Source organism: Diaphorobacter nitroreducens (genome assembly GCF_002214645.1).
Classification (GTDB): domain Bacteria; phylum Pseudomonadota; class Gammaproteobacteria; order Burkholderiales; family Burkholderiaceae_C; genus Diaphorobacter; species Diaphorobacter nitroreducens.
Map to the genome: position 1 here is coordinate 731,042 of NZ_CP016278.1, position 54,525 is coordinate 785,566.

The 54,525-nt window shown below is 65.8% G+C and carries 55 protein-coding genes, 1 tRNA gene and 1 riboswitch (2 of these 57 only partly in view); of the genes, 21 read left to right on the top strand and 35 right to left on the bottom strand.

Annotated elements, in window-relative coordinates; genetic code table 11:
- Together BA022_RS03400 and BA022_RS03405 are read left to right on the top strand one after the other, a co-directional pair.
- Positions 1–140, top strand: partial view of a tRNA threonylcarbamoyladenosine dehydratase gene (locus BA022_RS03400; protein WP_088886570.1) — the 3' end only. 643 nt of this gene lie to the left of the window's left edge; only the last 140 of its 783 coding nucleotides appear in the window; its start codon lies beyond the left edge, outside the window; its stop codon occupies positions 138–140.
- 48 nt (positions 141–188) lie between these two features.
- Positions 189–264, top strand: a tRNA-Lys gene (locus BA022_RS03405).
- Positions 265–291: 27 nt separating this feature from the next.
- On the opposite strand, the gene BA022_RS03410 is transcribed toward BA022_RS03405, so the two are convergent.
- Genes BA022_RS03410 through BA022_RS19030 form a run of 3 tightly spaced genes read right to left on the bottom strand, consistent with a single transcriptional unit; the run spans position 292 to position 2,398 of the window.
- Complete coding sequence (locus BA022_RS03410) at positions 292–1,272, bottom strand: tyrosine-type recombinase/integrase (RefSeq protein WP_353735912.1); 981 nt, start codon at positions 1,270–1,272, stop codon at positions 292–294.
- A complete protein-coding gene (locus BA022_RS19605) occupies positions 1,191–1,532 on the bottom strand; it encodes a helix-turn-helix domain-containing protein (protein WP_088886572.1) in 342 nt (113 codons plus the stop codon). The genes BA022_RS03410 and BA022_RS19605 overlap by 82 nt, the downstream gene beginning before the upstream one ends.
- Positions 1,529–2,398, bottom strand: a complete 870-nt coding sequence (locus BA022_RS19030; RefSeq protein WP_148665119.1) for a rolling circle replication-associated protein — start codon at positions 2,396–2,398, stop codon at positions 1,529–1,531. Before BA022_RS19030 ends, BA022_RS19605 begins: the two co-directional genes overlap by 4 nt.
- 557 nt (positions 2,399–2,955) lie before the next feature.
- Here BA022_RS19030 and BA022_RS19035 point away from each other — a divergent pair.
- Positions 2,956–3,288: a DUF6959 family protein gene (locus BA022_RS19035; protein WP_148665120.1), complete on the top strand. Its 333-nt coding sequence runs from the start codon at positions 2,956–2,958 to the stop codon at positions 3,286–3,288.
- A gap of 75 nt (positions 3,289–3,363) precedes the next feature.
- Positions 3,364–3,669 (top strand): hypothetical protein, encoded by a 306-nt coding sequence (locus BA022_RS03425; RefSeq protein WP_088886574.1) that lies wholly within the window; start codon positions 3,364–3,366, stop codon positions 3,667–3,669.
- Between the two features lie 723 nt (positions 3,670–4,392).
- Here the strand turns inward: BA022_RS03425 and BA022_RS03435 are convergent.
- Positions 4,393–4,767: a hypothetical protein gene (locus BA022_RS03435; protein ID WP_187306007.1), complete on the bottom strand. Its 375-nt coding sequence runs from the start codon at positions 4,765–4,767 to the stop codon at positions 4,393–4,395.
- A 736-nt stretch (positions 4,768–5,503) separates the two neighbouring features.
- On the opposite strand from BA022_RS03435, the gene BA022_RS03440 reads away from it, so the two are divergent.
- Complete coding sequence (locus BA022_RS03440; protein WP_011805007.1) at positions 5,504–5,656, top strand: DUF3096 domain-containing protein; 153 nt, start codon at positions 5,504–5,506, stop codon at positions 5,654–5,656.
- Between the two features lie 6 nt (positions 5,657–5,662).
- Here BA022_RS03440 and BA022_RS03445 read toward each other — a convergent pair whose 3' ends face one another.
- Positions 5,663–7,177 carry a transglycosylase SLT domain-containing protein gene (locus tag BA022_RS03445; RefSeq protein WP_088886577.1) on the bottom strand — a complete coding sequence of 505 codons (1,515 nt, stop codon included), beginning with the start codon at positions 7,175–7,177 and terminating at the stop codon, positions 5,663–5,665.
- Positions 7,174–7,953 (bottom strand): hydroxyacylglutathione hydrolase, encoded by a 780-nt coding sequence (gloB, locus tag BA022_RS03450; protein ID WP_088886578.1) that lies wholly within the window; start codon positions 7,951–7,953, stop codon positions 7,174–7,176. The genes BA022_RS03445 and gloB overlap by 4 nt, the downstream gene beginning before the upstream one ends.
- Here gloB and BA022_RS03455 point away from each other — a divergent pair.
- The gene (locus tag BA022_RS03455) at positions 7,952–8,731 is read left to right on the top strand and encodes a class I SAM-dependent methyltransferase (RefSeq protein ID WP_011805010.1); all 780 of its coding nucleotides are present in this window, start codon (positions 7,952–7,954) and stop codon (positions 8,729–8,731) included. The genes gloB and BA022_RS03455 overlap by 2 nt on opposite strands.
- 36 nt (positions 8,732–8,767) lie before the next feature.
- On the top strand, positions 8,768–9,214 hold the full coding sequence (gene rnhA, locus BA022_RS03460; RefSeq protein ID WP_015913473.1) for a ribonuclease HI: 447 nt from the start codon (positions 8,768–8,770) through the stop codon (positions 9,212–9,214).
- Between the two features lie 26 nt (positions 9,215–9,240).
- On the opposite strand, the gene BA022_RS03465 is transcribed toward rnhA, so the two are convergent.
- From BA022_RS03465 to moaA, 4 genes are all read right to left on the bottom strand, one after another.
- Positions 9,241–9,576, bottom strand: coding sequence for a thioredoxin family protein (locus BA022_RS03465; RefSeq protein ID WP_011805012.1), 336 nt, complete (start codon positions 9,574–9,576; stop codon positions 9,241–9,243).
- A gap of 82 nt (positions 9,577–9,658) precedes the next feature.
- Complete coding sequence (gene moeA / locus BA022_RS03470; RefSeq protein ID WP_088886579.1) at positions 9,659–11,017, bottom strand: molybdopterin molybdotransferase MoeA; 1,359 nt, start codon at positions 11,015–11,017, stop codon at positions 9,659–9,661.
- A 26-nt stretch (positions 11,018–11,043) separates the two neighbouring features.
- Positions 11,044–11,679, bottom strand: a complete 636-nt coding sequence (gene mobA, locus BA022_RS03475) for a molybdenum cofactor guanylyltransferase MobA (protein ID WP_088886580.1) — start codon at positions 11,677–11,679, stop codon at positions 11,044–11,046.
- A 60-nt stretch (positions 11,680–11,739) separates the two neighbouring features.
- A complete protein-coding gene (gene moaA / locus BA022_RS03480; protein ID WP_088888500.1) occupies positions 11,740–12,876 on the bottom strand; it encodes a GTP 3',8-cyclase MoaA in 1,137 nt (378 codons plus the stop codon).
- Positions 12,877–13,022: 146 nt separating this feature from the next.
- On the opposite strand from moaA, the gene BA022_RS03485 reads away from it, so the two are divergent.
- Positions 13,023–13,865, top strand: a complete 843-nt coding sequence (locus BA022_RS03485) for a type IV pili methyl-accepting chemotaxis transducer N-terminal domain-containing protein (RefSeq protein ID WP_088886581.1) — start codon at positions 13,023–13,025, stop codon at positions 13,863–13,865.
- 410 nt (positions 13,866–14,275) lie between these two features.
- Here BA022_RS03485 and BA022_RS03490 read toward each other — a convergent pair whose 3' ends face one another.
- The 3 genes from BA022_RS03490 to BA022_RS03500 all read right to left on the bottom strand — a co-directional run bounded on the left by BA022_RS03490 (position 14,276) and on the right by BA022_RS03500 (position 18,537).
- Positions 14,276–14,836, bottom strand: a complete 561-nt coding sequence (locus BA022_RS03490; protein ID WP_015913468.1) for a DUF2889 domain-containing protein — start codon at positions 14,834–14,836, stop codon at positions 14,276–14,278.
- A gap of 75 nt (positions 14,837–14,911) precedes the next feature.
- Positions 14,912–16,345: an aldehyde dehydrogenase family protein gene (locus BA022_RS03495; protein WP_015913467.1), complete on the bottom strand. Its 1,434-nt coding sequence runs from the start codon at positions 16,343–16,345 to the stop codon at positions 14,912–14,914.
- A 107-nt stretch (positions 16,346–16,452) separates the two neighbouring features.
- A complete protein-coding gene (locus tag BA022_RS03500; RefSeq protein WP_011805021.1) occupies positions 16,453–18,537 on the bottom strand; it encodes a sodium-translocating pyrophosphatase in 2,085 nt (694 codons plus the stop codon).
- Positions 18,538–18,775: 238 nt separating this feature from the next.
- On the opposite strand from BA022_RS03500, the gene ppa reads away from it, so the two are divergent.
- The gene (gene ppa / locus BA022_RS03505; protein WP_015913465.1) at positions 18,776–19,306 is read left to right on the top strand and encodes an inorganic diphosphatase; all 531 of its coding nucleotides are present in this window, start codon (positions 18,776–18,778) and stop codon (positions 19,304–19,306) included.
- A gap of 214 nt (positions 19,307–19,520) precedes the next feature.
- Positions 19,521–20,027 carry a chemotaxis protein CheW gene (locus BA022_RS03510; protein WP_047351342.1) on the top strand — a complete coding sequence of 169 codons (507 nt, stop codon included), beginning with the start codon at positions 19,521–19,523 and terminating at the stop codon, positions 20,025–20,027.
- A gap of 68 nt (positions 20,028–20,095) precedes the next feature.
- Here the strand turns inward: BA022_RS03510 and BA022_RS03515 are convergent, their stop codons facing one another.
- The gene (locus BA022_RS03515; RefSeq protein ID WP_088886582.1) at positions 20,096–21,316 is read right to left on the bottom strand and encodes a GNAT family N-acetyltransferase; all 1,221 of its coding nucleotides are present in this window, start codon (positions 21,314–21,316) and stop codon (positions 20,096–20,098) included.
- Positions 21,317–21,621: 305 nt separating this feature from the next.
- On the opposite strand from BA022_RS03515, the gene BA022_RS03520 reads away from it, so the two are divergent.
- Both BA022_RS03520 and BA022_RS03525 read left to right on the top strand, forming a co-directional pair.
- Positions 21,622–23,286: an NAD+ synthase gene (locus BA022_RS03520; protein WP_088886583.1), complete on the top strand. Its 1,665-nt coding sequence runs from the start codon at positions 21,622–21,624 to the stop codon at positions 23,284–23,286.
- Between the two features lie 68 nt (positions 23,287–23,354).
- On the top strand, positions 23,355–23,693 hold the full coding sequence (locus BA022_RS03525) for a P-II family nitrogen regulator (protein WP_011805026.1): 339 nt from the start codon (positions 23,355–23,357) through the stop codon (positions 23,691–23,693).
- Between the two features lie 50 nt (positions 23,694–23,743).
- Here BA022_RS03525 and BA022_RS03530 read toward each other — a convergent pair whose 3' ends face one another.
- The 6 genes from BA022_RS03530 to BA022_RS03555 all read right to left on the bottom strand — a co-directional run bounded on the left by BA022_RS03530 (position 23,744) and on the right by BA022_RS03555 (position 27,281).
- Positions 23,744–24,337, bottom strand: coding sequence for an LOG family protein (locus BA022_RS03530; protein WP_088886584.1), 594 nt, complete (start codon positions 24,335–24,337; stop codon positions 23,744–23,746).
- Positions 24,330–24,731, bottom strand: a complete 402-nt coding sequence (locus tag BA022_RS03535) for a diacylglycerol kinase (protein WP_088886585.1) — start codon at positions 24,729–24,731, stop codon at positions 24,330–24,332. Before BA022_RS03535 ends, BA022_RS03530 begins: the two co-directional genes overlap by 8 nt.
- Positions 24,732–24,827: 96 nt before the next feature.
- Positions 24,828–25,388: an RDD family protein gene (locus BA022_RS03540; RefSeq protein ID WP_088886586.1), complete on the bottom strand. Its 561-nt coding sequence runs from the start codon at positions 25,386–25,388 to the stop codon at positions 24,828–24,830.
- Positions 25,389–25,418: 30 nt separating this feature from the next.
- Entirely contained in the window at positions 25,419–26,243 is an 825-nt protein-coding gene (locus tag BA022_RS03545) for a DUF3106 domain-containing protein (protein ID WP_047351336.1), read from the bottom strand.
- 13 nt (positions 26,244–26,256) lie between these two features.
- Positions 26,257–26,718, bottom strand: a complete 462-nt coding sequence (locus BA022_RS03550) for a DUF3619 family protein (protein WP_011805031.1) — start codon at positions 26,716–26,718, stop codon at positions 26,257–26,259.
- The gene (locus tag BA022_RS03555; RefSeq protein WP_011805032.1) at positions 26,715–27,281 is read right to left on the bottom strand and encodes an RNA polymerase sigma factor; all 567 of its coding nucleotides are present in this window, start codon (positions 27,279–27,281) and stop codon (positions 26,715–26,717) included. Before BA022_RS03555 ends, BA022_RS03550 begins: the two co-directional genes overlap by 4 nt.
- A 286-nt stretch (positions 27,282–27,567) precedes the next feature.
- Between BA022_RS03555 and BA022_RS03560 the strand changes: the two genes are divergently transcribed.
- The 7 genes from BA022_RS03560 (at position 27,568) to BA022_RS03590 (ending at position 36,744) form a co-directional block, all read left to right on the top strand.
- Positions 27,568–29,364: an acetolactate synthase 3 catalytic subunit gene (locus BA022_RS03560; RefSeq protein ID WP_088888501.1), complete on the top strand. Its 1,797-nt coding sequence runs from the start codon at positions 27,568–27,570 to the stop codon at positions 29,362–29,364.
- A 140-nt stretch (positions 29,365–29,504) separates the two neighbouring features.
- On the top strand, positions 29,505–29,996 hold the full coding sequence (gene ilvN / locus BA022_RS03565; RefSeq protein ID WP_011805034.1) for an acetolactate synthase small subunit: 492 nt from the start codon (positions 29,505–29,507) through the stop codon (positions 29,994–29,996).
- Positions 29,997–30,052: 56 nt separating this feature from the next.
- On the top strand, positions 30,053–31,069 hold the full coding sequence (gene ilvC / locus BA022_RS03570; RefSeq protein ID WP_011805035.1) for a ketol-acid reductoisomerase: 1,017 nt from the start codon (positions 30,053–30,055) through the stop codon (positions 31,067–31,069).
- A 175-nt stretch (positions 31,070–31,244) separates the two neighbouring features.
- Complete coding sequence (gene pssA, locus BA022_RS03575) at positions 31,245–32,078, top strand: CDP-diacylglycerol--serine O-phosphatidyltransferase (RefSeq protein ID WP_011805036.1); 834 nt, start codon at positions 31,245–31,247, stop codon at positions 32,076–32,078.
- Between the two features lie 221 nt (positions 32,079–32,299).
- A complete protein-coding gene (gene leuA, locus BA022_RS03580; RefSeq protein ID WP_088886587.1) occupies positions 32,300–33,973 on the top strand; it encodes a 2-isopropylmalate synthase in 1,674 nt (557 codons plus the stop codon).
- Positions 33,974–34,008: 35 nt separating this feature from the next.
- Complete coding sequence (locus BA022_RS03585) at positions 34,009–35,547, top strand: 2-isopropylmalate synthase (RefSeq protein WP_011805038.1); 1,539 nt, start codon at positions 34,009–34,011, stop codon at positions 35,545–35,547.
- A 114-nt stretch (positions 35,548–35,661) separates the two neighbouring features.
- Entirely contained in the window at positions 35,662–36,744 is a 1,083-nt protein-coding gene (locus BA022_RS03590) for a serine hydrolase (RefSeq protein WP_088886588.1), read from the top strand.
- Between the two features lie 71 nt (positions 36,745–36,815).
- Here BA022_RS03590 and BA022_RS03595 read toward each other — a convergent pair whose 3' ends face one another.
- The 6 genes from BA022_RS03595 to BA022_RS03620 all read right to left on the bottom strand — a co-directional run bounded on the left by BA022_RS03595 (position 36,816) and on the right by BA022_RS03620 (position 43,614).
- Positions 36,816–37,628 (bottom strand): IclR family transcriptional regulator, encoded by an 813-nt coding sequence (locus BA022_RS03595; protein WP_011805040.1) that lies wholly within the window; start codon positions 37,626–37,628, stop codon positions 36,816–36,818.
- A 237-nt stretch (positions 37,629–37,865) separates the two neighbouring features.
- Entirely contained in the window at positions 37,866–39,140 is a 1,275-nt protein-coding gene (locus tag BA022_RS03600; protein ID WP_015913454.1) for an acyl-CoA dehydrogenase family protein, read from the bottom strand.
- Positions 39,141–39,171: 31 nt separating this feature from the next.
- Positions 39,172–40,257 (bottom strand): phosphotransferase, encoded by a 1,086-nt coding sequence (locus BA022_RS03605; RefSeq protein ID WP_088886589.1) that lies wholly within the window; start codon positions 40,255–40,257, stop codon positions 39,172–39,174.
- 124 nt (positions 40,258–40,381) lie between these two features.
- Positions 40,382–41,101: a Crp/Fnr family transcriptional regulator gene (locus tag BA022_RS03610; protein ID WP_047351330.1), complete on the bottom strand. Its 720-nt coding sequence runs from the start codon at positions 41,099–41,101 to the stop codon at positions 40,382–40,384.
- Between the two features lie 202 nt (positions 41,102–41,303).
- Entirely contained in the window at positions 41,304–42,071 is a 768-nt protein-coding gene (locus BA022_RS03615) for an oxepin-CoA hydrolase, alternative type (protein ID WP_088886590.1), read from the bottom strand.
- A gap of 22 nt (positions 42,072–42,093) precedes the next feature.
- A complete protein-coding gene (locus tag BA022_RS03620; protein WP_088886591.1) occupies positions 42,094–43,614 on the bottom strand; it encodes a 3-hydroxyacyl-CoA dehydrogenase in 1,521 nt (506 codons plus the stop codon).
- A gap of 76 nt (positions 43,615–43,690) precedes the next feature.
- Here BA022_RS03620 and BA022_RS03625 point away from each other — a divergent pair, with 76 nt between their 5' ends.
- Positions 43,691–45,724, top strand: coding sequence for a type IV pilus assembly protein FimV (locus BA022_RS03625; RefSeq protein WP_088886592.1), 2,034 nt, complete (start codon positions 43,691–43,693; stop codon positions 45,722–45,724).
- Positions 45,725–45,754: 30 nt separating this feature from the next.
- On the opposite strand, the gene BA022_RS03630 is transcribed toward BA022_RS03625, so the two are convergent.
- From BA022_RS03630 to BA022_RS03645, 4 genes are read right to left on the bottom strand one after another with little or no spacing between them, the layout of a single operon-like run.
- Entirely contained in the window at positions 45,755–46,684 is a 930-nt protein-coding gene (locus BA022_RS03630) for a thiamine phosphate synthase (protein WP_088886593.1), read from the bottom strand.
- 2 nt (positions 46,685–46,686) lie between these two features.
- Positions 46,687–47,499: a thiazole synthase gene (locus tag BA022_RS03635; RefSeq protein ID WP_088886594.1), complete on the bottom strand. Its 813-nt coding sequence runs from the start codon at positions 47,497–47,499 to the stop codon at positions 46,687–46,689.
- A gap of 11 nt (positions 47,500–47,510) precedes the next feature.
- Entirely contained in the window at positions 47,511–47,708 is a 198-nt protein-coding gene (gene thiS / locus BA022_RS03640; protein ID WP_011805049.1) for a sulfur carrier protein ThiS, read from the bottom strand.
- Positions 47,705–48,829 carry an FAD-dependent oxidoreductase gene (locus BA022_RS03645; RefSeq protein ID WP_088888502.1) on the bottom strand — a complete coding sequence of 375 codons (1,125 nt, stop codon included), beginning with the start codon at positions 48,827–48,829 and terminating at the stop codon, positions 47,705–47,707. Before BA022_RS03645 ends, thiS begins: the two co-directional genes overlap by 4 nt.
- Positions 48,830–48,889: 60 nt before the next feature.
- A riboswitch (TPP riboswitch) is annotated at positions 48,890–49,012 on the bottom strand.
- A gap of 109 nt (positions 49,013–49,121) precedes the next feature.
- Between BA022_RS03645 and thiD the strand changes: the two genes are divergently transcribed.
- The gene (gene thiD, locus BA022_RS03650; protein ID WP_088886595.1) at positions 49,122–49,973 is read left to right on the top strand and encodes a bifunctional hydroxymethylpyrimidine kinase/phosphomethylpyrimidine kinase; all 852 of its coding nucleotides are present in this window, start codon (positions 49,122–49,124) and stop codon (positions 49,971–49,973) included.
- A 66-nt stretch (positions 49,974–50,039) separates the two neighbouring features.
- Here the strand turns inward: thiD and BA022_RS03655 are convergent, their stop codons facing one another.
- The 5 genes from BA022_RS03655 to cysD all read right to left on the bottom strand — a co-directional run.
- The gene (locus BA022_RS03655; RefSeq protein WP_250645006.1) at positions 50,040–50,438 is read right to left on the bottom strand and encodes an SH3 domain-containing protein; all 399 of its coding nucleotides are present in this window, start codon (positions 50,436–50,438) and stop codon (positions 50,040–50,042) included.
- 337 nt (positions 50,439–50,775) lie between these two features.
- Positions 50,776–51,840 (bottom strand): NAD(P)/FAD-dependent oxidoreductase, encoded by a 1,065-nt coding sequence (locus BA022_RS03660; RefSeq protein ID WP_088886596.1) that lies wholly within the window; start codon positions 51,838–51,840, stop codon positions 50,776–50,778.
- 24 nt (positions 51,841–51,864) lie between these two features.
- Complete coding sequence (fdxA, locus tag BA022_RS03665) at positions 51,865–52,188, bottom strand: ferredoxin FdxA (protein ID WP_011805054.1); 324 nt, start codon at positions 52,186–52,188, stop codon at positions 51,865–51,867.
- A 102-nt stretch (positions 52,189–52,290) separates the two neighbouring features.
- The gene (locus tag BA022_RS03670; protein WP_088886597.1) at positions 52,291–53,709 is read right to left on the bottom strand and encodes a sulfate adenylyltransferase subunit 1; all 1,419 of its coding nucleotides are present in this window, start codon (positions 53,707–53,709) and stop codon (positions 52,291–52,293) included.
- Positions 53,709–54,525, bottom strand: the 3' portion of a protein-coding gene (gene cysD / locus BA022_RS03675) for a sulfate adenylyltransferase subunit CysD (RefSeq protein WP_088886598.1). It continues 116 nt past the right edge of the window; the window shows 817 of its 933 coding nt (coding positions 117–933); its start codon lies beyond the right edge, outside the window; the stop codon is at positions 53,709–53,711. Before cysD ends, BA022_RS03670 begins: the two co-directional genes overlap by 1 nt.

Genomic DNA, 54,525 nt, shown 5'->3' on the forward strand with positions numbered 1-54,525 from the left:
ACGCGTCTTGCGGCGTCGGTGAAGGCGACGGATCCCTGAATTGCCATGGTTATGGCTCATCGGTCGCCGTCACGGCCACATTTGGTCACTGTGCAGCGGGATGGATTCTCGACAAGTTGGCGGAAAGGTCGAAGACCTGAAAACCACGCTATAATCTTTAGCTTTGCTACCGAGAGGTGGCAAAGGTTGGGACGTTAGCTCAGTTGGTAGAGCAGCGGACTTTTAATCCGTTGGTCACAAGTTCGAATCTTGTACGTCCTACCAGAGATACAGAGGGGCTGGCTGTCATGGTCAGTCCCTTTTCTCGTCTGGCGTAGCCAAAGCGTAGCCGAGCACATTATCAAGCCGACTCGCAGCGGCCTGCAAGCCTTCCGGCGCTACGTGTGCATACCTCTCCACCATCGAGAGCGTTTTCCACCCTCCTAGTCTTTGAAGCTCATGCGTCGGCGTGCCCGCTTGCCGATGCCAAGTCGCGAACGTGTGTCGGAGGTCATGCCATCGGAAATTCTCGATTCCGGCCAGCTCCAAGCCCTTCCACCATGCCTTGGTTGATACGTTGACGATAGGGTGGCCACGGTACGAGAAAACATGCGTGGGATGCTTCCCGATCTGCTTTTGCAGCACGGCCATGGCCATGTCGTTCAGCGGCACTGCGTGCGCTCTGCCGTTCTTGTGCTGCTCGGGAGTGATCCATGCGTGGCGCAATTCCAGATTGATCTGACTCCAGGTTAGCCCGCGCACGTTGCCTTGCCGTAGGCCAGTAGCAACCGAGAAGGTCGCCATGTCTGCCAGGTGGGGCGGGAGGTGCTGCAGCAGCTTCGCGAATTCGGCGGGAGTGAGCGAGCGAATGCGTCCCTCTTTCTCGCGATAGAGCGACACCTTCGGAATGCGCTCGATCCATTCCCATTCATGGCAGGCCTTGCGCAGAATGGTGCGGATCAATGCCAGGTAGCGATTGGCCGTGCTTTGCGTCGCAATCTTCGCTCGTGTCGCCTTGATGCGGTCAACCGTTGCGCGGTCGATCTCATCAAGGTATCGGCCGCCGAGGTGCTCGTCCAGCCAGCGCAGAATCGACTTGTCGCGTTCGTGGGTGCGCTTGTGCGCGGTTTCTTCCAAGAACTTCACCACGGCATCTTCCCACGTGCGACGTGGCTTGGCGCCGAGCTTTTCTTGTTCCCATCGTTCGGCCTTCAGCCGATCATGGAACTCTTGGGCCTTGCGCTTTTCGGCAGTCCCAGTGCTGACCTGTAGAGGGCCAGATTCGCCCCGGATTGCCGGGAGTTTGACCCACCAAAAGGACGAGTCTTTTCTTCTGTAGAGCGACATTCAGTTTCTTCCTGAGTACCGGCTACAGACACACGCAGGGTGGATTGTGTCACCAAGTACTCGATCAGCAAAGATTCAACGAACACCCAAGCGCGACCGACCTTGCAGCCAGGTATGAGGCCCGAGCGGGCGCGGGTCATGAGCGTTTGCGGGTGGATGTGCAGCAAGGACGCCGCCTCGCCCACGTTCAAGGTGCGGCACGTCATGACGCACCCGCATGAAGCGACACGCAATCTATGGACGAATAGGGGCCGTCAGCCCATCGCGCAGGTAGCGGGCCATTGGGGTACAGGCGCATTCCGGCAGGCTGGAAAACGCGTCGGTACATGGTTTCAAGAATTTCCCCCGTTGCACGCACCACACGACGACCCGCGACAGTTTTGAGATCGCCAACTCCGAATCGCTGTTTGCACCAGCTGGGCAGGTTGAGCCAGCTGCAGATGCTGCGGGCCTGCTGTGTAAGTCCTCCGAGGCCATAGAGTCGCACTCCCTTGGGAAATTGGTGAAACGGGGAAATCTTCGACAGGTACTTCATGAGGTACCCGACGGCGTTTCTTGCGATAACGCGATGCGTCATGCCATGGGGCCACCATCCCTGCTTATCGAACATGGGCAGCTGTAGCCGCTTAGGGAGCCATATCGCCAGGTGGTAATGAAGGGCGCCACGCTGCTGCAATTCAGCGACCCAGAGGTACCTGAAAGGAACCCTGCGCAGCTGACACCAACGGCGTGCAGCCTTGAGGCATTTGGAAATGTGGCGTGGTTGCCAGTCGTCGACCCCGCGATAGGTCAGGGTAACGAACCAGACGTTTTCGCGCATACCGTTGGGCGTGCCGAAGCGCTGGAGATGACCACCTGCCCAGACCTGGCGACGCAGACGCTTGACGCGCCGTTCCATGACTAGATTTCTGGAGAAACCGATATCCAGAAAAGCCGGGTCACTTGTTTTAGATGAGACAAGCCCGGCGGCTTCGCCGCCTGAGGGCGCGCAGCGCGCCGCTTGCTCACCCGCAGGCGTCAAAACCGCTGATTGCTCAGATGGAAAAGAAGAAGGGGATGCAGATAACCGCATGCGAACTCCAGAAGTTGGAAATTCGCGACAGATGCGGTGGATCTGTGTTGTGCTTGCCTGTCGAGTCCTTCACCTGCTAAGCGGTCTCGATGCCTGGCTGTGCTCGTCCGGAAGGCCGGAACACTATTTGGCTGCCTGTATGTAGGCTGTCGCTGGCCAGAATGCTACAACAGTACCTATAACGCGACAAGCACCACCGGTGCGCGGAACGTTCTGGACCGTCTTGGTCTGAATGGCATCAATCGACCCTGAGCCGCCGTAGAAAAGCGCTATCCGGAAGCTGCCATTAATTTGCTGCCCGCTGGCTCACCGTCCCAAACGTGCTGTTGGAAATCCCGGTGTCTGCCTACTGGCAAGCTATAGTTTGCCGAGTTGACGCGAGCCGGGTTTCGCGGAATTTTTATAACTGGATGTTTGAACAGGCGATCCCTGCAAACCTATGCCGTAAGCCTCTTCCATGAGAAATCAGTGTCCAGAATATCTCGCACGGCCCAGTTTATCCCGCAGGTTTTGCGGGATACATCACGTTAGGGCCCATCAAGCAGCGTGGTGCAAACATGAAGATCGCTGAACTCGAGATCTATTCGGAGGCGTCGAACCACGCTGTCGTCAAGCCGCCTGGCCGGCAATTCCCGGGAATCGTCGTTCAAGGTGATTCGCTCGCCATGCTGGGCGCGGAGGCAAAGGAGCTTTCCGAACGGTTGAAGCAACTGCACATTCATGACGAAGAGCTCCTCTGCTTGGCGCAGGGGCTGCAAGAACAGTTGCTTGAGCGCCAGCTTCACTATCAACAAGTTCTCGCCCAGCATGGCGTGGCCCTTCCATATTCAGAGCCTGCCAAGGCATCGGATCTCGTCGTTCTCGTACCCGAGGGTCACAATGTGCCCTAACCACTCCATCGAACGGGCATGCCAACCGCCGCTTCGCGCCGGTTGGCATGCCGCTCATGTCGAACGTTAGAGCTCATGAAACCGTTGTACGTTGGTGTGGCTGCTCTCAACCTCCTTTGCCTGGCCGCGCTAGTGATTGGTTTTGCGCTCGATACCGGCAGCGCAAAGGCTGGTCTGCTTTCCTTCGCTGTCGCTGGAGGGTACTTCGCGAACCTAGTGGCAGTGCTGGTCTCTGCCTTCCTGATCGTTGTTGTCGTCCTTCGCGGCCTCACTGGGCAGGCCGGCACAACTCTCCGGGCGAACTGGCTGGGTGTTGCAAGCGGGGTCGTCGTAGTCCTCGCCTGGTCCGTCTATTTCGCTGTTGGAACCCTGCGCCCATGAGCTCTAACAGGTCGGTCGACTCGGACCCGTTGCGGCAAGGGGCCGGTCACCTTTAGGTTAGGGCGCACCGATGAGTCGAGTTCTTGCATTGGTATTCGCACTCGTTCTTTGCGGGAACGCGTCCGCCTGCTCTTGCATCACGCGAACCACTCTCGGCGAACATTTCGACCATGCTGACTTCGTGTTCGTGGGGCGCGTCCTCTCCAAAGAAGACGTGGCTTCGCGTGACGAACCAAAGGGTTGGCCCGGAGTGGCCGCCAAGGTCCAGTTGCTGGAGATTGTGAAGGCGAAGTCTCAGCCGCCTCCGAGGCTGATCACCGGCGTCGGGTCAGGAGACTGTGGCGTGCCAATCTATCCGGCCGTGTCCTATGTTTTCTTTGCAGGACCGGGAGGAGAGATCGATATCTGCTCGGGCACTCGCCCGTATATTCGCGGGGACGAAGAGATGGAGCGGTATCTAAGCGAAGTCAAGTCGCTGGGGCGGAAGAGTGCGCCCTAACTATTCGTAGCAGCCGACCGCCTACGGCGGCGGCTGAACTCAGGACGTTGAGCGTCTGCTTTGCCTAAATGCCACAGGCAGCTCTTGGCCGGAACCGGTCAATCTGCGAGGACCGCTTGACCACAAGCCCCCACAGGTTCCCCGGCTCCCACCCCCTGTTCGTCGCAAGCGACGGGGGGTCGCCGGGCCTTCGGCCTGTGGGTTTTGTGGACAAGCTCAGTGGGCTATACAACGCGTGATTGAGTACACCGTTCCAGCATTTTTGCCTCGGGCGCGTAATCGCCAATGCCGATTGAATGCGCCTCGGCCTTGATACGCAGATCGAAGAAGTGCGTCATGCAATCCGCGAAGGTTTCCCGATCAGCGTAGGGTCGACCATCAGCGCCGAGAAATCTCTCCCCTTTGGGGGCCTTGACGTTGTTGCAGGCCCAATAGAACGCGGCGAGAGCGTGTCTCACCACGTCCTCGGGCCTGATCCAGTCCCAACAGTCAGGGGCTTTGACTGGCGCGGCAAAGGTATGTTTTTGGTCACTCATAAAACGTAGCTCCAACGTAGCTGCTGACAGCAAAATTTGGCTACGCTTGGCACCCGGTGACATGGTGCGTGCGTCTGAAAGCCGTGGTTTAGGACTTGGAAAAAAGGCTGGGCAGCCTCTTTTAATCCGTTGGTCACAAGTTCGAATCTTGTACGTCCTACCAAGTTTCAAAGGCTCTGTAGCGATACAGGGCCTTTTTTGTTTTTGCTTGGCCAATTGTGAGGGGAGGGGTGCGCCAACGTTTTGCCCCCCAATAGCTCCGTGATCAACATAGAAGGCACCCATGACCTGACTGCTTACCTGCTAGCGATGAGTGGTACAGCGTCGTACTACTCCACCGTACGAGTTTCAATCAGTCCGGGAACAATGGGCACTTCTAAAATGCCTCGACGTCCATCCACTTTTCCAGCCATGAAGACTCTGCTTGCCATTGCGGTTGCTGCATTCACGCTTTCCGGTTGCGCGGTCTATCACGACCATTACGACAACCGTGGAGCGGGTCCCAAGAGCCACCCGCACGGGTGCCCTCCCGGTCAGGCGAAAAAAGGCAACTGCTGATGTGACGCCGCGCTTCGCGCCGTATCGGACTTTTTTTGGGAAAGCTCGGTGTGGCGCAAGAGAGGGCAAAATGCAGGCGCCCCGGCCCTCTGCGGCAGATTACGGCGTGCCCAGGCGTTGGTTCGGTCGGTCAGGGCGCGCCAAGTGCGCCTTGCGACCCGGGATCACCGCTAAAGTGATGGGCTAGGCGGCGCGCTCAGCGCGAGTGCTTTCCTTCCTCCCGCATCCCGGCAAAGTTCCCATGACACTTCACCTCAGCATTGGCCCCCTGGTTTCCCTCATCGCAGGCATCCTGATTCTGATCATGCCCAAACTGCTCAACGTGATCGTTGCGCTGTACCTGATCGTGATGGGCATCCTCGGCCTGTTGGGTATGCACACGCTGCGTTTCTAGCCGGGCTTACCGTTTGCGTTTCGACGGTGTGCCGCCCTTGCGTGTGGGCGCACCGGCCTTTGCCGAGCGGACTGTCGCCCGGCTGATGGGTTGTTTCGCGCTGGTGCGCGCCAGCGAGGTCGCGGCAAGCCGCACGGGCAGGTACATCACGACCTGTTCTCCGGGCTTGAACTTGCCGGAGGTCTTCACGTCGTTCCAGTCGGCAACGTCTGCGGTGCTGACCTTGTAGCGCCGTGCGATGCTGGCCACGGTGTCGCGCTTGCCCGCGCGCACCGTGGTGCGCCGCGTCACGATTTCGGGGGTGAAGCTGACTTGGCCGTTGTCGGCGAGATGACCCGGGACGTCTGCGCGCATGGTGGCTGCGCGGGGCACCATGAGGGCCGAGCCGGCCTTGATCATCATGCGTGGTGGAATGCCATTCACCTGACGCAAATCGTTTTCGCTCATGCCCGTGCGTTGCGCCGCGGTGGAGACGCTCATCGTGTTGGGTACCGTCCATACCGTCCAACTGGCGTATTGGCCTTCGGTGTAGGCCTCCAGGTTCTTGCGGAACACCTGGGCGTTGTCCCAGGGCAGCAGGATCTGCGGCATGCCCGCCGCAAGGATCACGGGCTTGTGCAGCGACGGGTTCAGGGCGCGGAAATCCTCGAGGCGTACGCCGGCGAGACTGGCTACCAGGGTGACGTCCATGTCGCGCGTGATCTCCACACTCTGGAAGTATGGGTGGTTCTCGATCAACGGCAGCTCGGTGCTGAACTTGTCGGGATTGGCCACGATGTTCTTCACGGCTTGCAGCTTGGGCACGTACATGCGGGTTTCGGCGGGCATCGTCAACTCGGTGTAGCGCGTGCCCAGACCCTGTTTCTCGTTGCGCGCGATCGCGCGGGCCACGCTGCCTTCCCCCCAGTTGTAGGCGGCCAGGGCCAGATGCCAGTCGCCGAACATGCCGTAGAGCTTCTGCAGGTAGTCCAGTGCCGCGCGCGTGGACGCCAGCACATCGCGCCGGTCGTCGCGGAAGGCGTTCTGCTTCAAGTCGAAATAGGTTCCCGTGGCCGGCATGAACTGCCACATGCCCGCGGCCTTGGCGCTGGACACTGCCTGGGGGTTGAAGGCGCTCTCGATGTAGGGCAGCAGCGCCAGTTCTGTGGGCATGCCCCGGCGTTCCAGCTCTTCGACGATATGGAACAGGTACTTGCTGGAACGCTCGGTCATGCGCTGCATGTAGTCGGGGCGCGTGGCATACCACTGTTCCCGGTCGCGTACCAGATCGGTGTCCAGGTCGGGCATGGAAAAGCCGCGCCGGATGCGGTCCCACAGATCGGCTGGCGCGCTGACGCCAGCCACTGTGTGGCCGCTGGCGGCGCTCGCCGTGATGGGCTGCAATGGTCCCGACGGATACAGCGGCGTATGGCTGGCCGTAGTGGGGTCGGTGGTGGATGCGGCGTTGTCCGCAGGGGCAGTGGTCGCGCAACCGGTCAACCACAGCAGGCTTGCCAGCCCCAGGATGTGCAGAAGTCTCATCGAAATTCGTTTTTCCATTGGCGCAGCGCGGCCAGTACGGCTGCGGGTTCGCGCGGGTCTATGAGGGCGTCGAAGCCGTGGGCGGCTTGGGCTACCGTAGCAACGCGCGTGCGCAGAAAAGGGTTGATGTCGCGCTCGATGGCAATGCGCGACGGCAGTGTGGGCTGATCCGCGCGGCGCCGGGACTCGCATTCGGTGATGTACTGGAGTAGCGCAGCGTTATGGGGTTCCACCGCGCGGGCGAACTTCAGGTTGGACAGCGTGTATTCATGGGCGCAGCATACGCGGGTGTTGCCGGGCAATGCGGCCAGCGTATCCAGCGAGGCCTGCATTTGCGTGGGCGTGCCTTCGAACAAGCGCCCGCATCCACCTGAGAACAGCGTATCCCCGCACAACAGCAGGGGCTCGCCCTCCATGTCCGCACAGTAGTAGGCGATATGCCCCGCCGTATGCCCCGGCACGTCCAGCACGGAAAACGTGAGGCCCAGCGCCTGCAGAGTGTCGCCGCCCGACAGGCGGATGAGGGGCTCGGGCATGGGCTCCGTGGCAGGGCCATACACGGTTGCGCCCGTGGCTTCGCGCAGGGCGTTCACCCCGCCCACGTGGTCGCCATGGTGGTGCGTGACTAGAATCGCTTCCAATGGCAGCCCCATGCTGCGCAGCGCCTGCAACACGGGTTCTGCATCGCCGGGATCCACAACGACCGCACGCTGCGCGTCGTACATCATCCAGATGTAGTTGTCGGCGAAGGCGGGCAATGGCAGCAAGTTCTTCATGACCGGCGAAATTATAGGTTTGCACCACTGGTTCGATACTGCCCCTGGCCGCTACCTGCTGGCCTGGGAGCAGGAGCGTTACGACGAGCTGGTGGCGGACATCTTCGGCTACCACGCGCTGCAGCTGGGCATGCCGGGCTTGCAGGCATTGCGCAGCAACCGCATGCCGCACCGCTGGCTGGCCGTGATGCCGCCGGAGTTGCTGCTAGAGCGTAGCGATGCGCAGGAGCCACCGGCGCTGCTGGCGGATGCGGTCGCGCTTCCGTTTGCCGAGGCCAGCCTGGACCTGCTGGCGCTGCCCCACACCCTGGAGCTGAGCGTGGACCCGCACACGGCGCTGCGCGAGGTGCACCGCGTGCTGGTGCCGGAGGGCAAGGTGGTCATCAGTGGACTCAACCCGCTCAGTCTGTGGGGGTTACGGCAGCGGCGATCGCGCCTGTACCAGCGCTGTGGCGCAGGGGGGCGGCTGTTCCTGCCGGACGTGGGGGAGTTCATTTCGCCCGGGCGCCTGCGCGACTGGCTGCGCCTGCTTGGCTTTGAGCTGGAATCCATGAGCTTCGGCTGCTACCGGCCCGCCGTGGCCGGCGACCGCTGGCTGCAGCGCTACGGCTGGATGGACGCGCTGGGTGCGCGCTGGTGGCCGATCTTCGGGGCCGCGTATGTGATCGTCGCCGTCAAGCGCGTGCAGGGCATGCGCCTGCTGGAGCCTTCGTGGCGCAAGGCGCCGCAGGCGGCTGCCGCGCAGGTGCAGGTAGCGCGGCGCCATGGCCCGGGCTGAGGCGACGGGACATTTTTTTATTTCTGGGAGCTATTTTTGAATCAGGTGGTGATCTATACCGACGGTGCGTGCAAGGGCAATCCGGGCCCCGGCGGTTGGGGGGCAGTGCTACGTTCAGGCACGCTGGAGAAAGAGCTGTTCGGTGGCGAATTGGGAACGACCAACAACCGCATGGAACTGATGGCCGTGATCCAGGCGCTGGGCGCGCTCAAGCGCCCCTGCCAGGTGGCGTTGTACCTGGACAGCCAGTACGTCCGCCAGGGCATCACCGAGTGGATCCACGGCTGGAAGAAAAAGGGCTGGCGCACGGCGGCCGGCCAGCCCGTGAAGAACGTGGAGCTGTGGCAGCGCCTGGACGAGCTGGCGCACCAAGCGGGCCATCGCATCGAATGGCACTGGGTGCGCGGCCATGCAGGCGACCCCGGCAACGAGCGCGCCGACATGCTGGCCAACAAGGGTGTGGAGCAGGCGCTGGGCCGCTGAGACCGGGTTCTGTGCCTTGCGGGTGATCAGCCAGTGGTGGCGGTGATGCCCTGCACCGCTTCATGGATGCTCTGAGCCGTCTGTGGGCGCACCAGCCGCGCCGTTTCGCGCCCGTCGCGCAGGAACACGAGCGTGGGCCAGAGTTTCACGCCAAAACTGCGGCCCAGGCGCTGGCCGGGGCCGTCCTCCACCTTGACGTGGCGCACATCGTCCCGGTCTTCGAGGGCCTGCTCGATGAGCGGCTGGGCGCGCTGGCAGTGGCCGCACCAGGGCGTACCGAACTCCAGCACGGTGGGGCCCAGCCACTGGTCCACCGTTTCACGCGAAGGCGGCTGAGCGAGGTGGGTGGCGGCAAACGGCATGGCGGCTCCTGCAAGGATGGCGATGGGGGCAGGGTAGGGCTGCGGCGCACGCGGCCAAGCCGGCCGCCGCTGCGCGGGCGTGTCAGATCACGCCGTCAAACATCATCACATCGACCATGTCGCCAGGTGCCACGTTGCCTTGGCCGTGGTGCAGCACGATGAGGCCGTTGGCTTGCACCATGGAACTGAGCACCCCTGAGCCCTGGTTGCCCGTGGTGCGCACCTGCAACGTGCCGTCCGCTGCCGTGGTGACCAGGCCGCGCTGGTATTCGGTGCGGCCGGGTTTCTTGCGCATGGCCTCGGTGCTGACGGCGCGCAGCAGCGGCGGTGCGCTGCGCGTGCAGCCCATCATGCGCAGCAGTGCGGGGCGGACGAAAGCCAGGAAGGTGACCATCACCGCCACAGGATTGCCCGGCAGGCCGAACAGCACGCTGCTGCCGTCTGCACTCTGAATGCTTCCATCTTGATAGCTGTTAACGCTTGATGGACGAGCGTTAGGGCCGGATTTGGCTTGTAATTCGGGCCGAAGGCGGCCCACCGCCATCGGCCGGCCCGGGCGCATGGCGATGCGCCAGAACGCCACGTCGCCCAGCTGCTTCATCATGGTGCGCGTGTGGTCGGCCTCGCCCACGCTCACCCCGCCGCTGGTAATGATGGCGTCGGCCTCGGCGGCCGCATGGCGGAAGGCGGCTTCCAGCAGTGTGGGGTCGTCGCGCACCACACCCAGGTCGATCACCTGGACGCCCAGACGTGTCAGCAGGCCAAAGACCGTGTAGCGGTTGCTGTCGTACACCGCGCCCTCGCGCGGTGGCTCGCCCAGGCTGAGGATCTCGTCGCCCGTGGAGAAATAGGCCACGCGCACCCGGCGGTACACCGTCACCGTTTTTAGGCCCAAACTGGCCACCAGGCCAATCGCGGCAGGCGCTAGCAGCTCTCCTTTTGATAGCGCTACGCGGCCTTGCATGAGGTCTTCCCCCAGCAGGCGGCGGTTGTCGCCGCGGCGCAGCACGTCGGGTGCGATGCGGATGTGGCCGTCGGGCTCGGCAGTGGTGAACTCCTGCGGCACCACGGTGTCCAGCCCCGCCGGCATGATGGCGCCGGTCATGATCTTCACGCACTCGCCTGCGGCCACGGTGGCGGTCCAGGCGGCGCCGGCAAAGGCTGTGGAGCCCACCGGGCGCAGCACCAGCGGTTGGCCGGGCTGCAGTTGGGCGCCGTCGAAGGCGTAGCCGTCCATGGCCGAGTTGTCGTGCGGCGGCACGCTGACGGGCGAGACCACGTCCCGCGCCAGCACGCGGCCCAGGGCGTCGAAGATGCCGACTTCTTCGGTGCGGGTGACGGGCGCGACCAGGCGCTCCAGGAAGGTGTTCACATCGGCGGCGCGCAGCGCCTGCGGGTCGTAGCCCTGCAACTCGGCGGCGATCTGGTCAATGGTTTTCATGCGGTACGGGCAAGGAGGGTTGCAGCTCAGCGGAGGCCCAGGCCTTCCAGGGCGTGCAGCTCGGCCAGGGTGTTGGCGTTGTAGAAAGCATGCGGGTCGTCGCCCGGCTGGTCGAACGGAACCACGGCGCAGGCGTGCTGTTCGGTCCAGCGGTCGATCTTGCGCCCGCCGCCCTGCGTGAAGCGCACCAGGCTCTCCAGCAGCGTCACGCGCAGCAGGCAAAACACCGGCTGGGTGCGCACGCGCACGGTGCCATCGCGCTCGTCGGCCTCGGGTGCCGCTGCCATGGCAATGTCGGCGCCCTCGCGCATGGCGGCCTGGGCCAGGCGTGCGGCAAGGTCTGCCGGGAACAGCGGTGTGTCGCAGGGCACGGTGAGCAGCCAAGGGGTCTCGCAACGCTCCAGCCCTGTGAGAAAGCCCGCCAGCGGGCCTGCGTAGTCGGCAAGGCCATCAGGCCACACCGGCACTCCGAATGATTCATAGGCCGCCAGGTTGCGGTTGGCGTTGATCATCACGTCGCCCACCTGCGGCTGCAGCCGCATCAGCGTGTGCAGTGCCAGGGGCAGGCCGCGGAAGTTCTGCAGGCCTTTGTCCACCCCGCCCATGCGGGAGCCGCGGCCGCCGGCGAGGATGAGACCTGTGATGTCGTGGGTGTCGATCATGGGAAAGAAGAAGGGTGGTGAACGCCGCGCCGGGGCCGGTCCGTGCGGCGCGGCGGCGGCTCAGCCGCCGATGTAGCTCATCTCGATGCGCCGCTGGCCGCTGCCCGTCTCGGATGGCAGGCTGGCGCGCAGCTCGGAATAGCGGTCGCCGCGCCCCTGCCAGATGTGGGCGATGGCGGCGCTGATCTGCGCGTCGCCGGCGCTGCCGCGCAGCAGGCTGCGCAGGTCCCAGCCTTGCGAGGCAAACAGGCACAGGTACAGCCGACCCTCCATGGACAGGCGCGCGCGGTTGCAGTCGCCGCAGAAGGCCTGCGTGACGCTGCTGATCACGCCCACTTCGCCCAAGCGCGGGTCGTGGCGACCGTCGGGGCCGGCGTAGCCCCAGCGCTTAGCGGTCTCGCCGGCGGACTGCGCGGCCAGCGGCACCAGCGGCAGCTCGGCCTGCAGCCGCGCGATGACTTCGGCGGAGGGCAGCACCTCATCCATGCGCCAGCCGTTGGTGGCGCCCACGTCCATGTATTCGATGAAGCGCAGCGTGATGCCGGTGCCGCGGAAGTGGCGCGCCATCGCCGGGATCTCGTGGTCGTTGGTGCCGCGCTTGACCACCATGTTGACCTTGATGTGCTCCAGGCCCGCCGCCTGCGCGGCCTCGATACCGGCGAGTACGTCGGCCACCGGAAAGTCCACGTCGTTCATGCGGCGGAACACGTCGTCCTGCAGGCTGTCCAGGCTCACGGTGACGCGCCGCAGGCCCGCGGCCTTGAGGGCGCGCGCCTTGCGCGCCAGCAGCGATCCATTGGTGGTCAGCGTGAGGTCGGGCACGCGGCCCTCCAGCGTGCGCAGTTCCGCCAACTGGGCAACCAGGTTCTCCAGGTCCTTGCGCAGCAGCGGCTCACCGCCGGTGAGGCGGATCTTGCGCACGCCATGCGCCATGAACAGGCGCGCCAGCCGCGTGATCTCTTCAAAGCTCAGCAGGTCGCTGTGCGGCAGGTAGCGGTAGTGCTTGTCGAACACTTCCTTGGGCATGCAGTAGCCGCAGCGGAAGTTGCAGCGGTCCGTCACGCTGATGCGCAGGTCGCGCAAGGGACGGGAGAGCGTGTCCTGCAGCAGTCCGGTAGCGGGTGCCGCGGCCAGGAGCGCAGGGGGCTGCAGCACCTTGCTGCGCTGATCCACGAGGGGAATGACACGTTCAGCCATGGCGAAATTGTGCCCCATCGGCGTCGTAGGGGTATGGCGGCTGCCCGCTAAATTGATGTTGATCAATCTGCTGTCACGGTGGCGACATGAAGTGCCTTTGACCAGTGTCATAGGGGGCGCGGGAGGGCGATTTGAGAATACGGCGCATGCAGAACCAACGCCCAGTCCCCACCCCTTCCTCCGTCGCCACCTGCCGGCGCGGCCGCCGCACCGCTGTGCGCGCGCTGGCCACCGTGTTGCTGGTGCCGGCCCTGCCGCTGTCGGCCCAGGCGCGCATGGCCCTGGCCACGGCCATCAACCGCACGGCGCGCTTTCGGGCGCTGTCCCAGCGCACCGCCAAGGTCTACGGCCAGCTGTACCTGAACGTGGGCGCCGCGCGCGCCCGCGATGCGCTGGAACACACCCGCCGGCAGGTGCATTCCGGCTTTGAGGACATGGACCGCCAGAGCTGGCCGCCCGAGGTGGCGCGGCTGCTGGCGGACGTGCGCCGCAACGCGGACCGCCTGGACGCGCTCACGGCCCAGGCGCCGACGAAGGAGGGCTTTCAGGCCGTGTCGGCCCAGGCTGACCAGATGCTGGCTGCTGCCAACACCACCACCGAGGCCCTCGAGCGGCTGGCCCAGGCGCCCACGGCACGCCTGGTCAACACCGCCGGGCGCCAGCGCATGCTGTCGCAGCGCCTGGCCAAGAACTATGAGCTGTTGGCCGCCGGCCTTGACAGCCGCACGGTGCGCGAGCAGATGACGGGCGACGCCGATGAGTTCCAGCGTGCCCTCGCGCAGTTGAACAAGGCACCCATCTCCACCCCTGCCATCCGCTCGGCACTGGAACTGGGCCAGGCGCAGTGGGTGTTTTTCGAGGCCGCCCTCAAGCGCCAGCCAGACCCGCGCGGCCTGGAAAACGTGGCCACCACCAGCGAGCGCCTGCTGGAGGTTACGGACAGCTTGACTTCGCTGTACGAGGTGGCCCTGCAGGACGTGCTGGGCTGACCCCTGCGGCCACAAGAGCAACTGCGTGTCTCATCGGCGCGGCAGCCCGGCTGCACCGCTTTTCCGGGGGAGGGAAGGCCGACGTGGCTGGGCTGGTTGCCCCGCTGGGCAGCAGCTGTGGCGCGCGGGACACGGCTTTGGCTCGACCGCCCAGCCGCGAGTCCCCGGCGGATGTGCCACGCCACTCTCCACTCGCTCTACTAACCAGGGCTGGCTAACCAGGGGTTGGCGCAGGCCGTCCGTCGGGCCGAGCCGTTCAAGCGCTATTCATCCTCCGCGAGTGGCCGGATGGTGAACCTGAGCCGCGCGCCAGCACATGCGGTCGATCTAAATCAGGCCTATGGGCAAAAAGTGCCTCTAGCGCCCGTGCAGAAAGCGCGGGCAGCTATTGAATCGGGAGCGATTGCCGATCAGGCTGCCTTCGGCGTGCGCGGCGCGCGGCCGTAGAACTGCGGGTAGTGCTCCTTCACTCCCTGACCGCTGAAGTCCCAACCCGTGCACTGGCCCAGGTGGCGCGGCGGCTCGTCGCCTTCATTCTGGAATGCGGCGTGAATCGTCTGGAACGTGGCCGTGGCCAGGTTGAACAGCAGTTCCCGCAGATGGGTGCAACCGGCCACGCCGCCCAGGTGGGTCTGGATGGACTGGCGCCAGCCGCGCGCCATGCTGCAGCCCACCATCGCCTGCAGGGCGCGCTGCGCTTGTGTGCAGCCCGCCAGAGGGTGGGCATCCATGGCGGATTCGATGGCGCGCACCACCAGGTCGCGGTCCACGGTGACGCGCAGCCACAGGTGGTGGATGGGTTCGCCCGCGCGGCGCACGCCGTCCGGGTAGCGCAGCGACGGCAGGTCCTGCGGCTTGCTGTCGTGCAGCTCGCCCTCGATGTCCCAGAGCCCGTCCTCGCGCTCGTAACCCTGGTAGGTGACGCGTCGGACATGGCGGGCAGTGCGGGGGGCAGGGGATGACAGAGGCATGGGGTCGAGATGGGAAACGTATCAGCGGCCAAGCGAGCACTGGCGGGGCACCGCAGGGCACGCGGCTCGCAGGGATCAGCCGTGGCGGATGGCCACGGTCTTGAGGGTGGTGAAGCCGTAGAGCGCCTCGAAACCCTTCTCGCGTCCGTGTCCGCTGGACTTCACGCCGCCAAACGGCAATTCGACGCCGCCGGCTGCGCCGTAGTTGTTGATGAACACCTGGCCGCTGGCAATGCGCCGCGCCATGCGGAATTGGCGCGCGCCATCGCGCGTCCACACGCCCGCCACCAGCCCAAAGGGCGTGCCGTTGGCGAGCTCCACGGCGTGGTCTTCGTCGTCGAAGGGCATGGCGGCCAGCACGGGGCCGAAGATTTCTTCCTGCGCCAGGCGGTGCTGCGCCGGTACGTCGCGCAGCAGGGTGGGTGCCTGGTAGAAGCCCGTGTCGGGCGCTTCGTCCACCACGGTGCCCTGCGCGGCCAGGGGAATGCCAGCCACCTGCGCATCGGACAGGTAATCCCACACGCGCTGCTGCTGGCTCTGGCGGATCAGCGGCCCCAGGTCCAGGTCCATGGCGGCGGGGCCCACGCGCAGCGCCTCGAAGGCCTTTGACAGGCGCTCCAGCAGCGGTTCGTAGATCAGGGAATCGATCAGCACGCGCGAGCCGGCCGAGCAGGTTTGCCCGGCGTTCTGCACGATGGCGTTCACGAGCACGGGCACGGCGGCGTCCAGGTCGGCGTCGGCAAAGACGATCTGCGGGCTCTTGCCGCCCAGCTCCAGCGTGACCGGGCAGTGGCGCTCGGCGGCGGCCTGCTGGATCAGCGTGCCCACCTTGGGGCTGCCGGTGAAGCTGATGTGCTGGATGCCGGGGTGGCGCGCCAGCGCGTCGCCGACCTCGTGGCCGTAGCCGGTCACGATGTTCAGCGCGCCGGCAGGGAAGCCCACCTCGACCGCCAACTGGGCCACGCGCAGCAGGGACAGGCAGGCGTCCTCGGCCGGCTTGACCACGCACACGTTGCCGGCCGCCAGTGCGGCGCCCACGCAGCGCCCGAAGATCTGCATGGGGTAGTTCCAGGGCACGATGTGGCCGGTCACGCCATGCGGCTCGCGCCAGGTCAACACGCTGAAGCCGTCGGGGTAGGGAATGGTCTCGCCGTGCAGCTTGTCGCAGGCGCCGGCGTAGAACTCGAAGTAGCGCGCCAGGGCGTGTGCGTCGGCCCGTGCCTGCCGGGTGGGCTTGCCGCAGTCGCGTTGCTCGATGGCGGCCAACTCCTCGGCATGCTCGGTGATCTTGGCCGACAGCCGCATCAGCAGCCTGCCACGCTCGGCCGGGGCCAGCTTGCGCCACACGCTGTGGTAGCACTGCTGCGCCGCATGCACGGCGGCATCGATGTCCTCGGCCGTGCCGCGCTGGATTTCGTCGTACGGCTGGCCGTCGGAGGGGTCGATCACGGCAATGGTGCGGCCCGAAGTCGAGGCCACGCCGGCGTTGGCGATGTGGTGGAGCTGCATGGGCCTGATTGTGCGGCAGGCGCGCGCAGCGTGCTGGGCTACGAGCCGGAGTGCCGTCCAACGCCCAAGGGACGGGCGCTGGCAGCTTCTTTTTTGATAGTGCTGGGTCAGCCGGCGTGGAACTTCACCACCAGCGGCACGATGAGCAGCGCCACGATATTGATGATCTTGATGAGCGGGTTCACCGCCGGGCCGGCCGTGTCCTTGTAGGGGTCGCCCACGGTGTCGCCGGTGACGGCGGCCTTGTGCGCGTCGCTGCCCTTGCCGCCGTGGTGGCCGTCCTCGATGAACTTTTTGGCGTTGTCCCAGGCGCCACCGCCGGTGCACATGCTGATGGCCACGAACAGGCCCGTGACGATGGTGCCCATGAGCAGGCCGCCCAGCGCCTTCGGCCCCAGCGCCAGGCCCACGATGATGGGCACGGCCACGGGCAGCAGGCTGGGGATGATCATCTCCTTGATGGCGGCGCTGGTCAGCATGTCTACCGCGCGGCCGTACTCGGGCTTGGCCGTGCCTTCCATGATGCCTGGGATCTCGCTGAACTGGCGACGCACCTCCACTACCACGCTGCCGGCGGCGCGGCCCACGGCCTCCATGGCCATGGCGGCGAACAGGTAGGGAATGAGCCCGCCGATGAACAGGCCCACGATGACCATCGGGTCGCTCAGGTCGAAGCGGATCGCCTGGCCGAAGCTCTCCAGCTTGTGCGTGTAGTCGGCGAACAGCACCAGTGCTGCCAGGCCCGCCGAGCCGATGGCGTAGCCCTTGGTCACGGCCTTGGTGGTGTTGCCCACGGCGTCCAGCGGGTCGGTGATGTCGCGCACGCTGCTGGGCAGCTCGGCCATCTCGGCAATGCCGCCGGCGTTGTCGGTGATGGGGCCGTAGGCGTCCAGCGCCACCACGATGCCCGCCATGCTGAGCATGGACATGGCGGCCACGGCCACGCCGTACAGGCCCGCCAGCGTGTACGACACGATGATGGCCGCGCACACGAAGATCACCGGCCAGGCCGTGGAGCGCATGGACACGCCCAGACCCGCAATGATGTTGGTGCCGTGGCCCGTGGTGGACGCCTGCGCGATGTGGCGCACGGGCGAATATTGCGTGCCGGTGTAGAACTCCGTGATCCACACCAGCGCCGCCGTCAGCACCAGGCCGGTGGCGCAGGCGCCGAACAGCCGCATCTGCGCGCCCGTGCCGCCCAGCGCGTTGTCGGGGATGACCCAGGCCGTGACGAACCAGAACGCGACGAGCGACAGCACGCCCGCGATGGCCAGCCCCCGGTACAGCGCGGGCATCACGTTGCGCATGCCCGGGCCGGCCTGCACGAAGAAGCAGCCGATGATGGAGGCGATGATGGAGACGGCCCCCAGCGCCAGTGGGTAGGTCACGGCCGCGACGGGCGCAGCACCCACCAGCAGTGCGCCCAGCACCATGGTGGCGATGAGGGTGACGGCATAGGTCTCGAACAGGTCGGCCGCCATACCGGCGCAGTCGCCCACGTTGTCGCCCACGTTGTCGGCGATCACGGCGGGGTTGCGGGGGTCGTCCTCGGGGATGCCGGCCTCCACCTTGCCGACCAGGTCCGCACCCACGTCGGCACCCTTGGTGAAGATGCCCCCGCCCAGGCGGGCAAAGATGGAAATCAGCGACGAGCCGAACGCAAAGCCGATCAGCGGGTTGAGCAGCGCCGGCAGGCTGGCCGTGGGGGTGAGCCGGCCATTGCCGACCAGGAACCACGCGAAGGCGGTCACGCCCAGCAGGCCCAGGCCCACCACCAGCATGCCCGTGATGGCCCCGCCGCGGAAGGCAACCTGCAGCGCCGGGCCCATGCCCTGCGTGGCGGCCTGGGCCGTGCGCACGTTGGCGCGCACCGAGACGTTCATGCCGATGAAGCCGCAGGCGCCGGAGAGTACCGCGCCGATGACGAAGCCCACGGCGGTGGTGCCGTCCAGGAACGCCGCAATGAGGATGGCCAGCACGATGCCGACGAAGGCGATGGTCTTGTATTGCCGTGCGAGGTAGGCCGCCGCGCCCATCTGGATGGCGCCGGCGATCTCCTGCATGCGGGCGTTGCCCGCGTCCTTGGAAAGGATCCAGCTGCGTGCCCACAGTCCGTAGGCCACAGCAATCAGTCCGCAAACCAGAGCCAGGATGAGAGGGGCAGTCAGCGCCGAGGTGGAACCAGCCATTCGTTATCTCCATCGGTTGTCAGTTGCACGGAGGGGGAAGCGCAACGCATGGGGAAGTGCTTCCGCTGCGTTGCTTCCTCGTGCCCCGGTGGCGGAGACGATTGGCCAACGCAGCCATTTAACGCGAAACCCCCGGTGCAAGCAAGCTGCAAGGGGCGTGCGCCTAAAATCACGGGCCGCCTTGCGCACCGCCCCCGGGGCGAAGGCCGTGTCATTCCAACCACTCAACCCCCAAACCATGTCGCTGAACAACGTCAAGCCCGGCAAGAACATTCCCGAAACCTTCAATGTGGTGATCGAGATCCCGGCGGAATCCGATCCCATCAAGTACGAAGTGGACAAGGAGTCGGGTGCCGTCTTCGTGGACCGTTTCCTGACCACGGCCATGTACTACCCCTGCAACTACGGCTACGTGCCCCAGACCCTGTCGGGCGACGGCGACCCGGTGGACGTGCTGGTGATCACCCCGTACCCGCTGCACCCCGGCGTGGTGGTGCCCTGCCGCGCGCTGGGTATCCTGAAGATGGAAGACGAGGCCGGCGTGGACGGCAAGGTGCTGGCCGTGCCCACCACCAAGATCCTCAAGATGTACGAGCCCTGGAAGACCGTGGAGGATGTGAACCCCATGCGCCTGAAGGCCATCAGCCACTTCTTCGAGCACTACAAGGACCTGGAAGAAGGCAAGTGGGTCAAGGTGCTGGGCTGGGAAGGCATCGACGCCGCCCACAAGGAAATCCTGGACGGCGTGGAAAACTACAAGAAAGCCTGATGGTGGCGGGGTGCGGCCCGCATCGCGCCCACTGCCTCATCCAGCCCGCTGGCACATGCCCGCGGGCTTTTTTCTTGCAGGGATTTCGGCTTCTGGCAAAATTGTCAGCATAAGTAACCGATGACTGCTATGCTGCCAGGGCGTGCGCGACGCTGGTGTGGCCGGCGGTGCCCGACCTGCGCGCAAGCGCGAGAACATTTCCCTAGGAGTTGCCATGTCGTCTTCCATCGCCCAGCGTCCTTCCTACGGCAACGCCAACGCCAGCGGTGCCGCGGAATACCTGACCTTCCGCCTGGGTGAGGAGGAGTACGGCATCGACATCCTGCGCGTGCAGGAAATCCGCTCCTACGAGCAACCCACCCGCATGGCGCACGCGCCGGAGTTCATCAAGGGCGTGATCGATCTGCGCGGCGTGATCGTGCCGATCGTCGACCTGCGTCTGAAGCTGCAATGCGCCAGCGCCGACTACACCGACTTCACCGTGGTCATCATCCTCAACGTGGGTGGCACGGTGTTGGGCGCTGTCGTGGATGCCGTGGCCGACGTGGTGGCTTTGCCGGCCGATGCCATCAAGCCCGCACCGCAGTTCCAGGGGCAGGTGGATTCGTCCTTTGTGCGTGGCATCGCGACCGTGGGCGAGCGCATGCTGATCGTGGTGGACATCGAATCGCTGCTCAGCAGTTCTGAGATGGGATTGGTGCAGTCGGTCGCGACGGCCTGAGGGCCTTCTCGCTGTATCTCTGCCAAGCGCGCCCATGGGCGCGCTTTTTCATGGCCGCGTCCAGCCCGTCAGCCTGCCTGCCGGAAGGGGTTGCGCGCGTGCAGATCCTCCAGGTACTGCTCCACGCCTTCGCCTTCACGCGCCAGGAACCGGTCCACGGCTTCGGCAAACGCCGGGTGCGCCAGCCAGTGGGCGCTCTGCGCGCGCACGGGCAGGAGGGCGCGCGCCATCTTGTGTTCGCCCTGCGCACCGCCTTCGAAACGGTACACGCCCTGCGCGATGCACCACTCGATGGGCTGGTAGTAGCAGGCCTCGAAATGCAGGCAGTCCACCCGTTCTAGCGCACCCCAGTAGCGGCCATAGGCCACGGATTGCATGTCATTTGGGGTGTTCACCCAGTTGGGATAAGCGCCAACAGCTATCAAACTCGTAGCGATGGGGCGGCCTGCGCGCTCCGCCACGAAAAGCACCCAGGCCTCGGGCATGTGCTGCTGCATGGCGTGGAAGAAGGCCCGCGTCAGGTAGGGCGGATTGCCGTGCTCCAGGTAGGTGCGCTCGTAGCAGCGGTAGAAGAAGTCCCAGTCTGCTGTGGTGATCTGCGTGCCCCGCAGCATGCGAAAGCACACCCCCGCCTGGGCCACGCGCCGGCGCTCCTGGCGGATCTTCTTGCGCTTGTCCTGGTTCAGGGAGGCGAGGAAGTCCTCGAAATCCGCGAACCTTGCACCGTCCATGGGCCGCCGGTTGTGCCAGTGGAACTGCACGGTGCTGCGCAGCAGCATTCCCGCCTGGTGCGCTGCAGCCAGATCCTGCTGCGCGCCGAACAGCAGGTGCAGGGACGACAGCTCCGCCTGCTTCGCCCAGTCCAGCACGGCACGCAGCAGGGCGTCCCGCGCGGCATCGTCGCAGGCCATCAGCCGGGTGCCGGGCACCGGCGTGAACGGCACGGCGGCCACGGCCTTGGGGTAGTACGCCAGCCCGTGGCGGGCGTAGGCATCGGCCCAGGCCCAATCGAACACGTACTCACCGTACGAGTGCGCCTTGGCGTACACGATGCAGGCGGCCTGCAGGTCCGTGCCCGCCCACAGGGTGAACACGACGGGCGTCCAGCCCCGGGCGGGCGTGGCGCTGCCGCTGTCTTCGAGCGCGCACAGGTAGGCATGGCGCAGGAAGGGCGTGGGGTGGGGCTGGAGCGCCAGCAGTGCGTCCCATGCATCGGCGCCCACGCGATGGATCGAGTCGTGCAGGTGCAATGCGTAAGCGGGCGTGCTGGCAGGGCAGGGTGTGGTCATGCAGTGGGCGGTGCCGCAATCAGGGCAGAGCGCATCATCTCCCCAAAGCCCGGACCGCGTGGCCGTGGGGATTTCTCCGCGGTGGCGCAGCCTGCTTAAAAATGAGGCGGTGCAGGGGCGGGCGTTATGAATCAACCACTTAAGCCGCATGTGCCCGCCTCGCCCGCAGCTTATCCACAGGTCTGTCCCTGGCCTGTGGGGACAAGCGTGCAGCCGGGGCGTGCCGCAGGGGCAAGGCGCGGCTCGGGGCGGCGCCAGGGCCCGGGTGACATAATCGTCCGAGACCAACCCGCCCCGCCATTCCCATGCCGTTCGTCATCAGCATCGCCCAACTCAACTTCGTGGTGGGCGACGTGCCGGGCAATGCCCAGAAGATTCTTGCGGCCGCGCGCGATGCCCATGCTGCCGGCGCCCGGCTGCTCCTCACGCCCGAACTGGCACTGTGCGGCTACGCGGCCGAGGATCTGTACCTGCGGCCAGCCTTCGTGCAAGCGTGCGAGCAGGCACTGGAAGGGTTGGCGGCCGCTACGGCGGATTGGCCAGGGCTGACGGTGGTCGTGGGGCACCCGCGGCGCGTGGCGCACGGGGTGGGCGAGGGGGGGCGCGGCCTGTGCCACAACGCGGCCAGCGTGCTGCGCGCGGGGCGTATCGAGCACACCTACGCCAAGCAGTACCTGCCCAACTACGAAGTCTTCGACGAACGCCGCTATTTCGTCCCCGGGGATGAGAACTGCGTGTTCGAGGTCGAGGGCGTGCGCATGGGCCTGCTGATCTGCGAGGACGCGTGGTACCCCGGGCCGGCGCGCGGCGCGCGGGAGGCGGGCGCGCAGGTGCTGGTCACGCTCAATGCGTCGCCCTACCACCTGGGCAAGGCTGTCGAGCGCGAACAGGTGATGCGCGAGCGCGTGCTGGAAACCGGCCTGCCCCTGGTCTATGCGCACTTGGTCGGCGGGCAGGACGAGGTGGTTTTCGAGGGCCGGTCCTTCGCGCTGAATGCCGATGGCAGCGTGGCGGCTCGTGCGCCAGGATTTGAGGAAAAAACGCTGCTGATCGAGGTGCAGCAAGCGCAAGCAGCTATTGTTTTGGAAGCGCAGGTGGCGCCACACGAGGGCTGGGAGGCGGAGCTGTGGTCCGCCCTGGTGCTGGGCGTGCGCGACTACGTGGGCAAGAACGGCTTCCCCGGCGTGCTGCTGGGTCTGTCGGGGGGCATAGACTCGGCGCTGGTGCTGGCCATTGCCGTGGACGCGCTGGGCGCCGACAAGGTGCGCACAGTGATGATGCCCTCGCCCTACACGGCCGACATCAGCTGGATCGATGCGCGCGACATGGCCGGGCGGCTGGGGGTGCGCTATGACGAAATCGCCATCGCCCCGCAGTTCGAGGCTTTCAAGACTGCGCTGGCGCCGCAGTTCGCCGGCCTGCCCGAGGACACGACGGAAGAGAATCTGCAAGCGCGCATCCGCGGCATGCTGCTGATGGCGCTGTCGAACAAGTTCGGCAGCCTGGTGCTGACCACGGGCAACAAGAGCGAGCTGGCCACGGGCTACTGCACGCTTTACGGCGACATGGCCGGCGGCTTTGCCGTGATCAAGGACGTGGTCAAGACGCGCGTGTTCGCCCTGGCCCGGTGGCGCAACGCCAATGACCCGTATGGCACCGGCGCGAATCCCATTCCCGAGCGCATCATCACCCGTCCGCCCAGTGCCGAACTGCGTCCCGACCAGAAAGACCAGGACAGTCTGCCGCCCTACGAGGTACTGGACGCCATCGTCGAGCGCTACATGGAAAATGACGAGCCTCTGGAAGACATCGTGCGCGCCGGCTTTGAACGTGCGGATGTCGAACGCGTGACCCGGCTCATCAAGCTCAACGAATACAAGCGCCGCCAGGCGCCTGTGGGCGTGCGCGTCACGCGCCGCAGCTTCGGCAAGGACTGGCGCTACCCCATCACCAACCGATTCAGGGCCTGAGCCCCCTTTGGCGGCCGCTGGGTCGCCGTGCCGTGCCCGCCGCTTTTTAGATATTTGAGGAGTTCCCCATGCAAATGATCACCGCCGTCATCAAGCCCTTCAAACTGGAGGAAGTCCGCGAGGCCTTGGCCGAATGTGGTGTGACGGGGCTGACGGTGACCGAGGTGAAGGGCTTCGGCCGGCAAAAGGGCCACACCGAGCTGTACCGTGGTGCCGAGTACGTGGTGGACTTCCTGCCCAAGGTCAAGATCGAGGTGGTGGTGCGCACCGAAGACGTGGACCGCTGCGTGGACGCGATCGTAGGCGCGGCGCGCACCGGCAAGATCGGCGACGGCAAGATTTTCGTCACCGCCGTGGAGCGCGTGGTGCGCATCCGCACAGGCGACCTGGACGACGCCGCGGTGTAACGAACGGCACGTCTGCCAATCCCGCGCACGCCAGCGCGGTGGGACAGCCGTCAGATCACGCTGCGCAGGGGGATGGCGCTGGCATTCGCGCCTGCGTCCTGTACCAGCGCGGTGAGCAGGGCATCGGGCTCCGTACCCACGCGGATCAGGCCCATCTGCCATTCCCCCATGAGCCCGCCATGTACCGCCTGCTGCAGGAAGCCCAGCATGCCGCCGTAGTAGCCGTCGGTGTCCAACAGGCCGATAGGCTTGTCGTGGTAGCCCAGCTGGCGCCAGGTCCAGACTTCGAACAGCTCTTCCAGTGTGCCGATGCCGCCCGGCAGGGCGACGAAGGCATCGCTGCGCTCGGCCATCATGGCCTTGCGCTCGTGCATGGTCTGCACGATGTGCAGCTCATCGCAGAAGTGGTTGGCCAGTTCCTTGTCCACGAGAGCCTGCGGAATGATGCCTACGACCCGGCCGCCTGCCACGCGCGTGGCCTCCGCCACCGTGCCCATGAGGCCGCTGCGGCCGCCGCCGTAGACCAACTGGCCGCCGTGGCGGCCTATCCAGTGGCCCACGGCGGTAGCCGCTTCTGTGAACAAGGGGTTGTTGCCCGGGCGAGAGCCCAGGTACACGCAGATCGAAAAAGCGACATCAGCCATGTAGGAACCTTTGGTAGAGCGCGGCCGCCCACACGGCTGCGCACAGCAGCAGGCTGAGCAGCACCGCTGCGCTGCCCAAGTCCTTGGCGCGCTTGGACAGCGGATGCAGTTCATGCCCGACGCGATCGATGGCGGCCTCGATGCCGGAGTTGAGCAACTCGGTGATCAGCACCAACACCACCACCGCCGCCAGTACAGCGGTCTGCATCCAGTCCCGCCCGACGTAAAGGGACGAAGGCAGCAGCAGGGCTGCCAGGCACACCTCCTGGCGAAACGCCTTTTCTTCCCAGCCTGCCCGCAGGCCCGTCAGGGAGTAGCCCGTGGCATGCCACAGCCGGCGCAAGCCGGTGCGTTGCTTGTGGGGGTGTGGTGGAGAGGAGGTGGGATCAGGCATTCGGACGGTGATTGTCGCGCTATGGGAAGGCGAACTGCAGGGGTTGTGCGCTTAGCTTGCGCGTCAGATGCACGCGTGCGTGGCCCAGTCCGCCCCTCAACCCTTGCGGCGGGGCGGCACTTCGTAATGCACCAGGCGGGTACCGGCGAGCGCGTCGTGCCAGAACTGGCGTTGCGGGTGAAATCGGCTGAGCAGGGCCCATACCGCGACCCAGCCCGCCACGATGACGGTCGCTTCGCCCGCGGACAGTTGAAAGGGCGCGGTCACCGCCAATGGGGGCAGGAACCACAGCCAGCACAACAAGTAGCGCAGCAGCGCCCGCGGTTGCGAGAGGGAGCGCCCCTGCCGATCTTCCACCCGGATGTGCCAGGTCTTCATGGCAAGCGTGTGTCCCTGGGACCAGAACCAGACGAAGTAGATGCCGAACACCACGAATAGAAAGGCCTGCAGCGCGTGGCGGTTGTCCAGCCCATGCCGCGTCTGTGTCAGGGTGCCGAACAGGTAGCCCGCGATGAACACCACCCCGAACATCAACATGCCCTCATACAACCAGCAGGCCATGCGGCGCCGCAGTGGAGGGGCGATCGCGCGGGATGCCGCCGGGGCGGCAGCGTCGGAAGGGTGGGGGGTCTGCGGATTGGCGCGCGAGGCAGTCATGCGGGACGGCGAACGGAGGTCATGCACCGATCATTGCGGCGGATGCAGGGGGGTCAGGTCCACTGGCGGTTCCGGAGCGGGTTCGGGGACCGAGGCGGGCGCAAGGGGGGGGAGCGGCGCAGGCAGTGCGGACGGGATCGTGACCGGCGATGTTTGCACGACCACGGGGGGCGGCACCGGCAAGGCCTGGGGCGAATGGAATTCCGCTGGCGGCTGGATTTTCGGAGGGTTGGGGACGGCCGGTGGCGCATTGGTGGCTGCAGGGACGCGGGCCAGTTTCTTGGGGGACACCGGACGTACCGTGGTGGCGGCGCCGGTCGGCCGCGGCGCGGCCTTGGCCGCCAGACGCTTCTTCTCTTCCGCACTCAGCGCCTGGTATGCCTCCCATCGGGCACGCCGGCTGTCGGCCGGGAGTCTGCTGGCGGCGGCATAGTTCAGTCGCGCCTGGCTGCGCTGCTGGGTGCTGAGGCTGGCCCAATCGGTAATGCGTGCGAGCATCTTCGCCTGCTCGTCCTCAGAGAGTGCGTGAAAGCCCGCCGCCAGGTTGAGCCAGTTGCGCTTTTGCCCTTCGCTGAGCACGCTCCAGCGGTCTGCAAGGGGGTAGAGCGCTTCTTTCTGAGGAGTGCTCAGTTCTGTCCAGCGGGGGCCGGCCTCGGCTTGCGGAGCCTGCCGGGGCTCGCTGTAGATTTTGTGCCTGCCATCTCCCAGCGCCTCGGCCGGGACAGGGGTACTGGGCGCCACCCGCACATAGGCAGCCATCCACCACCCCGTCGTCGCCAGCGCACCCAGCAAGACAAAAGCCAGCAAGAATGCTGGCAGGTGGGGGCGTGGGGCGTGCGGGGACGGCTCGTGCATGCAGGCAGTGATCTTATTGCGTCGTATTGGCTGTCTTGAGGTATTGCAGGAAGCCGGGGTCAGCATAGGCCGACGGGGGAAGATCGTCGGTCAGAAGCGCAGCGTCGACTTCGGCGATTTCGGTGGCCACCGTCTCGTCCTGCGCCATGTTGATGAAGACCAGCCCCACCACCAGCGCCGTCAGCGGCACGGCGGATACCAGGGCGCGCCACCAGTTGCCACCTTCGCTGCCCCAGCCGCTGAGCGTGGCGGTGGAGCCTTGCGAAGACACGTGCGTTGCCGCGGCTGTCTGACGGGCAGACTGTACGGCGGGGCGCTTGCGCTGCGCCAACGCCTGCATGCGGGCGGCGCGCAGGCGCTCGGTGATGTCGTAGGGAAGGCTGGCATTGCCTTCGCTCAGGCGCGCCGTAAGGCGGCGGGCGAACGCATCCGCGGCCTGGGTGATTTCCGGCGGGTATTCTGGAGGGCGGTTCATAGCACGATTCCTTTGGCCTTCAGTGCCTTGCTGAGGGTTTGGATGGCCCGAAAGCAGTGTGTCTTGACGCTGCCTTCGGAGCAACCCATGGCGGCTGCGGTTTCTGCGACATCCATTTCTTCCCAGTAACGCATCAAAAATGCCTCCCGTTGACGCGGGGGCAGTTCTTGGATCTCGGCATCGATATCGCGCAGTACCTGTGCGCGACGCACGGAATCCTCTGCACTCTGTGCCATTTCGCCATTGGCAGCGGCGTGTACCTCGAGAAAATCAAAATCTGAACCATCGTCCGACGGGCCCTCGAAGTCGCTCAGGCTGGAAAAAAGCGCATTGCGCGTCTTCTGTCGCCGGAACCAATCCAGCATGCAGTTGGTGAGGATGCGCTGGAAGAGCATGGGCAGCTCGGCCGGCGGCTTGTCGCCATAGTGCTCGGCCAGCTTGAGCATGCTGTCCTGAACGATGTCCAACGCGGCCTCCTCATTGCGCACATGGTAAAGCGTGCGCTTGAAAGCACGCTTGTCCACGCTTTTGAGGAAGTCGGAGAGCTCTTGTTCAGTAGCCAAAGGCAAAAACCCAAGGAGGGCGAAAGCGGAGTGCGCGCGCAGGTGCGTGCAGCAAGCTGCGAAAGGCGGATTATCGCATTGCCGCGTATTTTTTATGCCGTGCTGCGCCAACTGCATGTGTGCAGTGCAATAATGTGTACTGCAATTCAAAAAGGCAAACGGGTCCCGATCCGGCGCAACACTCATGGCGCCCATGGCCGAGGCCTCAAGTCCCAAGTCGGCTTCACAAGAGTTCGTACAAGGGGCACCCAAGGTTTTTCGTTAGAGAAATTCGCAAAGGTTGATCATGGAAATCTCCAAGGCCGAACTCACGTCGGCGGCTGCGGCCTCTCGCGGCGGCAACTCCTCATCTTCTCCCGGCGCCCAGGACCTCATGGGGTCCGAGATCCTCGTCAAGGCTCTGCAGGCCGAGAACGTCCAGTACATCTGGGGCTACCCCGGCGGCGCCGTGCTGTACATCTACGACGCGCTGTACAAGCAGGACACCATTCAGCACGTGCTGGTGCGCCACGAACAGGCTGCGGTGCACGCTGCCGACGGTTATGCCCGCGCGACGGGCGAGGTCGGGGTGGCGCTGGTGACTTCCGGCCCCGGATTGACGAATGCCGTGACGGGCATCGCCACGGCGTATATGGATTCGATCCCCATGGTGATCATCTCCGGCCAGGTGCCCACGCCCGCGATCGGGCTGGATGCCTTCCAGGAGTGCGACACCGTGGGCATCACGCGTCCCATCGTCAAGCACAACTTCCTGGTCAAAGATGTGCGCGACCTGGCTGTGACGCTCAAAAAAGCCTTCCATATTGCGCGCACCGGCCGCCCCGGCCCCGTGGTGGTGGATATCCCGAAGGATGTGTCGTTCAAGAAGACCGCTTTCCATGGTTATCCGCAGAGCGTGGAAATGCGCTCTTACAACCCCGTCAAGAAGGGGCATGGCGGCCAGATCCGCAAGGCGCTGCAACTGCTGCTGGCCGCGAAACGACCTTATATCTACACCGGCGGCGGCGTGCTGCTGGGCAATGCGGTGCCCGAGCTGCGCACGCTCGTTGACATGCTGGGCTATCCGGTCACCCACACGCTGATGGGTCTGGGTGCCTACCCGGCCACCGACCGCAAATTCCTGGGCATGCTAGGCATGCACGGCACGATCGAGGCCAACAATGCCATGCAGAACTGCGACGTGCTGCTGGCCGTGGGCGCGCGCTTTGATGACCGCGTGATCGGCAATCCCAAGCATTTCGCGCAGAACGAGCGCAAGATCATCCATATCGACATCGACCCGTCGAGCATTTCCAAGCGCGTGAAGGTGGATATTCCGATCGTGGGCGATGTCAAGGACGTGCTGACCGAGCTGATCTCTATGATCCGCGAGTCCACGACACGCCCCGACGCTGGTGCGCTGTCGGCGTGGTGGGAGCAGATCGAGGCTTGGCGCGGCCGCGACTGCCTGAAGTACGACCGCGGTAACACCGAGGTGATCAAGCCGCAGTACGTGATCGAGACGCTGTGGAATATGACCCGCGATGCGGACGCCTACGTCACCTCCGATGTGGGCCAGCATCAGATGTGGGCCGCCCAGTTCTACAAGTTCGACGAGCCGCGCCGCTGGATCAACTCCGGCGGCCTGGGCACCATGGGCGTGGGCATTCCCTATGCCATGGGCATCAAGCTGGCCAAGCCCGAGTCTGAGGTGTTCTGCGTGACGGGCGAAGGCTCGGTGCAGATGAACATCCAGGAGCTCTCCACCTGCCTGCAGTACAACACCCCTATCAAGGTGCTGTCGCTCAACAACCGCTACTTGGGCATGGTGCGCCAGTGGCAAGAAATTGAATACTCGGGCCGCTACAGCCACAGCTACATGGATGCGCTGCCCAACTTCGTGAAGCTGGCCGAGGCCTATGGCCACGTGGGCATGCTCATCGAGCGCCCGCAGGACGTGGAGCCGGCGCTGCGCGAAGCGCGCAAGCTCAAGGACCGCACGGTGTTCCTGGACTTCCGGACCGACCCCACCGAGAACGTGTTCCCGATGGTGCAGGCTGGCAAAGGCATCACCGAGATGCTGCTGGGGTCGGAAGACCTTTAAGCATCAAAAAGGCCTGTAACGCTTGCCTGGCAAGCGCTAACAGCTATTTATTTAATAGCGTTTTCTGACGAATCTATTGTCTGCCAAGCCTGGCGCTTACCGGCGCCAGGGGAGGGCAGCGAGAAGAGGAAGCTCATCCCATGAAACACATCATCGCCGTCCTGCTGGAGAACGAACCGGGTGCGCTGTCGCGCGTCGTTGGGCTGTTTTCCGCGCGGGGCTACAACATCGAATCGCTGACCGTGGCGCCCACCGAGGACGCGTCCCTGTCGCGCATGACCATCCAGACCCATGGATCGGAAGACGTGATCGAGCAGATCACCAAGCACCTGAACCGCCTCATCGAGGTGGTCAAGGTGGTTGACCTGACCGAAGGCGCCTACACCGAGCGCGAACTCATGATGGTGAAGGTGCGCGCCGTGGGCAAGGAGCGCGAAGAGATGAAGCGCATGGCCGACATCTTTCGCGGACGCATCATCGACGTGACCGAAAAGAGCTACACGATCGAGCTGACCGGCGACCAGTCCAAGAACGACGCTTTCCTGCAGGCCATCGACCGTACCGCCATTTTGGAGACGGTGCGCACGGGCGCCAGCGGCATCGGCCGTGGCGAACGCATCCTGCGTGTGTAAGTACGACAATCCCTCGTTTTCCTTTCCCCCTGAACAGAATCCCAACCGGAGCGACCATGAAAGTTTTCTACGACAAAGACTGTGATCTGAGCCTCATCAAGGGCAAGACCGTGGCCATCATCGGCTATGGCAGCCAAGGCCACGCCCATGCCCAAAACCTCAACGACAGCGGCGTGAAGGTCGTGGTCGGCTTGCGCAAGGGTGGCGCTTCGTGGGACAAGGTCGGCAAGGCCGGCCTGACGGTCAAGGAAGTGAACGACGCCGTGAAGGAAGCCGACGTCGTCATGATCCTGCTGCCCGACGAGCAGATCGCCGAGGTCTACAAGAACAACGTCGAGCCCCACATCAAGCAGGGCGCCTCGCTGGCCTTCGCCCACGGCTTCAACGTGCACTACAACCAGGTCGTGCCCCGCGCCGATCTGGATGTGTGGATGGTGGCGCCCAAGGCCCCCGGCCACACCGTGCGCAACACCTACACCCAGGGCGGCGGCGTGCCCCACCTGGTGGCCGTGCACCAGGACAAGTCCGGCAAGGCGCGTGACCTGGCGCTGTCCTACGCCATGGCCAATGGCGGCGGCAAGGCCGGCATCATCGAGACCAACTTCAAGGAAGAGACCGAGACCGACCTGTTCGGCGAGCAGGCCGTGCTGTGCGGTGGCGCTGTCGAGCTGATCAAGATGGGCTACGAGACGCTGGTGGAAGCCGGCTACGCCCCCGAGATGGCCTACTTCGAGTGCCTGCACGAACTCAAGCTCATCGTGGACCTGATCTACGAAGGCGGCATCGCCAACATGAACTACTCGATCTCGAACAACGCCGAGTTCGGCGAGTATGTGACCGGCCCTGAAGTGATCAACGAGCAGTCGCGCGCCGCCATGCGCAATGCCTTGAAGCGCATCCAGAACGGCGACTACGCCAAGATGTTCATCCAGGAAGGCCGCCTGAACTACCCGAGCATGACGGCCCGCCGCCGCAACACCGCCGACCACAGCATCGAAGTGGTGGGTGCCCAACTGCGTGCGATGATGCCCTGGATCGCCAAGAACAAGCTGGTGGACCAGACGCGCAACTGATGCGCGAGCGCGGCCGGGCCGCGCTGGCGTCTTTCCCCAAGGCCACCCCGGTGGCCTTTTTTGCGTGCGGGGCAGCGGCTACACTGCGTCCTTTTCCGCACGCGTGTGCGGAATAAAAATACTATTGATTTAATAGCTGTTGGCGCTTGCTGGATGGGCGCTGGAGGTCGATTGAATGCATGATGGCAACGACGCCGCCGAAAACACGGGCGTGATGGTGCGCAAGCGCCGCAAGGGCATCTACATCCTGCCCAACCTGTTCACGCTGGCAGCGTTGTTTGGCGGGTTCTACGCCATTGTCATGGCCATGAATGGCCGCTTCGACTATGCGGCGGTGGGAGTGTTCTGCGCCATGGTGCTGGACAGCCTGGATGGCCGCGTGGCGCGCATGACCAACACGCAAAGCGCGTTCGGCGAGCAGATGGATTCGCTGTCGGACATGGTGTCCTTCGGCGTGGCGCCTGCACTGATCGCCTACGAGTGGGCCCTCAGCGGCCTGGGGCGCTGGGGCTGGATCGCGGCCTTCGTCTACTGTTCATGCGCTGCCCTGCGGCTGGCGCGCTTCAACGTCAACACCGGCACCGTGGACAAGCGCTGGTTCCAGGGGCTTCCATCTCCGGCCGCGGCGGCGCTGGTGACGGGCTTCATCTGGCTGCTGTCCGACGCGGGTGTGCAGCGTGGGCAGGACGGCCTGCTGACCTGGAGCCAGCTCACCTGGGTGATGTTCGGGCTGACGCTGTACGCCGGGCTCACCATGGTGACCAATGCGCCGTTCTACAGCTTCAAGGACCTGCACCTCAAGCGCAGCGTGCCCTTTACGGCCATTGTGCTCATCGTGCTGGGGATCGCCATCATCAACATCCATGCGCCCACGGTGCTGTTCAGCATTTTCGTGGCTTATGGATTGAGCGGCTACGGCGTGTATGCATGGCGGCGCGCCAAGGGGTATCGGGCCAGCGTGATCAGCACCTCCAAGGACGAGCCCGAGGAGCGCGGGTTGCACGAGTAGCCCTGCGTGTCGCCGTGGGTTTTTTGTGCTAGAGTCGTTCGCATGCATTTCCTGTCGCTAGCACTACTACTGAACTTGTCCCTCGGGCAGGCATAGTAGCGCGCGCGTACACACCTACTTCCCACGGCCCGTGAGCACCAGCGACGGGCCGTTTTTGTTTTTCCGGGGTCGCTGGAGCACAGGTCAGACACCTACCTTGTTCCACGAAAGAGAGAATTCCGATGCTGCAGAACCCCGCCGCCAAATACCGTCCCTTTGCCCCCGTGCGCCTGACGGACCGCACCTGGCCCGACGCGGTGATCGACCGCGCGCCCATCTGGTGCAGTGTGGACCTGCGCGACGGCAACCAGGCGTTGATCGAGCCCATGGATATCGCGCGCAAGACGCGCATGTTCGAGCAACTGGTGAAGATCGGATTCAAGGAGATCGAGGTGGGCTTCCCGTCGGCCTCCCAGGTCGAGTTCGACTTCGTGCGCAAGCTCATCGAGGAAGACCGCATTCCTGACGACGTGACCATTCAGGTGCTGACCCAGGCGCGTGATCATCTGATCCGTCGCACGTTTGAGGCACTGGAAGGCGCGCCCCGCGCCATCGTCCACCTCTATAACGCCACCGCGCCTGTGATGCGCCGCGTGGTGCTGGACATGAGCGAGGACGAAATCGTGGAACTGGCGCGTGGCAACGCGCAGATGTTCAAGGACATTGCTGCCCAGTACCCCCTTACCGACTGGACGTTCCAGTATTCGCCTGAGATGTACTCGGACACCGAACTGGAGTTTTCCAAGCGTGTGATCGATGCGGTGACCGACGTGTGGCAGCCGACACCCCAGAAGAAGTGCATCATCAATCTGCCGACCACGGTGGAGCATTCCACGCCGAACATCTTCGCGGACATGGTCGAGTGGACGCACCGCCACATCCAGCGCCGCGACTGCGTGGTGCTGTCGGTGCACCCGCACAACGACCGCGGCACCGGCACGGCAACGGCGGAGCTGGCCTTGATGGCGGGCGCCGACCGCCTGGAGGGCTGCCTCTTCGGCAACGGCGAACGTACGGGTAACCTGGACGTGGTGAACGTGGCCCTCAACATGTACACGCAAGGCGTGCATCCGGGGCTGGACTTTTCGGACATCGACGGCATCCGCAGCACCGTGGAGTATTGCAACCAGTTACCCGTGCACCCGCGCCATCCGTACGTGGGCGATCTGGTCTATACCTCGTTCTCCGGTTCGCATCAGGACGCCATCAAGAAAGCATTTGCCGCCCGGCGCGAGGGCGACATCTGGGAGATGCCCTACCTGCCGATCGATCCCAAGGATCTGGGGCGCAGTTATGAAGCCATCATTCGCGTCAACAGCCAGTCCGGCAAGGGTGGCATCGCGTATCTGTTGGAGAGTGAATACGGCGTGCAACTGCCGCGGCGCTTGCAGATCGAGTTCAGCCAGGCAGTGCAGCGCGCAATGGACGCCAGCGGCAAGGAGCTCACGGCCGCCGATCTGTGGAGTTTGTTCGAGCGCGAATACCATCTGGACGAGGCAGCAACGCCGGTATACCGTATGGAAGGCGAAAACGGCACGGTTGCATTGCGCGGACAACTGCCCTGGCAAGGCCAGACGCTGCAGATTGAAGGCGAAGGCACAGGCCCGATCGACGCATTCGTGCAGGCCGTGGCCGCTGCGCTGGACTGCGATGTGCGCGTGCTGGACTACAACGAACATGCCATCAGCGAGGGCGCCCACGCCAAGGCCGTGGCCTATGTCGAGATGCGCATCGATGATCGCCACACCGTATATGGGGTGGGCATGGATGCCAATATCGTGTCAGCCTCGATCCGTGCCATTCTTTCGGGGCTGCAGCGTGCTCCGCAAATACAAGCCCAGGTGATGGTTGCCTGATTCCCTATCCCCACAACGACCTCAAGAGACGATCCATGACCGACAAGCTCATCATTTTCGACACCACCTTGCGCGACGGCGAGCAGTCGCCGGGAGCTTCCATGACGCGCGATGAAAAGCTGCGCATTGCCCGTCAACTGGAGCGGCTGCGTGTGGATGTGATCGAGGCGGGTTTTGCCGCCAGTTCCAACGGCGACTTCGAATCGGTGCAGGCCATTGCGCGCGCAGTGAAGGACTCCACGGTCTGCTCGCTGGCACGTGCCAACGACCGGGACATCGCACGTGCTGCCGAGGCGCTCAAAGAGGCAAACCGCGCGCGCATCCACACATTCATCGCCACCAGCGCGCTGCACATGGAAAAGAAGCTGCGCATGACGCCCGAGCAGGTGCTGGAGCAAGCCAGGCAGGCGGTGCGTTTTGCACGCAACCTGGTGGAGGACATCGAATTCAGCCCCGAGGATGGCTACCGCAGCGATCCGGACTTCCTGTGCCGCGTGATCGAGACGGTGATCGCGGAGGGCGCCACCACCATCAACGTGCCCGACACCGTGGGTTACGCCATTCCCGAGCTGTACGGCAACTTCATCAAGAACCTTCGCGAGCGCATTCCCAACAGTGACAAGGCCATCTGGTCCGTGCACTGCCACAACGATCTGGGCATGGCGGTCGCCAACTCGCTGGCGGGTGTGAAGATCGGCGGGGCACGCCAGGTGGAGTGCACCATCAACGGCCTGGGAGAGCGTGCGGGCAACTGTTCGCTGGAGGAGGTGGTGATGGCCGTGAAGACGCGGCGCGACTACTTCGGCCTGGACGTCGGCATCGATACCCAGCACATCGTGGCCGCCAGCCGCATGGTCAGCCAGACCACCGGCTTTGTGGTGCAGCCCAACAAGGCCGTGGTGGGCGCCAATGCGTTCGCCCACGCCTCGGGCATCCACCAGGACGGCGTGCTCAAGGCGCGCGACACGTACGAGATCATGCGCGCCGAGGACGTGGGCTGGAGCGCCAACAAGATCGTGCTGGGCAAACTCAGTGGCCGCAATGCGTTCAAGCAACGTCTGCAGGAACTGGGCGTCCAGTTGGAGAGCGAAGGCGAAATCAACGTGGCGTTTGCCAAATTCAAGGAACTCGCAGACCGCAAGAGCGAGATCTTTGACGAGGACATCCTGGCACTCGTGAGCGACGAAAGCGTGACCAGCGAGAAGGAGCAGTTCGGCTTCGTGTCCCTGGCGCAGCACAGCGAAACGGGCGAGCGGCCCGAGGCGACCATCGTGTTCACCGTGGACGGCAAGGAAGTCCGCAGCTCCTCGGAGGGCAACGGCCCGGTCGATGCCTCGATGAAGGCCATCGAGGCGCATGTGCGCAGCGGTGCCGAGATGGTGCTGTACTCGGTGAATGCCATCAGTGGCTCCACCGAAAGCCAGGGCGAAGTCACCGTGCGGTTGCAGAGCGCCGGCCGCGTGGTGAATGGCGTAGGGGCCGACCCCGACATCGTGGTGGCATCGGCCAAGGCCTACCTCAGTGCCCTGAATAAATTACAAAGTAAAGCTGAGCGCGTGGCAGCGCAGGGCTGATACCGCATCCTATAATTCAGGCACTTTCTAAAAGAGTCGCGCAAGGCATTGATCTTGCGCGACTTTTTTTGATTTTGTACACTGCCACACAGTTTTTGCTGCTTGGAGCATTTGATGCATATGCGCGCTCGCATCGTCTCCCGTATCTCTCAGGGATTGGCCCTTCTGGTGATGGGCATCGCACTGGCCTCGCCCGGCGTGCATGCGGCCGAACGCAAGAAGGCGGTGGCAAAAAAAGCCGCGTCCACCACCGTAGCCAAACGCACCCCCGCTAAATCGTCGGCCAAGGCGCCCCGCCGGACCGTGGCCGTGAAGGCGGCGCGCGCGTCTGCGGTGAGTGCCCGTGCGCCCGTGCGCGTAGCCGCGGAGCCCGCGCGCCTCTCATTCGGGCAGTTGGCAGGGCTGCACGATGTGAGCGATCCGCTGGACCTGAAGTCGAGCGTGGCGTTGGTGATCGATCAGGACACGAAGGAAGTTCTCCTCAGCAAGAATGACCATGCCGTGCTGCCCATCGCTTCGTTGACCAAGCTGATGACTGGCTTGCTGGTTTCCGAGGCGAACTTGCCCATGGACGAGCTCATCACGATCACGCAGGACGATGTGGATACGGAAAAGGGCAGCGGCTCGCGGCTTGCGGTGGGAACGACACTCTCGCGCGGTGAACTGCTGCACCTGGCACTCATGTCCAGTGAGAACCGCGCCGCCCATGCGCTGGGGCGCACCTTCCCGGGCGGGCTGGATACGTTCGTGGCGCGCATGAATGCCAAGGCGAAGCTGCTGGGCATGGCGGATACGCGCTTTGTCGAGCCCACCGGCCTGTCCAGCCGCAACCAGTCCAGCGCGCACGACCTGGCGACGCTCGTGAATGTGGCGCATGGCGACGCATTGCTGCGCGAACTCTCCACGTCTCCAAGCCACGAGGTCGCCGTTGGCCGGCGCACCCTGCAGTACAACAACACCAACCGGCTGGTGAAGAGCCCTTCCTGGGATATCGGCCTGCAGAAGACCGGCTATATCTCGGAAGCGGGGCGCTGCCTGGTGATGCAGGCGGAGGTGGCGGGCCGCAAGTTGATCATGGTGTTCCTCGATTCGGCAGGAAAGTTCAGCCGTCTGGGCGACGCAGAGCGCGTGCGCTCCTGGGTCGAGAAGACTCACCCCAGCGCCGGCGCCATCCTGCACGCAGGAACCAACGGTTAGCCGCGGCTGACTGCGGCCACGGGTCGCATGCGTCTTGCGACGCACCCGCCGGACGGCCGGTGTCAGGCCATTCAGGTCTTGAGCGGGCCGTCCAGGGCCGTGCGCTGCCCCGCCGTATAACCCAGCGCCTGGGAAATTTCATCGGCGGTGGACTGGAGTTTGGGCAGCCATCCGTCATCCAGTCGATCGGCGGGCGCGGAAATTGACAGGCCTGCCACGAGCTGGCCCTGGTCGTCAAAGACCCCCGCCGCGATGCAGCGCACCCCGAGTTCCAACTCCTCGTTGTCCCGCGCAATGCCGTATTGGCGCGCCTTGCCCAGTTCACGTTCCAGGATGGGCAACTGGGTGATGCTGTTGCGCGTGTGGCCTGGCAGGCCGGTACGCGTGGCGTACGCGCGCACGCGCTGCGGATCGTCGGCCGCAAGGAAGAGCTTGCCCGTAGAGGTGAGGTGCAGCGGGGCGTGGCCGCCAATGGCGCGCACCACCTGCATGCCCGAACGCTCGCTGTAGGCGCGTTCCACGTACACGATCTCGTCCCCCTGGCGCACGCTGAGGTTTACCGGCTGCTGGATCTGCTTGTGCAATTGCCGCATGGGTGCCATGGCGGCGTCGCGCACGCTCAGGCGCCCCTTCACCAGATTGCCCAGCTCCAACAGGCGCATGCCCAGGCGGTAGCTGCCCGACTCAGGACGGTCCACGAAACGGCCGATGGTCAGGTCATTGAGGATGCGGTGGGTGGTGGACGGATGCAGGCCCGTCTTCTCGCTGATCTCCTTCAGCGAGATGGCTTCCTCGCGCGAAGCGAGTACATCAATCAACTGGAACATGCGCTCCAGCACCTGGACACTGGGTTTGGCGGGCGCGTCCGGCGAGTGTTTCTTCATGAGGCAGGGCAGAACCAAGGAACCGGTGATTTTATCTTGTGAAATGCCGCGCTGCTTTTACGCACTGGCTGTCTGACCGGTCCGTGCCTCCCTCAGTGCGGCGCCAGGCCTCGTGCAGGGACCTGCCGCAGCGAAGACTTGAACGCAGGCTGATAAAAACTTGCGGCCTAGCCACCCCAATGGGTATGGGCCAGGCCGGGACCGGATCTTCAACTGCGGAGCAAGGTCCCGCTGCGCTCAAGCGCCGCGGGTGACCGGTTGGGCCGCACCGCGCCCGTAGGTGCCGTATTTGCCCAGTTCCCATTTGGCGATGGCGTTGCGGTGCACCTCATCCGGGCCGTCGGCGAAGCGCAGGGTGCGCGCGTTGGCATAGGCGTAGGCCAGCGGGAAATCGTCGCTCACGCCGCCGCCGCCATGCACCTGCATGGCCCAGTCGATCACCTGGCAGGCCATGCTGGGGGCGACGACCTTGATCATGGCGATCTCGGTCTTGGCGACCTTATTGCCCACGGTGTCCATCATCCAGGCGGCCTTGAGCGTGAGCAGGCGCGCCATGTCGATCTTGCAGCGGGCTTCGGCAATGCGTTCCTGGGTCACGCTCTGTTGTGCCAGCGTCTTGCCGAAGGCCACCCGGCTGCTGGCGCGGCGGCACATTAGTTCCAGCGCGCGCTCGGCCTGGCCGATCAGGCGCATGCAGTGGTGGATGCGCCCGGGGCCCAGGCGTCCCTGGGCGATCTCGAACCCACGGCCTTCGCCCAGCAGGATGTTGTCCACCGGCACGCGCACGTTCTCGAAGAGGACTTCGGCGTGGCCGTGCGGCGCATCGTCATAACCGAACACGTTGAGTGCACGCACCACCGTGATGCCTGGCGTATCGGCTGGCACCACGATCATGCTTTGTTGCGAGTGCTTGGGCGCCTCGGGGTCGGTCTTGCCCATGGTGATGAACACCTTGCAGCGCGGGTCGTTGGCGCCGCTGGTCCACCACTTGCGCCCATTGATCACGTAATGGTCGCCCTGGCGCTCGATGCGCGTTTCGATGTTGGTGGCGTCGCTGGAGGCGACATCGGGCTCGGTCATGGCAAAGGCCGAGCGCATGCGCCCTTCCAGCAGCGGCTTGAGCCACTGGGCCTTGATGGCCTCGGACCCATAACGCGCGATGGTCTCCATGTTGCCCGTGTCGGGGGCCGAGCAGTTGAACACTTCGCTCGACCACAGCACGCGGCCCATGATCTCCGCCAGCGGCGCGTACTCGGCGTTGGTCAACCCGGCGCCTTCGTAGCCCGATGCTTGGGCGGTGTCCACCGGCAGGAACAGGTTCCACAGCCCCGCGGCCTGCGCCTTGGGTTTCAGGTTTTCGATGGTTTGCAGTGGTGTCCAGCGCCTGCCCGCGGCGGTGTTGGCCGCCATCTCCTCGGCATAGGCCTTCTCGGCGGGGTAGATGTGGTCGTCCATGAACTGGATCAGGCGCGCCTGCAGTTCCTTGGTCTTGGGCGAGTAATCGAAGTCCATGGGGTGCTTTCTCGTCAGTGGGGAAGGGGGATCAACTCTTTTGCGCGAAGGACCAGGCCAGCTGCGCCATGGGCCGTGCGGTGGCGCCAGCGGCCTTGGCCTGTGCGCTGGCGGCCGTGCCGGCCTCCACGCGCTTGGCAATGCCTTGCAGGATGGCGGCGATGCGGAACATGTTGTAGGCCAGGTAGAAGTTCCAGTCCCGGTGCAGCGCATCCACGTCGGTGATGCCGGTGCGTTCGCAGTAGCGCTGGATGTAGTCGCGCTCGCACGGGATGCCCAGCGCCGCCAGGTCCAGCCCGCCGATGCCCCGGCTCAGCGATGCGGGGATGTGCCAGCTCATGCAGTGGTAGGCAAAGTCCGCGAGCGGATGGCCCAGGGTGGACAGCTCCCAGTCCAGCACCGCGATCACACGTGGCTCGGTGGGGTGAAACACGAGGTTGTCCAGCCGATAGTCGCCATGCACGATGGACACGCGGGTTGCGTCGCGCGCGCTGTCGGGCATGTGCGCGGGCAGCCATTGCATCAGTGCGTCCATCTCGGCGATGGGCTGGGTGACCGAGGCGGTGTACTGCTTGCTCCAGCGCGAGATCTGGCGTTCGAAGTAATTGCCCGGCTTGCCGTAGTCCGCCAGGCCGCGCGCCGTGAAGTCCACCCGGTGCAGGGCGGCGATCACGCGGTTCATCTCGTCGTAGATCGTCGCGCGTTCGGCCGGCTGCATGCCGGGCAGCGACTGGTCCCACAGCACGCGGCCTTGCATGAACTCCATCAGATAAAACGCGCGCCCGATGACGGACTCGTCCTCGCACAGCGCAATCATGCGCGGCACGGGCACGTCGGTGCCGGCGAGCCCGCGCATGACCGCGTATTCGCGCTCGATGGCGTGTGCCGACGGCAGCAGCTTGGCCACGGGGCCGGGCTTGGCGCGCATCACATAGCTGCGCGTGGGGGTCACGAGCTTGTAGGTGGGGTTGGACTGGCCGCCTTTGAACATCTCCACCGTCAGCGGTCCGGCAAACCCTTCCACATGCTGCGACAGCCAGGCAGTGAGCGCGTTGGTGTCGAAGGCATGCTGCTCGGAGACGGGGCGTGTGCCGATGAAGTGCTCGAAGTTGCTCATGGGGATGGAGGGTTCTTTCAAAAAAGTGAGCTGCTTGCGCTTGTCAGCTATGGAATTCAAAGGCTTTTCACATAGAAACCATTGCGGGACAAGCGCTGGAAGCTATGGTTTTTGTAAACTTGGCTCATTGGTTGGCTTCGGAGATGCGCATCAGCGCATCCCGGTCGCGTATCACGAGGCCGCCGGGCTCGATGCGGATGGCGTCCTCGCGCTCCATGGCCTTCAGCTCCTGGTTCACGCGCTGGCGCGACGCGCCCAGCAACTGCGCCAGTTCTTCCTGGGCCAGTTGCAGGCTGATGCGCACTTCGTTGCCGTCGGACAGGCTGGGCACGCCATAGCTGCGCACCAGGTGCAGCAACTGCTTGGCCAGCCGCGAGCGCAGGGGCAGGGTGTTGAGGTCTTCCACCAGCCCGAACAGCTGCCGGATGCGCCGCGCATGCAGCCGCAGCATGGCCTCGTACAGTTCCGAGTGCTGTGCAAGGATCTTCTTGAAGTCGGCCCGCGCCACGCACAGGATGGTGGTGTCGCCATGGGCGTAGGCATCGTGCGTGCGCCGGTCCCCGTCGAAGATCGCCACGTCGCCGAACCAGATGCCCGGCTCCACATAGGTCAGCGTGATCTGCTTGCCGGAGATCGAGGTGGAGCTCACGCGCACGGCGCCGCGTGCGCAGGCAATCCATTCCTCGGGCGGGTCGCCGCGTGCTGCGATGAGTGCGCCATCCTTGAAGCGTTTGACGTAGGAGCATCGCAGTATGTCGTGGCGCAAAGAAGGGGAGAGGGAAGAAAACCAGCGACCTGAGTTGATCGCCTCGCGTTCATCGATGGTAAGAATCGGATCGTCCATGGTCTGTCGTTTGCGTGACTGGGTTGCAGTCCATTGTCGCGTGAGGGACCGGGGCGCGGGGAGCGGGCTGTCACATGGGCGTCCGCGGGCGAGCGCGTGCTGGCGCCGCTGCCGCGGAGCCAGCAATGTCATGGAAGGGTTTGAATGAGACAAGCCGCCGACGCTTGACCTTCAAGCGTTAGCAGCTATAAAAATAGTAGCTTTAAGCGCGTGGGTCGGCAGAAGCCGCCCGGGTTTCGCCCGCCGGGGCATGCTGGAGGTTGCGCACGAAGTGGCTGCGTTCCAGCGCGAGCTGTTCGGTGAAGCTGTGGTGCCGCGCCTCGCTCACCAGTTCCTTGATGCTCGCCAGCGCATGGGGCGGGCCATCGTTCAGGCGCTGGGCCAGCGCCAGCGCCTCATGCAGGGCGCGGCCGGGATCGGCCAGCCGGTTGACCATGCCCAGGGACTGCAGCCGTGCGGCGTCGATGCGGTCGCCGCACATCAGGATCTCATGCGCCAGCGCGCGGGGCAGCATTTGCGCCAGGTTCCAGCTGGCGCCGCCATCGGGCGACAGGCCCGCGTGGACATGGTTCATGGCAAACACCGCGTTGCGCGCGGCCACCATCAGGTCGCATGCCAGCGCGAGTGAAAACCCCGCGCCCTTGGCTTCACCCTCCACGGCGGCGATCACGGGCTTGGGATGGGTGCGTATCGCCTCGATCCAGTGGTGCAGCAGATCCAGGCCATGCACCTGCGCTGGCGCGCTCTGATGCCGCAACGCCTGCAGCCGCTGGGGGCTGCTGCCGGCGCTGAACAGGCCGTCCGCGCCCGTGATGACCACGCAGCGCACATCGGGATTGCGCTCCGCCACGTTCAGGGCTTCGATGCCCGCCGCGCAGATGGCCGGCTCCAGGGCATTGCGCAGCTCGGGGTGGCGAAGGGTCAGGACCAGGGTCTGGCCCTGGCTGGTGCTTTGCAGTTCGGCGGGCATGGCGGCGCGGGTGGTTGCAAGGTCAGGGTTCTTCGTGCGTCAGGCTCAGGCCGATGGCGCCGCGCCGGCGCAGCCAGGGGCTGGGGCGGTAGCGTGGGTCGCCGTACACGGTCTGCATGTTGAAGAGCACTTCCAGGATGTTGGTGGGGCCCCAGCGGTCGCCCATGGCCAGCGGGCCCAGCGGGTAGCCCAGGCCCAGGGTCACGGCGGTCTCCAGGTCCTTGGGGCTGCAGATGCGCTGCTGGCAGATGTCCGCGGCGATGTTGACGATGTTGGCCACGACGCGCTGTGTGACGAAGCCGCCGCTGTCGCGGATCACGCTCACTGGCTTGCCGTCGCGCGCGAACAGCGCGTGCGCGGCGTCGCGCATGTCTTCGCGTGTGGCGGGGTTGGTCGCCAGCACGCGCCGGCGGGTGGCCGCGTCGTCGATCAGCATGTCGATGCCGATGGTGCGTGCGGGGTCCAGGCGCTCCACCACGGCCACGGTGGTCACGTCAAAGCCGAGTGGCGCGACCAGCGTGAGCGCCTGGGCCGAGGGCGAGGTGCCCGTCTCGATCGTTGCCCCCAGGTCCTTGAGCAACTGGTACAGCTCGGCGCGGCGGGCGGCGCGCGTGGAGACCCAGACCGGCGGGAGGCCCGATACCTCGGGCACCGGCGGCTCGACCGGCAGCTCGGGCGCACCGTCCACGTAGCGGTAAAAGCCCTCGCCGGACTTGCGACCCAGCAGGCCGCCGCTCAAGCGCTGCGCCGTGATCACGCTGGGGCGAAAGCGCGGCTCGTCGTAGTACTGGCGGTAGATCGACTCCATGACCGGGTGCGACACATCGAGCGCGGTGAGGTCCAGCAACTCGAAGGGGCCGAGCTTGAAGCCCACCTGGTCGCGCAGGATGCGGTCCACGGTGGCGAAATCGGCCACGCCCTCGCTCACGATGCGCAGCGCCTCGGTGCCGTAGCCCCGCCCTGCGTGGTTGACGATGAAGCCCGGCGTGTCCTGCGCCATCACCGGGGTGTGGCCCATGGCGCGCGCATAGCCGGCCAAGCGGGTGCAGACATGGGGGTCCGTGCGCAGGCCGGCCACGACCTCGACCACCTTCATCAGCGGCACCGGGTTGAAGAAGTGAAAGCCTGCCACGCGCTGCGGCCGCTGCAGCGGTGCGGCCACGGCGGTGATGGACAGCGATGACGTGTTGCTGGCCAGCACGGCTTCGGGCGAGACGATGGCTTCGAGCTGTTTGAGCAGTTCCTGCTTGGCATCCAGTCGCTCGACGATGGCTTCCACCACCAATTCGCAAGCCGCGAAGTCGTGCAGCGACGTGACGGGAACCAGCCGCTGCACCAGAGCCGGCAACAGGCTCTCGTCCAGCCGACCCTTGTCCACCAGACGCTGCCACTGCTGGTGGATGTGGGTGCGGGCGGCGTCGGCGGCGCCGCCATGGGTGTCGTAGAGGTAGACCATGCTGCCTGCCTGGGCGGCGATCTGCGCGATGCCGCGGCCCATGGCGCCAGTGCCCACGATGCCGATTGAAGTGAAGTCCGTTTGCATGGCGGCAATTATCTAGCGCTATCGGATGCGGCAGGGTTATGGCAAAATTTATAAACAAATTGAAACCACTGTGTTTATGCGTAACCTACTTGTCGGCGCCTGGATCTATGCCGCAGCGTTTGGGGCCAGCGCGCTTTCGCTTGGCGGCAGCCACGGCACAGTGGTTCTGGGGTCCACGATCGATCTCACCTTCGAGGTACGGCCCGATCCCGGCAAGACCGTCGCGTCTTCCTGCCTCGGGGCGCGGCTGGTCTTAGGCGCAACCACTGTCCCCGAAACGCGTGTGCATGTCACTCCCCTGGAAGGAGGCGCCATTCCGATGGTGCGCGTGCAGGCGCTCATTCCCGTGGATGAGCCGGTGCTGACTGCCACGCTCACCGCCGGCTGCGAAGGGCGTGTGTCGCGCACCTACACGTTCCTGGCAGACCCGCCCGGCACTGCACCCCCAGCGGCACGGCAGCCCATCGATCTGTCGCGCCTGGCGGTGCCCGCACCACGCGCTACGCCGCAAGTGCGGAATGCATTGGGCGGCGAGGGGGAGGACGCACGCACGGTCCGGCGGCCTCGTGCGCAGCCGCGTGTTCCCGCGGCGTCCACGCATGCCCCGGCCGAGCGGGCAGCTAAGACCGCCACGACGCTGCGCACCAGCGCCAAAGTCTCGCCGCCCGCGGCTGCGGCGGCTCCCTCCCGCCTGGTAATGGAACCCCTGGATTTGGGTCCTGACAATGTGTCCGCGCTGCAGCTCACGCGCGAGCCGCCCCAGATGTCGCCGCGCCCCAGCGAGGCCTTGCGTGCGGAGTCGGCCGCGTGGTGGCAGGCGCTGGACACTTCGACGGCCCAAACACAGCGGTTTGAAGAGCGGCTCAAGAGGCTCGAGGCTGATGCGGCCGCGCAGGGCCAGCTGGTGGAGCGCGAGCGCGCAACGGCGGCTGAGCTGCGCGAGCGCCTGGCGCAGGTGGAGTCGCAGGGGTTCCCCGCGACCGTGGTGTACATGCTCGCGGGGCTGCTGGTGCTCGCGCTGGTCTGCATTGCCTGGCTGCTGCGCCGCACGCGGCGCGAGGCGCTGCAGGCATGGCGTGACTCGGTGGCACTCAGCGGTGGCCTGCGGGACGGGGCCGTGGCCGCGGAAGGCCCTGACGGCAAGCTCCGGCTGCAGGTGGAGCCGGATGCGCGCGATGTCTGGCAGCCGACGGCGCCGCCGCCGCAAGGGCCGGACAGTGGGCCGCTTCCGCTCGCGCCTACCGCCGCGCCAGTGAGCGCCCCCGCGGCAGCTCCAGGCCCCGCGGTGGCGGCGCCGGCTGTGGAGCCCTTGCAGGCAAGGGCCCAGTCCGGTGTGCAGCCCGAGTCGCTGTTCGATCTGCAACAGCAGGCCGAATTTTTCACCTCGGTGGGCGAGCACGAGCAGGCGATCCATGTGCTGCGCCAATACATCGCGCAGCACGGTGAAGACTCGCCGCTGGCGCATCTCGAACTACTGCGCCTGTACCACCAACTGGGGCGAACCGACAGCTTCGACGGCCTGCGTGCGCAGGTCGAGGAGCGGTTCAACGTACGCGTGCCTCCATTTGCGCAGTTCCAGCAACTGGGCCGGAGCCTGGAAGAGCATCCCGAGGCGCTGGCACGGGTCGAGGCGGCGTGGTCCTCGCCCGAGGTGCTGGCCGTGCTGGAAGGCCTCTTATTTCACCGGGGACAGACGCAGGGCGAGGGGCCCTTCGACCTGGCGGCGCTGGACGATCTGCTGCTGCTGCTGTCCATCGCCCAGACCACGCCCGCACATTTGCGCGGTGCGCCGCCGCCCCGCGCGCGCACCACTCCGCGTGCCACGCCAGCGCTCCACCCGATGGGCGCGCAGGATGGGACGGGCCGGTCGCTGGACTCGATGGCGGCCGGCCTGGCGCTGCTGCCGGTGGATGACGGCTCGCCAGCATCCACTTGCGCCGCCGCGGTGGACGTGGACGTGTCCGGGCCGCCTCACATCACCCTCAGCGATCTGCCGCCCGTGCCCGTCACCCCGGCGCCCGCGCAAGGGCAGGCCGTGGGTTTTGGTATGGAAAACGACAAGCTGGAGTTGCGCTTCGAACTGGAGCAGTCGCAAAAGAACCGCTTCTGAAGCGCGAACGCCCCCCGTGCGCGGACGGGGCTATCGCCTGCCGGCGTCCATGGCCCGCATGAGCTGCGCCGCAGCGGTTTCCGGCTGATCGGCCGCCACCACGGCGCGCACCACGGCGATCGACCCCACTCCGGTGGCCAGCACTTGCGGGAACTGGGCCAGGCCAATGCCGCCGATGGCAACCAGCGGATAGCCGCGCATCAGCCGGGCATAGCCCGCCAGCCGCGCCACGCCCTGGGGCACTGTGGCCATTTTCTTGAGCGTGGTGGGGAACACCGCGCCCATGGCGATGTAGCTGGGGCTGGCCGCGTCGGCGCGCACCATCTCGGCGTAGCCATGCGTGCTCACGCCCAGGCGCACCTCGGACTCGCGCAGCGTGCGCAGCTCTTCGGGGCCCAGCGCATCCAGATCCTCCTGGCCCAGGTGCACGCCATAGGCCCCGGCCGCGATGGCCTGGCGCCAATGGTCGTTGATGAACAGCAGCGAAGCGGTGCCTTGCACGGCCTGCACTGCGGCGCGTACCTCGCGTGTGATGGCCGCAGGGTCGTCACTTTTGAAGCGCAGCTGCACCGTCGGCACGCCGGCCTGCGCCATGCGGCCCACCCATTGGGCATCGGGCAATACGGCGTAGAGACCCAGGTTCTGCGGGCAGGCTGCAAAGGGGTGCGCATGGGGGCGCGGCTGCAGTCCGAAGTCTGCGGGCTCGTCGGGCCACTGCGCCGGGTCGAAGCAGCCGGTACGCCGCGTCTGCGCAGCCCAGGCACGGGCCAGGCAGTCTGCGTCATGGGCGATGAAACCCAGGGCGCTGCAGGCCGCAAGGGCTGCGCGGTACACGGGGTCTTCCAGGGTTGTCGCCGGCATCGGCTGGGGCGGGAAGTCCGCAAACGCCGACGCATGGTGCTGGCGGATGGCTTGCTCCATGGCGGCTGCAGAAGGCAATGGCGCGGCGGCTTGCGGCATGCTCAGCCCTGCGTGTGGTGCCAGAACGGCGTGCCCAGCACGGGCGTGCTGGGTTGCGCCGCCTCCTGCGGCGTCATCGCGCCGGCCATGCGGGCGGCGCGGCCTGCGGCCACGGCATCGGCAAAGGCACCGGCCATTTGCACGGGGTCGGTCGCCAGGGCCACGGCCGTGTTGAGCAGTACGCCGTCGTAACCCCATTCCATCACCTGGCAGGCGTGGGACGGCAGGCCGAGGCCGGCGTCCACGAGCAGCGGCACGTCCAGGCGCTCGCGCAGCAGCTGCAGGCCATAGGGGTTCACCGGGCCGCGGCCCGTGCCGATGGGCGCCGCCCACGGCATGACGGCCTGGCAGCCCACGTCCACCAGGCGCTGGCACAGCACCAGGTCTTCAGTGCAGTAGGGCAGCACGTAGAAGCCTTCGCGGACCAGTTGCTCGGCTGCCTGCACCAGGTTCAGCGTATCGGGCTGCAGCGTGTAGTCGTCGCCGATCAGCTCCAGCTTGATCCAGGGGGTCTCGAAGACTTCACGCGCCATATGGGCGGTGGTGATGGCTTCCTGCAGGCTATGGCAGCCGGCGGTGTTGGGCAGCACCGGCACCTGCAGGCGCTTGAGCAGTTCCCAGAAGCTGCTGCCGGATTCGGCCGGGTTGCTGCCCTGGCGGCGCAGCGATGCGGTGAGCATCGCGGGCCGCGCGCGCTGCACGGCGGCCTCCAGCACGGCAGGGGACGGATAGCGCGCGGTGCCCAAAAGCAGGCGGCTCTGGAACGCCTGGCCGTAGAGCACCAGCGTGTCGGGGGAGGATGTAGGACTGTTCATGAGCAATGGTTTCAACCGCCGGTGACCGGCGCAATGATTTCGATCTGGTCGCCGGACTGCAGAGCGTGCGCGGCATAGCGGGCACTGGGGACGAACTGCAGGTTCACGGCCACGGCAAACGGGGGCTGGGGTGCCAGGTGGGCCACTGCGTCTGCGACGGTGGCGCCATCGGGCAGTTGCACGGCGTTTTGGTTGATGAATACGTTCATGTGTGCAGCGCAGCTTCGCGGTCGAGCTGCAGCGAGAGGTCGAATTCAGGGGCGAGCTCGGATTGTCCCGTGTTCAGCACCTGCATGACCACATCGAGCATGGCCGGCGCGATCATGAAGCCGTGGCGGTACAGACCGTTGACCTCCAGCACGCGATCCTGCACTACGCGCACGGCGGGCAGGTTGTCGGGCAGGGTGGGGCGGCAGTGGGTGGAGATCTCCAGGATACGCGCCTCGGCAAAGCCCGGATGTACGGCGTAGGCGGCGCTCAGCAGCTCCAGCGTGGAGCGTACGCTGGCGGGCGACATGTCGTCGGATTCGATCTCGGTCGCGCCGATGACGAACACGTGGTTCTCCTTCGGTGCGATGTAGATCGGGTAGCGGGGATGCACGATGCGCGTGGGGCGCTGCAGCGTCACGTCGGGCGCGTGCAGGCGTACCACCTCGCCGCGCAGCCCGCGCAGTTGCGGCCATTGCGCACGCGCGCCCAGGCCCCGGCAGTCCAGCACCCAGTCGGGCTGGCCGGCCTGGCCGGGAGTGAAGTCGGCCGGCTGGCGCGCGCTGCCCCAATGCGTGACCACGCCCAACTGGTCCATGGTGGCGGCCAGCGCGGCCAGGGCCTGGCGGTTGTCCAATTGGCCCTCGCCGGGTAGGTACAGGCCCTGGTGGAAGCGCTGTGCGGCCGTGGGCTCCAGTGCAACCACTCCAGCACTGTCCAGCGCCTGCATGCGCGGCAGCCCGGGCACCAGGCCTTGCGTCTGCTCGAACTTCAGGCGCATGCGCGCGGCTTCGGGTGCGTCCTGGCGGTGCCAAAGGATCAACGTGCCGTCATGTTGGAAGTACACCGGTGCGGCCAGCGGTGCCAGCAGCTCGGGCCAGCGCGCCAGCGAGTGCACGCCCATGCGCACCACGCCGGGCTCGGCCACGATGGATTCGGCCAGGGGGGCCACCATGGCGGCGGCCACGTAGGCTGCGGCGCCTTCGGCGGCACGGGTGCCTGCCTCGTGCACCTCAACGGCGTGGCCCTGGCGGGCGAGTTCGACGGCCAGCAGACGGCCCATGAGGCCCGCGCCCAGGATGGTGACGCGGGAGGAGGAGCGAAGGGTGGGGAAAGTGTGCATCGTGTCCGTGATGAAAGGCCAGGCCAAACAACCAAAGGACAAAACGGGAGCGCGCGGCGCGCCGATGCTGTTGAAACTCCCCACGCCAGCATGACCTGGATCGGGTGCTTAGGGTATTTCTCAGTCGCCTGCCGCTTTCGTCAACACGTTCTTAGTGCGGCGGGGACACCCCTGTTTCGTCCGTGGCCGGCATTACAGCACAGGGGTGTTGCCCCTGTTGTTGACGTGGCGCAGGCTCTGGCGTTGCCGCGGCTGCGTTGAATGCGCTGCGGCTTGGCCGATAATTTTTGCCATGAACCAAGAGACACAGACGCCCGGCGGTGGCCGGCGCTATGCGCGCGTGTTGACCATCGCGGGCTCGGACAGCGGCGGCGGCGCGGGCATTCAGGCCGACCTGAAGACCTTCAGCGCCCTGGGCTGCTACGGCATGACCGCGATCACCGCCATCACCGCGCAGAACACGCGCGGCGTGACGGGTATCCACGGCATTCCGCCCGAGATGCTGCGCGCACAGATCGACGCCGTGGTCGAGGACATCGGCGTGGACGCGGTGAAGATCGGCATGCTGCATTCGCCTGAGGTGGTGCAGGTGGTGGCCGACGCGATTCTTCGCCATGGCTTGCCCAACGTGGTGCTGGACCCGGTGATGGTCGCCACCAGCGGCGACCGGCTGATTGCCGAGGAGACCGTGGGCACGCTGGTGCGCGCGCTGTTCCCGCTGGCCGCCGTGGTCACCCCCAACCTGGACGAGGCCGGCTGGCTGCTGGGCCGCGCCATTGCCGACGAAAGCGCGCTGGACGCGGCCGCCACCGACCTGCTGGCGCTGGGCGCGCGCGCGGTGCTGCTCAAGGGCGGGCATCTGCCGGGCGACCGGGTGGTGGATGTGCTGGCCCTGCCTGGCGACGAGCGCCACCGCCTGGAAGCTGCGCGCATCGTCACGCACAACGGCCACGGCACAGGCTGCACCTTGTCGTCGGCGATCGCTGCGCACCTCGCATTGGGCCAGCCGCTGGCGCAGGCGGTGCGGTTGGCCCGCCAGTACATTCTGGGCGCGATCGCTGCCGGGGCCGGTGTGCGCACCGGTCACGGCCACGGGCCGCTCAACCATGGCTATGCGCCGGTGGCGCAGCGTGTGATCGAGTAACGGGCGGCTGAGGGAGCGCCGGGCACCGCGCGCGCACAGGCCCACACCGCCGCGGCACCCGAAATATCACCAGCCCCAGGTCAGGCGTCGGGCCACCCAGCCCTTTTGCCCGTCTTCGCGCTGCACCCGGGCCCAGCTGCCCGACTGGCCCAGGCTGCGCACCACCTCATGCTGCTGCAGCTTGCCCACGGTCTTGTGCTGCTGGCCGGGGCCGGCGCGCAGGTTGGCGACGCGTGCCGTCACCACGCGGTGCGGCGTCTTGCTGGTCAGCGGCGCATACACCCAGCCGAGCGGCTCCTCGAAATCCCGCACTTGGAGCCACCGGCCCTTGCGCTGCTGCACCTGCAGCGGATAGCCCCGGCCCAGCTCCCACAGCGTCGCCGAGCGGGTGCTGGGTTTCTCGCGCACATTGACCGCATTGCCCTTGATGCTGACGAACTCGCGCGCCTGCACGCCGGCGGGCATGAGCAGGGGCAGGGCCAGCGCGGCGGCGGCCAGGGCTTTGGACAGGATGCGATGCGGCAGGGGCAGTGCGAAGGGCACGGGGTGATCTCCTTGGAGTTGGAACTGAGGGATGACAACCCCCAGGTGGAGGGCCGCCCGCGTGCGAAGTTCCGGCCGTTTCAGGCGCGAACCGATGGCCGAAACGTCAATTGCTATGGAAAATAGAGCTGCCAACGCTCTGTAAAAGCCATTCTTAGACAGATTTCTCTTTGGAAACAAGGCAGAACGCGCGCTGCAAGCTCCTGCTTCAATAGCGCCCGGCGCATTGCCGCAGGGCGCGCCGCGCCGTCGCCGCAGGTCAGCGGGCCGCGGCGACGCCCAGCCGGGCTTGCAGCCGTTCGCTGCTGGTGGTGTATTCCAGGGGCAGCTTGTGGCCCGCTTGCCGTTCGGCCTCGGCGAAGGCGGCGAGGGTGGCTTCGTGGAAGCCGCACAGGATCAGCTTGCGCTTGCCGGGGTAGGTGTTGATGTCGCCGACGGCGTAGATGCCGGGGACGCTGGTGGCGAAAGTGGCCGTGTCCACGGTCATCTGCTTGCGGTCCATGGCCAGGCCCCAGTCGGCGATGGGCCCCAGGCGGGGAGAGATGCCCAGGTAGGCCAGCAACAGGTCCAGCGGCTGGCGCTGTGGCTGGCCTTGCGGGTCCAGCAGGGCCAGCGCATGCAGGGTGCCGTCGGGCGCGGTCTCCACGCCCGTGATCTGGCCGATCACGACCTGGATGCGGCCCGCCTCGCGCAGTGCCTGCAGTTGCGCCAGCAGCGCGGGCGCGGCCTGGAAGGCATCGCGCCGGTGCAGCAGCAGCACCTGCGCGGCAGCGTCCACGCAGTCCAGCGCCGCCTGCACGGCCGCCTCGTCGCCGCCATGTACCACCACGCGCTTGCCGGTCGCGGCACGGGTGGCCGTGGCGGCGTCAGGGTGGTAGAGCAACTGGCCGGGGGCCAGCGCCTCCACCCCCTCGGCCTTGATGGCGCGCGGCACGAAGGCGCCCACGCCCGCGGCGATGAAGACGCTGCGTGCCAGCAGCGCGGTGCCGGCGGTGGTGGTGAGCAGAATACGTCCTTCGGCCTGCACGGCCAGCGTGTGGACCTGCTGGCCCAAGTGCAGCGTGGGGGCGAAAGGGGCGATCTGCCGCTGCAGCAGTTCCACGAGCCCCTGGCCCGTGCACACAGGGATGCCGGGAATGTCGTAGATGGGTTTGTCGGGATACAGCTCGGCGCACTGGCCGCCCACATGGGGCAGCGCATCAACCAGGTGCGCCGCGATGCCCTGCAGCCCGAGCTGGAAGACCTGGAACAGCCCCACTGGCCCGGCGCCGATCACCACGGCGTCCGCGGCCTGGGGCGTCGGGCTGCTGGGGGATGGGTGCATGCGGGCGTGGCGGGAGCGCGGGAGTCAGCGCTCCAGCTGGTCCAGCTTGCCGGGCTTGCCGTTCCAGTCGTCAGCGTCGGGCAGCGCTGCCTTGCGCTTGGTGATGCTCTTGAACTTGGGCGTCAGCTCGGCGTTGATCTTGATGAAGGCCAGCTGGTCGCTGGGCAGGTCTTCCTCGGCAAAGATGGCGTTGGCCGGGCATTCGGGGATGCACACGGCGCAGTCGATGCACTCGTCGGGGTCGATCACGAGGAAGTTGGGACCTTCGCGGAAGCAGTCCACGGGGCACACATCCACGCAATCGGTGTATTTGCACTTGATGCAGTTTTCGGTGACGACGTGAGTCATGAGTAGTTGTGTTCTGGTATGGGGTTAGCCCGCGATTTTAGGCCGACCGCCGCCTCAGCAGGCCAGCCAACCATGCCTGAGGCGCGGAAACCTTAACGTTGATCAAGCTTTTGGGGCCGGTGCGTTCACCAGCACGGCGCCCGCCGTCTTGTGGCTGGCGGTGTCGACCAGGATGAGCGAACCGAGCACGCGGCTGCGCGCGAACGGCGCCGCGGGCAGGGGTTCCTGCAGCAGCAGCTCCACATGGCCGATGGCATTGGGCTCCAGCTGGGTGGCGTCTTCCTCGGCCAGGGTGTTGATGTCCAGGCGGTGGACCACGCGGCGCACCTTGACCTTGACCCAGCGGTGGCCATGCAGCGCCCAGTACACGCGGCCCGCCACCAGCGGCTCGTCGTCCATCCACGCGACGGTGGCGGTGATCTCGCGCTGGCCGGGCCATGCGGGCACGGCGGCGGGGGTGTCGAAGTCGTCCTCGGCCGCGGCAGCGGGTGCGGCAGCGGGTGCGGGTGCGGGTGCGGGTGCGGGCGCAGCCACGATCCAGTCGCCGCGCGAAACGTCCACCTCGCGGTCGAGGGTGATGCCCGCGCTCTGGCCCGCGGCCACGCCGGTGGCGCGGCGCGCATGGTCCAGCACCTGCGCCACCTGCGCCAGCTGGCCGCTGGGGAAGATGGCGACCTGCGCACCCGGCTGCACGCGGCCCGTGCCCACCCGGCCCCAGAACACGCGGCGCCCCTGCGAAGTGTCGGACGAGGAAGAAAATTTCTCCACCCACTGCACCGGGAAGGCCAGGGGCAGGCCGGCGTCGGGCGGGGTGTTGGGCAGCCGCTCCAGGATCTGCAGCAGGCTCGGGCCTGCGTAGTCGCACCAGCCGGGCTTGGCCTCTACCACGTTCCAGCCCTTGAGCGCCGACACCGGCACCACGCCCGCCACCGCGATGCCCGCGTGTCGGGCGAACTGCTCCAGCGCGGCACGGATGTGACGGTAGGCGAGCTGTGGGTCGGCCACGGCGTCGAGCTTGTTCACGGCAAACACCAGCGAATGCACACGCAGCAGGTGCACCAGCAGGCTGTGGCGGCGTGTTTGCGGCAGCAGCGTGAGTTGCGGGTTCTGCCAATCCAGCTTGGTGGCGTCCACCAGCACCACGGCGGCGTCGGCCTGGGAGGCGGCGGTGACCATGTTGCGCGTGTACTGTTCGTGGCCGGGCGCGTCGCCGATGATGAACTTGCGCGCCTCGGTGGCGAAGTAGCGGTAGGCCACGTCGATGGTGATGCCCTGCTCGCGCTCGGCACTGAGGCCGTCGGTCAGCAGCGCCAGGTCGGTCTCTCCGCCGCGCTGCACCCCGGCCAAGTGGTCCTGCAGCACGGCGCGGCTGTCCACCAGCAGGCGGCCGATCAGCGTGCTCTTGCCATCGTCCACGCTGCCGCAGGTGATGAAGCGCAGCGCGGAAATGTGATCATTTGTGCCGCCAGCGCTTTCTGGTTGTGCGCTGGAAGCTATTGAATTGATAGTGGCGGTGGTCATCAGAAATACCCGTCTTTCTTGCGCTTTTCCATCGAGGCGTCGCTGGTCTTGTCGTCCATGCGCGTGGCGCCGCGCTCGCTGACCTCGGCGGCCAGGGTCTCGATCACGATTTCGCCTGCCGTGGCGGCCGGGCTTTCCACCGGGCAGGTGCAGGTGATGTCGCCCACGGTGCGAAAGCGCACGGTGCGCGTCTGCACCGCTTCGCCGTCCTTCGGGGGCGTGAGCGGCGTGACGGGCACCAGCAGGCCGCGGCGCTCCACCACTTCACGCGGGTGGGCGTAGTACAGCGATGGCAGGGCGATCTGCTCGCGCTCGATGTACTGCCACACGTCCAGCTCGGTCCAGTTGCTGATGGGGAACACGCGGAAATGCTCGCCGGGGGCCAGGCGGGTGTTGAACAGCGTCCACAGCTCGGGGCGCTGCGCCTTGGGCTGCCATTGGCCGAAGCTGTCGCGGTGGGAAAAGATGCGCTCCTTGGCGCGCGCCTTCTCCTCGTCCCGGCGCGCACCGCCGATCAAGGCATCGAAGCGGAACTCCTCAATCGCTTCGAGCAGCGTGACGGACTGGTGCACGTTGCGCGATTCGCCGGGGTGTGCCAGGCGCACGGTGCCGCGCGCCATCGAATCCTCGACGCTGCGCACGATGAGTTCGGCGCCCAGTTCCTTCGCGCGGAAGTCGCGGAAGTCGGTCACCTCGGGGAAGTTGTGCCCCGTGTCGATCATCAGCAGCGGGTAGGGAATGCGGCCCGCGCCGAAGGCCTTCTCGGCGCACTTGAGCATGACCAGCGAGTCCTTGCCGCCCGAGAACAGCAGGGCG

Excerpts from the sequence above, each read along its gene's own strand:
- BA022_RS19605 (WP_088886572.1), bottom strand. The coding sequence starts at position 1,532 with ATGACGTGCCGCACCTTGAACGTGGGCGAGGCGGCGTCCTTGCTGCAC.
- BA022_RS19030 (WP_148665119.1), bottom strand. The coding sequence starts at position 2,398 with ATGCGGTTATCTGCATCCCCTTCTTCTTTTCCATCTGAGCAATCAGCG.
- BA022_RS19035 (WP_148665120.1), top strand. The coding sequence starts at position 2,956 with ATGAAGATCGCTGAACTCGAGATCTATTCGGAGGCGTCGAACCACGCT.
- BA022_RS03425 (WP_088886574.1), top strand. The coding sequence starts at position 3,364 with ATGAAACCGTTGTACGTTGGTGTGGCTGCTCTCAACCTCCTTTGCCTG.
- BA022_RS03435 (WP_187306007.1), bottom strand. The coding sequence starts at position 4,767 with ATGTCACCGGGTGCCAAGCGTAGCCAAATTTTGCTGTCAGCAGCTACG.
- BA022_RS03440 (WP_011805007.1), top strand. The coding sequence starts at position 5,504 with ATGACACTTCACCTCAGCATTGGCCCCCTGGTTTCCCTCATCGCAGGC.
- BA022_RS03445 (WP_088886577.1), bottom strand. The coding sequence starts at position 7,177 with ATGAGACTTCTGCACATCCTGGGGCTGGCAAGCCTGCTGTGGTTGACC.
- BA022_RS03455 (WP_011805010.1), top strand. The coding sequence starts at position 7,952 with ATGACCGGCGAAATTATAGGTTTGCACCACTGGTTCGATACTGCCCCT.
- gloB (WP_088886578.1), bottom strand. The coding sequence starts at position 7,953 with ATGAAGAACTTGCTGCCATTGCCCGCCTTCGCCGACAACTACATCTGG.
- BA022_RS03465 (WP_011805012.1), bottom strand. The coding sequence starts at position 9,576 with ATGCCGTTTGCCGCCACCCACCTCGCTCAGCCGCCTTCGCGTGAAACG.
- moeA (WP_088886579.1), bottom strand. The coding sequence starts at position 11,017 with ATGAAAACCATTGACCAGATCGCCGCCGAGTTGCAGGGCTACGACCCG.
- mobA (WP_088886580.1), bottom strand. The coding sequence starts at position 11,679 with ATGATCGACACCCACGACATCACAGGTCTCATCCTCGCCGGCGGCCGC.
- moaA (WP_088888500.1), bottom strand. The coding sequence starts at position 12,876 with ATGGCTGAACGTGTCATTCCCCTCGTGGATCAGCGCAGCAAGGTGCTG.
- BA022_RS03485 (WP_088886581.1), top strand. The coding sequence starts at position 13,023 with ATGCAGAACCAACGCCCAGTCCCCACCCCTTCCTCCGTCGCCACCTGC.
- BA022_RS03490 (WP_015913468.1), bottom strand. The coding sequence starts at position 14,836 with ATGCCTCTGTCATCCCCTGCCCCCCGCACTGCCCGCCATGTCCGACGC.
- BA022_RS03495 (WP_015913467.1), bottom strand. The coding sequence starts at position 16,345 with ATGCAGCTCCACCACATCGCCAACGCCGGCGTGGCCTCGACTTCGGGC.
- BA022_RS03500 (WP_011805021.1), bottom strand. The coding sequence starts at position 18,537 with ATGGCTGGTTCCACCTCGGCGCTGACTGCCCCTCTCATCCTGGCTCTG.
- ppa (WP_015913465.1), top strand. The coding sequence starts at position 18,776 with ATGTCGCTGAACAACGTCAAGCCCGGCAAGAACATTCCCGAAACCTTC.
- BA022_RS03510 (WP_047351342.1), top strand. The coding sequence starts at position 19,521 with ATGTCGTCTTCCATCGCCCAGCGTCCTTCCTACGGCAACGCCAACGCC.
- BA022_RS03515 (WP_088886582.1), bottom strand. The coding sequence starts at position 21,316 with ATGACCACACCCTGCCCTGCCAGCACGCCCGCTTACGCATTGCACCTG.
- BA022_RS03520 (WP_088886583.1), top strand. The coding sequence starts at position 21,622 with ATGCCGTTCGTCATCAGCATCGCCCAACTCAACTTCGTGGTGGGCGAC.
- BA022_RS03525 (WP_011805026.1), top strand. The coding sequence starts at position 23,355 with ATGCAAATGATCACCGCCGTCATCAAGCCCTTCAAACTGGAGGAAGTC.
- BA022_RS03530 (WP_088886584.1), bottom strand. The coding sequence starts at position 24,337 with ATGGCTGATGTCGCTTTTTCGATCTGCGTGTACCTGGGCTCTCGCCCG.
- BA022_RS03535 (WP_088886585.1), bottom strand. The coding sequence starts at position 24,731 with ATGCCTGATCCCACCTCCTCTCCACCACACCCCCACAAGCAACGCACC.
- BA022_RS03540 (WP_088886586.1), bottom strand. The coding sequence starts at position 25,388 with ATGACTGCCTCGCGCGCCAATCCGCAGACCCCCCACCCTTCCGACGCT.
- BA022_RS03545 (WP_047351336.1), bottom strand. The coding sequence starts at position 26,243 with ATGCACGAGCCGTCCCCGCACGCCCCACGCCCCCACCTGCCAGCATTC.
- BA022_RS03550 (WP_011805031.1), bottom strand. The coding sequence starts at position 26,718 with ATGAACCGCCCTCCAGAATACCCGCCGGAAATCACCCAGGCCGCGGAT.
- BA022_RS03560 (WP_088888501.1), top strand. The coding sequence starts at position 27,568 with ATGGAAATCTCCAAGGCCGAACTCACGTCGGCGGCTGCGGCCTCTCGC.
- ilvN (WP_011805034.1), top strand. The coding sequence starts at position 29,505 with ATGAAACACATCATCGCCGTCCTGCTGGAGAACGAACCGGGTGCGCTG.
- ilvC (WP_011805035.1), top strand. The coding sequence starts at position 30,053 with ATGAAAGTTTTCTACGACAAAGACTGTGATCTGAGCCTCATCAAGGGC.
- pssA (WP_011805036.1), top strand. The coding sequence starts at position 31,245 with ATGCATGATGGCAACGACGCCGCCGAAAACACGGGCGTGATGGTGCGC.
- leuA (WP_088886587.1), top strand. The coding sequence starts at position 32,300 with ATGCTGCAGAACCCCGCCGCCAAATACCGTCCCTTTGCCCCCGTGCGC.
- BA022_RS03585 (WP_011805038.1), top strand. The coding sequence starts at position 34,009 with ATGACCGACAAGCTCATCATTTTCGACACCACCTTGCGCGACGGCGAG.
- BA022_RS03590 (WP_088886588.1), top strand. The coding sequence starts at position 35,662 with ATGCATATGCGCGCTCGCATCGTCTCCCGTATCTCTCAGGGATTGGCC.
- BA022_RS03595 (WP_011805040.1), bottom strand. The coding sequence starts at position 37,628 with ATGAAGAAACACTCGCCGGACGCGCCCGCCAAACCCAGTGTCCAGGTG.
- BA022_RS03600 (WP_015913454.1), bottom strand. The coding sequence starts at position 39,140 with ATGGACTTCGATTACTCGCCCAAGACCAAGGAACTGCAGGCGCGCCTG.
- BA022_RS03605 (WP_088886589.1), bottom strand. The coding sequence starts at position 40,257 with ATGAGCAACTTCGAGCACTTCATCGGCACACGCCCCGTCTCCGAGCAG.
- BA022_RS03610 (WP_047351330.1), bottom strand. The coding sequence starts at position 41,101 with ATGGACGATCCGATTCTTACCATCGATGAACGCGAGGCGATCAACTCA.
- BA022_RS03615 (WP_088886590.1), bottom strand. The coding sequence starts at position 42,071 with ATGCCCGCCGAACTGCAAAGCACCAGCCAGGGCCAGACCCTGGTCCTG.
- BA022_RS03620 (WP_088886591.1), bottom strand. The coding sequence starts at position 43,614 with ATGCAAACGGACTTCACTTCAATCGGCATCGTGGGCACTGGCGCCATG.
- BA022_RS03625 (WP_088886592.1), top strand. The coding sequence starts at position 43,691 with ATGCGTAACCTACTTGTCGGCGCCTGGATCTATGCCGCAGCGTTTGGG.
- BA022_RS03630 (WP_088886593.1), bottom strand. The coding sequence starts at position 46,684 with ATGCCGCAAGCCGCCGCGCCATTGCCTTCTGCAGCCGCCATGGAGCAA.
- BA022_RS03635 (WP_088886594.1), bottom strand. The coding sequence starts at position 47,499 with ATGAACAGTCCTACATCCTCCCCCGACACGCTGGTGCTCTACGGCCAG.
- thiS (WP_011805049.1), bottom strand. The coding sequence starts at position 47,708 with ATGAACGTATTCATCAACCAAAACGCCGTGCAACTGCCCGATGGCGCC.
- BA022_RS03645 (WP_088888502.1), bottom strand. The coding sequence starts at position 48,829 with ATGCACACTTTCCCCACCCTTCGCTCCTCCTCCCGCGTCACCATCCTG.
- thiD (WP_088886595.1), top strand. The coding sequence starts at position 49,122 with ATGAACCAAGAGACACAGACGCCCGGCGGTGGCCGGCGCTATGCGCGC.
- BA022_RS03655 (WP_250645006.1), bottom strand. The coding sequence starts at position 50,438 with ATGCCCGCCGGCGTGCAGGCGCGCGAGTTCGTCAGCATCAAGGGCAAT.
- BA022_RS03660 (WP_088886596.1), bottom strand. The coding sequence starts at position 51,840 with ATGCACCCATCCCCCAGCAGCCCGACGCCCCAGGCCGCGGACGCCGTG.
- fdxA (WP_011805054.1), bottom strand. The coding sequence starts at position 52,188 with ATGACTCACGTCGTCACCGAAAACTGCATCAAGTGCAAATACACCGAT.
- BA022_RS03670 (WP_088886597.1), bottom strand. The coding sequence starts at position 53,709 with ATGACCACCGCCACTATCAATTCAATAGCTTCCAGCGCACAACCAGAA.